This window comes from Kangiella aquimarina DSM 16071 (assembly GCF_000374105.1).
In the GTDB taxonomy this organism is placed as follows: domain Bacteria; phylum Pseudomonadota; class Gammaproteobacteria; order Enterobacterales; family Kangiellaceae; genus Kangiella; species Kangiella aquimarina.
Window position 1 is genome coordinate 1,510,173 of record NZ_KB893650.1, and the last position, 57,671, is coordinate 1,567,843.

56 protein-coding genes and 4 tRNA genes (2 of these 60 cut by a window edge) are annotated in these 57,671 nt (G+C 43.1%); 38 read left to right on the top strand and 22 right to left on the bottom strand.

Annotation, left to right across the window (positions count from 1 at the left end; all coding sequences use genetic code 11):
• Positions 1 to 344, bottom strand: partial view of an inositol monophosphatase family protein gene (locus B158_RS0107290; protein WP_018624711.1) — the 5' portion only. It extends 433 nt beyond the left edge of the window; the window shows 344 of its 777 coding nt (coding positions 1-344); its start codon is at positions 342 to 344; the stop codon falls past the left edge of the window.
• A gap of 162 nt (positions 345 to 506) precedes the next feature.
• On the opposite strand from B158_RS0107290, the gene B158_RS0107295 reads away from it, so the two are divergent.
• The 12 genes from B158_RS0107295 to B158_RS0107350 all read left to right on the top strand — a co-directional run bounded on the left by B158_RS0107295 (position 507) and on the right by B158_RS0107350 (position 8,369).
• Positions 507 to 1,328, top strand: coding sequence for an RNA methyltransferase (locus B158_RS0107295; RefSeq protein WP_018624712.1), 822 nt, complete (start codon positions 507 to 509; stop codon positions 1,326 to 1,328).
• 1 nt (position 1,329) lies between these two features.
• Complete coding sequence (cysE, locus tag B158_RS0107300; RefSeq protein WP_018624713.1) at positions 1,330 to 2,124, top strand: serine O-acetyltransferase; 795 nt, start codon at positions 1,330 to 1,332, stop codon at positions 2,122 to 2,124.
• A gap of 198 nt (positions 2,125 to 2,322) precedes the next feature.
• A complete protein-coding gene (locus tag B158_RS0107305; RefSeq protein ID WP_018624714.1) occupies positions 2,323 to 2,790 on the top strand; it encodes an Rrf2 family transcriptional regulator in 468 nt (155 codons plus the stop codon).
• Between the two features lie 59 nt (positions 2,791 to 2,849).
• Positions 2,850 to 4,064 carry an IscS subfamily cysteine desulfurase gene (locus tag B158_RS0107310; RefSeq protein WP_018624715.1) on the top strand — a complete coding sequence of 405 codons (1,215 nt, stop codon included), beginning with the start codon at positions 2,850 to 2,852 and terminating at the stop codon, positions 4,062 to 4,064.
• 21 nt (positions 4,065 to 4,085) lie between these two features.
• Positions 4,086 to 4,469 (top strand): Fe-S cluster assembly scaffold IscU, encoded by a 384-nt coding sequence (iscU, locus tag B158_RS0107315; RefSeq protein WP_018624716.1) that lies wholly within the window; start codon positions 4,086 to 4,088, stop codon positions 4,467 to 4,469.
• 44 nt (positions 4,470 to 4,513) lie between these two features.
• Complete coding sequence (iscA, locus tag B158_RS0107320; RefSeq protein WP_018624717.1) at positions 4,514 to 4,837, top strand: iron-sulfur cluster assembly protein IscA; 324 nt, start codon at positions 4,514 to 4,516, stop codon at positions 4,835 to 4,837.
• Between the two features lie 63 nt (positions 4,838 to 4,900).
• Complete coding sequence (gene hscB / locus B158_RS0107325) at positions 4,901 to 5,434, top strand: Fe-S protein assembly co-chaperone HscB (protein ID WP_018624718.1); 534 nt, start codon at positions 4,901 to 4,903, stop codon at positions 5,432 to 5,434.
• Between the two features lie 25 nt (positions 5,435 to 5,459).
• A complete protein-coding gene (gene hscA / locus B158_RS0107330; RefSeq protein WP_018624719.1) occupies positions 5,460 to 7,313 on the top strand; it encodes a Fe-S protein assembly chaperone HscA in 1,854 nt (617 codons plus the stop codon).
• Positions 7,314 to 7,322: 9 nt separating this feature from the next.
• Positions 7,323 to 7,661 (top strand): ISC system 2Fe-2S type ferredoxin, encoded by a 339-nt coding sequence (fdx, locus tag B158_RS0107335; RefSeq protein ID WP_018624720.1) that lies wholly within the window; start codon positions 7,323 to 7,325, stop codon positions 7,659 to 7,661.
• A gap of 25 nt (positions 7,662 to 7,686) precedes the next feature.
• Positions 7,687 to 7,881 (top strand): Fe-S cluster assembly protein IscX, encoded by a 195-nt coding sequence (gene iscX / locus B158_RS0107340; protein ID WP_018624721.1) that lies wholly within the window; start codon positions 7,687 to 7,689, stop codon positions 7,879 to 7,881.
• A gap of 120 nt (positions 7,882 to 8,001) precedes the next feature.
• Positions 8,002 to 8,077, top strand: a tRNA-Lys gene (locus B158_RS0107345).
• 216 nt (positions 8,078 to 8,293) lie between these two features.
• Positions 8,294 to 8,369: transfer RNA gene (locus B158_RS0107350), tRNA-Lys, on the top strand.
• 84 nt (positions 8,370 to 8,453) lie between these two features.
• Here B158_RS0107350 and B158_RS0107355 read toward each other — a convergent pair.
• Entirely contained in the window at positions 8,454 to 9,182 is a 729-nt protein-coding gene (locus B158_RS0107355; RefSeq protein ID WP_018624722.1) for a helix-turn-helix domain-containing protein, read from the bottom strand.
• A 344-nt stretch (positions 9,183 to 9,526) separates the two neighbouring features.
• Between B158_RS0107355 and B158_RS0107360 the strand changes: the two genes are divergently transcribed.
• On the top strand, positions 9,527 to 10,168 hold the full coding sequence (locus B158_RS0107360; protein WP_018624723.1) for a hypothetical protein: 642 nt from the start codon (positions 9,527 to 9,529) through the stop codon (positions 10,166 to 10,168).
• Positions 10,169 to 10,265: 97 nt separating this feature from the next.
• On the opposite strand, the gene B158_RS0107365 is transcribed toward B158_RS0107360, so the two are convergent.
• The 4 genes from B158_RS0107365 to B158_RS0107380 all read right to left on the bottom strand — a co-directional run bounded on the left by B158_RS0107365 (position 10,266) and on the right by B158_RS0107380 (position 15,984).
• Complete coding sequence (locus B158_RS0107365; RefSeq protein ID WP_018624724.1) at positions 10,266 to 11,552, bottom strand: glutamate-5-semialdehyde dehydrogenase; 1,287 nt, start codon at positions 11,550 to 11,552, stop codon at positions 10,266 to 10,268.
• A gap of 9 nt (positions 11,553 to 11,561) precedes the next feature.
• Positions 11,562 to 12,365, bottom strand: a complete 804-nt coding sequence (proB, locus tag B158_RS0107370) for a glutamate 5-kinase (RefSeq protein WP_018624725.1) — start codon at positions 12,363 to 12,365, stop codon at positions 11,562 to 11,564.
• Positions 12,366 to 12,746: 381 nt separating this feature from the next.
• Complete coding sequence (gene proB / locus B158_RS0107375) at positions 12,747 to 13,574, bottom strand: glutamate 5-kinase (RefSeq protein ID WP_018624726.1); 828 nt, start codon at positions 13,572 to 13,574, stop codon at positions 12,747 to 12,749.
• Between the two features lie 331 nt (positions 13,575 to 13,905).
• Positions 13,906 to 15,984, bottom strand: a complete 2,079-nt coding sequence (locus B158_RS0107380) for a prolyl oligopeptidase family serine peptidase (protein ID WP_018624727.1) — start codon at positions 15,982 to 15,984, stop codon at positions 13,906 to 13,908.
• A 137-nt stretch (positions 15,985 to 16,121) separates the two neighbouring features.
• On the opposite strand from B158_RS0107380, the gene B158_RS0107385 reads away from it, so the two are divergent.
• A complete protein-coding gene (locus B158_RS0107385) occupies positions 16,122 to 16,487 on the top strand; it encodes a hypothetical protein (protein ID WP_018624728.1) in 366 nt (121 codons plus the stop codon).
• A gap of 39 nt (positions 16,488 to 16,526) precedes the next feature.
• Here B158_RS0107385 and B158_RS0107390 read toward each other — a convergent pair whose 3' ends face one another.
• The 4 genes from B158_RS0107390 to B158_RS0107405 all read right to left on the bottom strand — a co-directional run bounded on the left by B158_RS0107390 (position 16,527) and on the right by B158_RS0107405 (position 21,116).
• Positions 16,527 to 18,245 (bottom strand): 2-oxo acid dehydrogenase subunit E2, encoded by a 1,719-nt coding sequence (locus B158_RS0107390; protein WP_018624729.1) that lies wholly within the window; start codon positions 18,243 to 18,245, stop codon positions 16,527 to 16,529.
• Positions 18,242 to 19,222 carry an alpha-ketoacid dehydrogenase subunit beta gene (locus B158_RS0107395; protein ID WP_018624730.1) on the bottom strand — a complete coding sequence of 327 codons (981 nt, stop codon included), beginning with the start codon at positions 19,220 to 19,222 and terminating at the stop codon, positions 18,242 to 18,244. The genes B158_RS0107390 and B158_RS0107395 overlap by 4 nt, the downstream gene beginning before the upstream one ends.
• The gene (gene pdhA, locus B158_RS0107400; RefSeq protein WP_018624732.1) at positions 19,222 to 20,313 is read right to left on the bottom strand and encodes a pyruvate dehydrogenase (acetyl-transferring) E1 component subunit alpha; all 1,092 of its coding nucleotides are present in this window, start codon (positions 20,311 to 20,313) and stop codon (positions 19,222 to 19,224) included. The genes B158_RS0107395 and pdhA overlap by 1 nt, the downstream gene beginning before the upstream one ends.
• A gap of 419 nt (positions 20,314 to 20,732) precedes the next feature.
• Entirely contained in the window at positions 20,733 to 21,116 is a 384-nt protein-coding gene (locus tag B158_RS0107405) for a hypothetical protein (protein ID WP_018624734.1), read from the bottom strand.
• Between the two features lie 122 nt (positions 21,117 to 21,238).
• Here B158_RS0107405 and pepN point away from each other — a divergent pair, with 122 nt between their 5' ends.
• The 12 genes from pepN to B158_RS0107465 all read left to right on the top strand — a co-directional run bounded on the left by pepN (position 21,239) and on the right by B158_RS0107465 (position 37,882).
• A complete protein-coding gene (pepN, locus tag B158_RS0107410) occupies positions 21,239 to 23,905 on the top strand; it encodes an aminopeptidase N (RefSeq protein WP_018624735.1) in 2,667 nt (888 codons plus the stop codon).
• Between the two features lie 33 nt (positions 23,906 to 23,938).
• On the top strand, positions 23,939 to 24,262 hold the full coding sequence (locus B158_RS0107415; protein ID WP_026309301.1) for a zinc ribbon domain-containing protein: 324 nt from the start codon (positions 23,939 to 23,941) through the stop codon (positions 24,260 to 24,262).
• Positions 24,263 to 24,321: 59 nt separating this feature from the next.
• Entirely contained in the window at positions 24,322 to 25,341 is a 1,020-nt protein-coding gene (locus tag B158_RS0107420) for an aspartate-semialdehyde dehydrogenase (protein ID WP_018624737.1), read from the top strand.
• 124 nt (positions 25,342 to 25,465) lie between these two features.
• Positions 25,466 to 27,799: a FimV/HubP family polar landmark protein gene (locus B158_RS0107425; RefSeq protein WP_018624738.1), complete on the top strand. Its 2,334-nt coding sequence runs from the start codon at positions 25,466 to 25,468 to the stop codon at positions 27,797 to 27,799.
• Positions 27,800 to 27,887: 88 nt separating this feature from the next.
• On the top strand, positions 27,888 to 28,697 hold the full coding sequence (gene truA, locus B158_RS0107430; protein WP_018624739.1) for a tRNA pseudouridine(38-40) synthase TruA: 810 nt from the start codon (positions 27,888 to 27,890) through the stop codon (positions 28,695 to 28,697).
• Positions 28,698 to 28,813: 116 nt separating this feature from the next.
• Positions 28,814 to 29,680, top strand: a complete 867-nt coding sequence (gene accD, locus B158_RS0107435) for an acetyl-CoA carboxylase, carboxyltransferase subunit beta (RefSeq protein WP_026309302.1) — start codon at positions 28,814 to 28,816, stop codon at positions 29,678 to 29,680.
• Positions 29,681 to 29,697: 17 nt separating this feature from the next.
• Complete coding sequence (folC, locus tag B158_RS12965; RefSeq protein ID WP_018624741.1) at positions 29,698 to 31,014, top strand: bifunctional tetrahydrofolate synthase/dihydrofolate synthase; 1,317 nt, start codon at positions 29,698 to 29,700, stop codon at positions 31,012 to 31,014.
• Positions 31,015 to 31,017: 3 nt separating this feature from the next.
• Positions 31,018 to 31,854, top strand: coding sequence for an SPOR domain-containing protein (locus B158_RS0107445; RefSeq protein ID WP_018624742.1), 837 nt, complete (start codon positions 31,018 to 31,020; stop codon positions 31,852 to 31,854).
• Between the two features lie 62 nt (positions 31,855 to 31,916).
• A complete protein-coding gene (locus B158_RS0107450) occupies positions 31,917 to 32,441 on the top strand; it encodes a CvpA family protein (protein WP_018624743.1) in 525 nt (174 codons plus the stop codon).
• Position 32,442: 1 nt separating this feature from the next.
• Positions 32,443 to 33,963: an amidophosphoribosyltransferase gene (gene purF / locus B158_RS0107455; RefSeq protein WP_018624744.1), complete on the top strand. Its 1,521-nt coding sequence runs from the start codon at positions 32,443 to 32,445 to the stop codon at positions 33,961 to 33,963.
• A gap of 9 nt (positions 33,964 to 33,972) precedes the next feature.
• Positions 33,973 to 34,533 (top strand): lysophospholipid acyltransferase family protein, encoded by a 561-nt coding sequence (locus tag B158_RS0107460; RefSeq protein ID WP_018624745.1) that lies wholly within the window; start codon positions 33,973 to 33,975, stop codon positions 34,531 to 34,533.
• 73 nt (positions 34,534 to 34,606) lie between these two features.
• Positions 34,607 to 37,882, top strand: a complete 3,276-nt coding sequence (locus tag B158_RS0107465; RefSeq protein ID WP_018624746.1) for a ligand-binding sensor domain-containing diguanylate cyclase — start codon at positions 34,607 to 34,609, stop codon at positions 37,880 to 37,882.
• Positions 37,883 to 37,919: 37 nt separating this feature from the next.
• On the opposite strand, the gene B158_RS0107470 is transcribed toward B158_RS0107465, so the two are convergent.
• From B158_RS0107470 to B158_RS0107480, 3 genes are all read right to left on the bottom strand, one after another.
• The gene (locus tag B158_RS0107470; protein ID WP_018624747.1) at positions 37,920 to 38,708 is read right to left on the bottom strand and encodes a hypothetical protein; all 789 of its coding nucleotides are present in this window, start codon (positions 38,706 to 38,708) and stop codon (positions 37,920 to 37,922) included.
• Positions 38,708 to 40,099 carry an FAD-binding oxidoreductase gene (locus B158_RS0107475; RefSeq protein ID WP_018624748.1) on the bottom strand — a complete coding sequence of 464 codons (1,392 nt, stop codon included), beginning with the start codon at positions 40,097 to 40,099 and terminating at the stop codon, positions 38,708 to 38,710. Before B158_RS0107475 ends, B158_RS0107470 begins: the two co-directional genes overlap by 1 nt.
• 238 nt (positions 40,100 to 40,337) lie before the next feature.
• Positions 40,338 to 40,413 (bottom strand) — tRNA-Val (locus B158_RS0107480).
• A 220-nt stretch (positions 40,414 to 40,633) separates the two neighbouring features.
• Here B158_RS0107480 and gltX point away from each other — a divergent pair.
• The gene (gltX, locus tag B158_RS0107485) at positions 40,634 to 42,052 is read left to right on the top strand and encodes a glutamate--tRNA ligase (RefSeq protein ID WP_018624749.1); all 1,419 of its coding nucleotides are present in this window, start codon (positions 40,634 to 40,636) and stop codon (positions 42,050 to 42,052) included.
• Positions 42,053 to 42,111: 59 nt separating this feature from the next.
• Here gltX and B158_RS0107490 read toward each other — a convergent pair whose 3' ends face one another.
• Both B158_RS0107490 and B158_RS0107495 read right to left on the bottom strand, forming a co-directional pair.
• Positions 42,112 to 42,693: a hypothetical protein gene (locus B158_RS0107490; RefSeq protein WP_018624750.1), complete on the bottom strand. Its 582-nt coding sequence runs from the start codon at positions 42,691 to 42,693 to the stop codon at positions 42,112 to 42,114.
• 55 nt (positions 42,694 to 42,748) lie between these two features.
• A complete protein-coding gene (locus B158_RS0107495) occupies positions 42,749 to 43,567 on the bottom strand; it encodes a cyanophycinase (RefSeq protein WP_018624751.1) in 819 nt (272 codons plus the stop codon).
• A 367-nt stretch (positions 43,568 to 43,934) separates the two neighbouring features.
• Between B158_RS0107495 and B158_RS0107505 the strand changes: the two genes are divergently transcribed.
• From B158_RS0107505 to B158_RS0107520, 4 genes are all read left to right on the top strand, one after another.
• Positions 43,935 to 45,890: a M1 family metallopeptidase gene (locus B158_RS0107505; RefSeq protein ID WP_018624753.1), complete on the top strand. Its 1,956-nt coding sequence runs from the start codon at positions 43,935 to 43,937 to the stop codon at positions 45,888 to 45,890.
• A gap of 131 nt (positions 45,891 to 46,021) precedes the next feature.
• Positions 46,022 to 46,588 carry a peptide-methionine (S)-S-oxide reductase MsrA gene (msrA, locus tag B158_RS0107510; RefSeq protein ID WP_018624754.1) on the top strand — a complete coding sequence of 189 codons (567 nt, stop codon included), beginning with the start codon at positions 46,022 to 46,024 and terminating at the stop codon, positions 46,586 to 46,588.
• Positions 46,589 to 46,619: 31 nt separating this feature from the next.
• Positions 46,620 to 47,213: a carboxymuconolactone decarboxylase family protein gene (locus tag B158_RS0107515; RefSeq protein WP_018624755.1), complete on the top strand. Its 594-nt coding sequence runs from the start codon at positions 46,620 to 46,622 to the stop codon at positions 47,211 to 47,213.
• Between the two features lie 125 nt (positions 47,214 to 47,338).
• The gene (locus B158_RS0107520) at positions 47,339 to 47,677 is read left to right on the top strand and encodes a YegP family protein (RefSeq protein WP_018624756.1); all 339 of its coding nucleotides are present in this window, start codon (positions 47,339 to 47,341) and stop codon (positions 47,675 to 47,677) included.
• Between the two features lie 46 nt (positions 47,678 to 47,723).
• On the opposite strand, the gene B158_RS0107525 is transcribed toward B158_RS0107520, so the two are convergent.
• A complete protein-coding gene (locus B158_RS0107525; protein ID WP_018624757.1) occupies positions 47,724 to 48,248 on the bottom strand; it encodes a TIGR00645 family protein in 525 nt (174 codons plus the stop codon).
• Between the two features lie 162 nt (positions 48,249 to 48,410).
• On the opposite strand from B158_RS0107525, the gene B158_RS0107530 reads away from it, so the two are divergent.
• Complete coding sequence (locus B158_RS0107530) at positions 48,411 to 48,947, top strand: SixA phosphatase family protein (protein ID WP_018624758.1); 537 nt, start codon at positions 48,411 to 48,413, stop codon at positions 48,945 to 48,947.
• Between the two features lie 62 nt (positions 48,948 to 49,009).
• On the opposite strand, the gene B158_RS0107535 is transcribed toward B158_RS0107530, so the two are convergent.
• Positions 49,010 to 49,591: a hypothetical protein gene (locus tag B158_RS0107535; protein ID WP_018624759.1), complete on the bottom strand. Its 582-nt coding sequence runs from the start codon at positions 49,589 to 49,591 to the stop codon at positions 49,010 to 49,012.
• A gap of 145 nt (positions 49,592 to 49,736) precedes the next feature.
• Here B158_RS0107535 and clpS point away from each other — a divergent pair, with 145 nt between their 5' ends.
• On the top strand, positions 49,737 to 50,078 hold the full coding sequence (gene clpS / locus B158_RS0107540) for an ATP-dependent Clp protease adapter ClpS (protein ID WP_018624760.1): 342 nt from the start codon (positions 49,737 to 49,739) through the stop codon (positions 50,076 to 50,078).
• Positions 50,079 to 50,111: 33 nt separating this feature from the next.
• On the top strand, positions 50,112 to 52,376 hold the full coding sequence (gene clpA / locus B158_RS12970; protein ID WP_018624761.1) for an ATP-dependent Clp protease ATP-binding subunit ClpA: 2,265 nt from the start codon (positions 50,112 to 50,114) through the stop codon (positions 52,374 to 52,376).
• 57 nt (positions 52,377 to 52,433) lie between these two features.
• Here clpA and infA read toward each other — a convergent pair whose 3' ends face one another.
• The 3 genes from infA to aat all read right to left on the bottom strand — a co-directional run bounded on the left by infA (position 52,434) and on the right by aat (position 54,283).
• Entirely contained in the window at positions 52,434 to 52,652 is a 219-nt protein-coding gene (gene infA, locus B158_RS0107550; protein ID WP_018624762.1) for a translation initiation factor IF-1, read from the bottom strand.
• A gap of 152 nt (positions 52,653 to 52,804) precedes the next feature.
• Positions 52,805 to 53,551: an arginyltransferase gene (locus B158_RS0107555; protein ID WP_018624763.1), complete on the bottom strand. Its 747-nt coding sequence runs from the start codon at positions 53,549 to 53,551 to the stop codon at positions 52,805 to 52,807.
• An 18-nt stretch (positions 53,552 to 53,569) separates the two neighbouring features.
• The gene (aat, locus tag B158_RS0107560; RefSeq protein WP_018624764.1) at positions 53,570 to 54,283 is read right to left on the bottom strand and encodes a leucyl/phenylalanyl-tRNA--protein transferase; all 714 of its coding nucleotides are present in this window, start codon (positions 54,281 to 54,283) and stop codon (positions 53,570 to 53,572) included.
• 180 nt (positions 54,284 to 54,463) lie between these two features.
• Here aat and B158_RS0107565 point away from each other — a divergent pair, with 180 nt between their 5' ends.
• From B158_RS0107565 to B158_RS0107580, 4 genes are all read left to right on the top strand, one after another.
• Entirely contained in the window at positions 54,464 to 54,694 is a 231-nt protein-coding gene (locus tag B158_RS0107565) for a DUF2798 domain-containing protein (protein ID WP_018624765.1), read from the top strand.
• A 222-nt stretch (positions 54,695 to 54,916) separates the two neighbouring features.
• Positions 54,917 to 55,936, top strand: coding sequence for a helix-turn-helix transcriptional regulator (locus B158_RS0107570; protein ID WP_018624766.1), 1,020 nt, complete (start codon positions 54,917 to 54,919; stop codon positions 55,934 to 55,936).
• Between the two features lie 12 nt (positions 55,937 to 55,948).
• Positions 55,949 to 56,518 carry a YqiA/YcfP family alpha/beta fold hydrolase gene (locus B158_RS0107575; RefSeq protein ID WP_018624767.1) on the top strand — a complete coding sequence of 190 codons (570 nt, stop codon included), beginning with the start codon at positions 55,949 to 55,951 and terminating at the stop codon, positions 56,516 to 56,518.
• A 6-nt stretch (positions 56,519 to 56,524) separates the two neighbouring features.
• The gene (locus B158_RS0107580; protein WP_018624768.1) at positions 56,525 to 56,998 is read left to right on the top strand and encodes a DUF2489 domain-containing protein; all 474 of its coding nucleotides are present in this window, start codon (positions 56,525 to 56,527) and stop codon (positions 56,996 to 56,998) included.
• A gap of 7 nt (positions 56,999 to 57,005) precedes the next feature.
• Here B158_RS0107580 and B158_RS0107585 read toward each other — a convergent pair.
• Positions 57,006 to 57,082 (bottom strand) — tRNA-Arg (locus B158_RS0107585).
• Positions 57,083 to 57,247: 165 nt separating this feature from the next.
• A protein-coding gene (locus B158_RS0107590) for a pseudouridine synthase (protein WP_018624769.1) crosses the window boundary here: on the bottom strand, positions 57,248 to 57,671 show its 3' portion. It continues 245 nt past the right edge of the window; the window shows 424 of its 669 coding nt (coding positions 246-669); the start codon falls outside the window, past its right edge — the gene reads right to left on this strand; the stop codon is at positions 57,248 to 57,250.

Consider the following 57,671-nt stretch of genomic DNA (forward strand, 5'->3'; position numbering starts at 1 on the left):
TAAACCACTGCAGCAACGGTTTTGCCTTTCTGGCGAACTGCAATTGAAACACAGAAATGGGGGATGCCGCGAAGGAAGTTGGTTGTGCCATCGATAGGATCGATAACCCATTCGACATCACTTTTGCCCTGATGGCCACTTTCTTCAGCGAAGATTGCATGCTCAGGATAGCTTTTGTGAATAGTATCAATGATGAGCTGTTCGGCTTGCTCGTCGATATTACTGACGAAATCATTAGTGCCTTTGCTTTGCGCGATAATACGATCGCGATTGGCAAATGCTTTTGCAATAAAGTCACCCGCACGGTTAGCCGCGCGCACGGCAATTGTTTTGTACGCATTCATGTTGATACCACCACTGTCAAAGAACTGTTAGCTCAAGGCTAAAAACGCGCGCATCATATCAAATTATAAGCTCAGGTAAAATAATTATGATTATAAATAGGGGATTTGTGCTGGCTTTGTTATCATATCGGGATATTGATTTATGCATAATTTCAACATCTTATGAGCCAAAACCTGTCTCAGGAACCTCAATTTGATACTCAGCTACTCGAAAGTATCAAGATAGTACTGTGTCAAACCAGCCACCCAGGCAACATAGGTGCTACTGCCAGAGCCATGAAAACCATGGGGTTAAGTCAGTTAGTGCTGGTCAATCCTAAAGATTTCCCATCTGAAGAAGCTTCAGTTAGATCATCAGGAGCATTAGACGTACTGGATAGTGCTGTTGTTGTTGATACCATCGAGGAAGCACTGGCCGACTGTCGGTTAATCATTGGCACCAGTTCTCGTAATCGAGCCTTACCCTGGCCATTAATTGAGCCGCGCGAGATGGGGCAAATAATCCGCGAGCAGCCAGAGGCAAGACCTGTTGCGATTGTTTTCGGTCGTGAAAGTACCGGACTTCTCAATGAGGAATTACAGCTTTGTCATTACCACGTTAATATTCCAGCTAATCCTCAATATATGTCTTTAAATCTGGCAGCCGCTGTTCAGTTGATTGCTTATGAAATTCGGATAGCGAGTAAAGTGGAATCTTCACAAGATGTTTACGCAGTAGAAGATTATAGTGACGCCAACTTAAACGACTTGGATAAAGAGAGCGAACAATTGGCGAGCTTTGAAGACGTGGATGGCTTATATAACCATTTGGAATCTACTATGAAGCAAACGGAATTCTATAACCCCGCGCAACCTAAATTATTACCTGCTAGAATACGCAGAATTCTTGCCAAGGCACATCTTAATAAAGGTGAAGTAAATATCCTGAGAGGATTTTTATCTTCCATGGATAAGTACATCAAGCGTCAAATCAAAGGCCAGTAGTATGTTTAAACGCATCAAAGAAGATATCAAAAGTGTTTATCACCGCGATCCTGCAGCGCGTAACAATTTTGAAATTCTGACCAACTATCCTGGTCTTCATGCAGTCTGGTATCACCGTCTAGCGCACAAGCTCTGGAATGCTAATTGGAAGTGGCTGGCTCGCACAATATCAACGCTGGCTCGCTGGTTAACTGGTGTTGAGATCCATCCGGGTGCAAAAATCGGTCGCCGATTTTTCATTGACCATGGCATGGGTGTTGTAATTGGTGAAACTGCAGAAATCGGTAACGACTGTACTATTTATCATGGAGTCACCTTGGGCGGCACCAGCTGGAAGGCTGGGAAACGTCATCCAACCTTAGAAGATGGTGTTGTGATTGGTGCGGGTGCAAAAGTTCTTGGTCCCATAACTTTGCACAAAAACGCGAGGGTAGGATCTAATGCGGTTGTTGTTAAGGATGTACCTGAAGATACCACAGTTATTGGTATACCTGCCCGGGAAGCATCACGTTCAAAACATGATGGTGATGAAATTTTCGAGGCTTATGGCATCAGTGCAGATCAACAAGACCCACTCACACAAGCAATTCGAAGCATGTATTCTCATGCTAATGCCATGGAAGCCCAGCTTCATTCCATTTGCTGCGCATTGAAATCAAAGGGCTTTGACCTGAACGAGTTTGATTTACCGGACATCGACTGTAAAGCCATATTGGATGCTAATGGTAAGCATGATGCTACTGGTAGTGATGTAGGCCAGCCTGAAACAAAATCAAAATCCGATAAAACCAGCTAATCTTATAATATCCTAGTAATCTATTTAGGTATCTGCTTGATATTGATCATGAATTATTTTAATGGAAACCGACGTTTATCATTAGTGGTAATTAAATCAATAAGTTATATATCGTCTTATAAGATGGTTAGTGGTTCGGAAAGTTGACTAATTTAGTCGGGTATGGGATCATAGGCATGTAATTTATAGGATTAGCTTATGAAACTCAGTACTAAAGGGCGATACGCGGTAACTGCCATGCTCGACTTGGCGCTACACAGCGGTAATGGCCCCATAACATTGGCGGAAGTCTCAAGCAGACAGGATATTTCACTGTCCTATCTTGAGCAGCTATTTTCCAAGTTGCGAAAAGCAAGCTTGGTTGAGAGCGTGCGTGGGCCTGGTGGAGGTTATGAACTGAAAAGACCCTCCAGTCAGATTTCAATCGCTGAAGTTGTTTTGGCTGTCAATGAGCCACTGAGTGCAACTAAGTGTAATGGTAAAGGTGGCTGTCAAGATGGCGATCTTTGCTTATCGCACCAGCTCTGGAGTGAATTAAGCGATCAGATTTATCAGTTCCTGAGTGGAATTACTTTGGAGCAAGTGATTCAAAGACGGTTTGTGAAGAAAATTGCAGAGCGTCAGAACCAACGTTTTCGCGAAGAAGACGTTATTTTATTTAGTTAACGATTTATTAGCTGCTATATCACGGCAGTTTATAGGCAAACGAAACAGCGGAGAAAAGCATGAAATTACCCATCTATCTTGATTACGCAGCAACTACGCCAGTCGATCCGCGTGTTGCCGAGAAGATGGTTCAATACATGAGTGTTGACGGTATCTATGGTAACCCGGCTTCTCGCTCTCACAAATTTGGTTGGGAAGCGGAAGAGGCGGTTGATATTGCTCGTCAACAGGTAGCTGAATTAATTAATGCAGACCCTCGTGAGATCGTCTGGACATCAGGTGCAACTGAGTCAGACAACTTAGCGATTAAAGGGGCTGCTCATTTTTATGGTAAGAAAGGAAAACATATCATTACCGTAAAAACTGAACATAAAGCAGTTTTAGATACAACCCGCCAGCTCGAGCGCGAAGGTTACGAAGTAACTTATATGGAAGTTCAGGAAGATGGCCTGGTAGATCTTAAGGCACTTGAAAACGCGATGCGTGACGACACTATTTTGGTCAGCATCATGCACGTCAATAACGAAACTGGTGTGGTACAGGATATTGATGCTATCGGTGAAATGTGCCGTGAGCGCAAAATCATTTTCCATGTCGATGCAGCGCAAAGTGCTGGTAAATTACCGATTGATGTAGAAAAGACTAAAGTGGATTTGATGTCTATTTCAGGCCACAAAATGTATGGTCCAAAAGGTATCGGTGTTTTGTATGTGCGTCGTAAACCACGTGTTCGTTTGGAAGCGCAAATGCACGGCGGTGGCCATGAGCGTGGTATGCGTTCAGGTACTTTGCCGACTCACCAAATCGTTGGTATGGGTGAAGCTGCGCGTATAGCTAAAGAAGATATGGCTAGCGATAATGAACGTATCATCCGCTTGCGTGAGCGTTTATGGAATGGCGTTAAAGATATGGAAGAAGTGTATCTGAATGGTCATCCTGAAAAACGTGTAGCGGGTATTATTAATATCAGTTTCAACTTTGTTGAAGGTGAGTCGTTGATTATGGCGCTGAAAGATTTAGCGGTTTCATCTGGCTCAGCATGTACATCAGCCAGTTTGGAACCATCGTATGTATTGCGCGCATTGGGTCGTGATGACGAACTGGCACACAGCTCGATTCGTTTCACAATCGGACGCTTTACTACCGAACAAGAAGTGGATTACGCCATTGAGAAAATTCAAAGCTCAATTGGCCGTTTACGTGAATTATCGCCTCTTTGGGAAATGTACAAAGATGGTGTGGACTTGTCTAAAGTTGAGTGGCAGGCCCACTAAACAATCGTAGGAGATATTACTATGGCATATAGCGAAAAAGTTATTGATCATTATGAAAACCCACGCAATGTTGGTTCTTTTGAGAAGGCTGACAACAGCGTAGGTACAGGTATGGTCGGTGCGCCTGCGTGTGGTGATGTAATGAAACTGCAAATTAAAGTAAATGAGCAGGGCATTATTGAAGACGCAAAATTTAAAACTTATGGGTGTGGTTCTGCGATTGCTTCAAGCTCTTTAATCACTGAATGGGTTAAGGGCAAAACAATCGACGAAGCTCAGTCAATTAAGAACACTCAAATTGCTGAAGAGCTTGCTTTACCTCCTGTAAAAATTCACTGCTCAGTACTGGCTGAAGATGCCATTAAAGCCGCAGTGAAAGACTACAAAGATAAGCACGGTCAATAATCGAAAAATTAACAGTAAACCAGGTAAGTAGATTAGGATTTAATATGGCAATCACCTTATCAGATGCAGCAGCAGATCGCGTGAAGAGTTTTATGGCCAATCGTGGCAAAGGACTTGGCATACGACTTGGTGTAAAAACCACAGGTTGCTCTGGATTAGCTTATGTCCTTGAGTTTGTTGATGAGCTCGAAGAAGATGATGTCGTTTTCGAAGATAAGGGCGTCAAGGTGATAGTAGATCCTAAAAGTAAACTTTACCTGGATGGTACTCGGTTGGAGTTTAAGAAAGAAGGTCTGAATGAAGGCTTTGAGTTTGTGAACCCTAATGTAAAAGGCGAGTGTGGTTGTGGTGAGTCCTTTACCGTATAACCAGTTAATTTAATCATTAGCTTTAACAATTAATACCAGCATTACTGAACTCAGACTCTGATTATGACTAAAGCACAGCAAAACTACTTTGAAATATTCGGCCTTGAGCCGAATTTTTCTATAGATGTACCAAAACTGTCATCTAAATTGAGAGCGCTTCTCAACAGTGTTCATCCAGACAGGTTTGCCAGCTCTGGCTCTCAGCAACAAATGCTTTCAATGCAAAAAACAACTCAGCTTAATGATGCTTTCGCAGTACTCAAAAATCCAGTCAAGCGAGCCCAGTATCTGCTGCATTTGAAAACTGGTATTGATACTTCAAAAGAACATACCGTGAATGACCCTGAGTTTTTGATGCAACAGCTTGAGTTACGAGAAGAGCTGGAAGACATTTCAGCCAGCAGTGATATTTCTCAGCTTAACCAGTTTGCTGATAAAATTAGTGAGTTGGAAGAAGTCCAGGAACAGCAGATGGCTGAACTGTTTTTGCAGAAGCCACTGGATACGGATGAGCTCCAAAAAGCGATTTATAAGCTGCAATTCTTGCATAAGACCTTGTCCGATATAGAACAGGCAGAAGACAAGCTTTTAAGCTAAATACCTCAAACAGTAAGTATTATTTATGGCGTTACTTCAAATTTCAGAGCCCGGTAAAAGTACAGACCCTCACCAGCATCGGCTGGCAGCAGGCATAGACCTGGGTACTACAAACTCTCTTATAGCCACGGTACGTAGTGGCAAAGCCGAGACATTAGCTGACCTGGAAGGTGATCACATCCTCCCTTCAATTGTTCATTACGCAAAAGACGGCACTGTATCAGTAGGCAAATCTGCGAAATTATTTGTCTGTTCTGATGCTAAAAATACTATTAGTTCAGTAAAGCGACTAATGGGACGTGGCCTCAAAGACGTGCAAAAGATAAAAGAGTTTAGCGCCAATCAGCTGACTGCTTCGGGTACAGGTATGCCAGCGGTTGAAACCGATTGCGGCATGAAAAATCCCGTCGAAGTTTCCAGTGAAATCTTAAAGTCCTTAGTAAAACGTGCTGAGGAATCATTGGGTGATGAATTGGGCGGTGTTATTATTACTGTTCCTGCCTATTTTGACGAGGCACAGCGCCAGGCAACTAAAGATGCAGCTCAAATCGCGGGCGTAAAAGTCCTGCGCTTAATTAGTGAGCCGACAGCAGCAGCAGTGGCTTATGGCCTGGATACTGGCAGTGAAGGTATTCATGCCATTTATGATTTGGGTGGTGGCACCTTTGATATTTCAATCCTGCGCCTTGAAAAAGGTGTATTCGAAGTTATGGCAACTGGGGGCGATAGCGCTCTTGGTGGCGATGATTTCGATAGAGCGATTGCTGGATATCTTGTCGAGCAGGCTAACATTGATAAAGGTGATCGTAGCGCCTATCAAATGGCCATGATTAAAGCGCGTGAAGTAAAAGAGGCTTTAACCAACAAAGAACGCGTTGAAATTAACTTTATGCACTGGAAGGGCTCAATGGATCGCGCTTTGATGGAGTCATTAATTGCCTCTATTGTGGATAAAACTCTAGCCGCCTGTCGTCGAACATTGAAAGATGCCGGTCTGAAAGCTTCTGAAGTGCAAGATATTGTGATGGTGGGCGGCTCGACTCGTGTACCATTAGTTCGTCAAAAAGTTGAAGAGTATTTTGGTAAAAAGCCCCTGACTGATATCGACCCTGACAAAGTAGTTGCGATTGGTGCAGCAATTCAGGCCGACGTTCTTATTGGTAATAAAAGTGATGAGGACATGTTGTTGCTTGACGTTATTCCTCTTTCGCTTGGTGTTGAGACCATGGGCGGACTTGCAGAAAAAATTATCCCAAGAAATACACCAATTCCTATCGCGCGAGCTCAGGAATTTACCACCTATAAAGATGGTCAAACTGCGATGGCTATTCATGTGGTACAGGGAGAGCGTGAGCTGGTTGAAGATTGTCGTTCATTGGCACGTTTCGAATTGCGTGGTATTCCCCCAATGGTTGCAGGTGCAGCACGAATCAAGGTGACTTATCAGGTGGATGCTGATGGTTTGCTAAAGGTGACTGCCGAAGAGACTATAACCGGTGTAAAATCTGATATTACGGTCAAGCCGTCTTATGGTCTGAACGATGAACAGATCACCTCGATGCTGCAATCGTCAGTGAGCCATGCCGAAGAAGACATGAAAGCGCGCATGTTGCGTGAGCAGCAGGTTGAAGCAAAGCGTGTGATAGAAGCTGTAGAGGCTGCTTTGGCAGAGAATGGTGATGAGCTGTTATCCAAAGATGAACGCCATGCTATTGAAGAAGCGCTGAAACAGCTTGCTTACATTGCTGAAAATGGTGATATTGAGGCCATTGAAGAAGCGATAAAAGTTGTAGATAAGAGTACTGAAGAGTTTGCCAGTCGCCGGATGGATGCAAGTATTGCAAAAGCTCTGGTTGGTCATGAAATTGATGAAATATAAGGGTTTATAATGCCTAAAGTAATTTTCTTACCGCACGAAGAGTTATGTCCAGAAGGAGCCGTTTTCGAAGCTGAGAAGGGCGAAACGATACTGGATGTTGCTCTGCGTAATGATATTGAAATTGAGCATGCGTGTGAAATGTCCTGTGCATGTACCACTTGCCACGTTGTCGTCCGCGAAGGCTTTGATTCATTAGAAGAAAGTGATGAGCTGGAAGACGACATGCTGGATAAGGCCTGGGGATTAGAGCCTGAGTCGCGCTTAAGCTGTCAGGCCATAGTGGATGATGAAGACTTAACCGTCGAAATTCCGAAATACACCATTAACCAGGTTTCCGAGCGTCATTAGAGGCTAGTTTTAAGAGAGTGTTGCCATGAAATGGATAGATAGTTTAGATATTGCTATTGAGCTTTATGAAAAGCACCCGGAGGTTGACCCTAAAACGGTTAACTTCGTAGATTTACAGAAGATGGTGATGGGGCTTGAAGACTTTGACGATGATCCAAAGCGTTGTGGTGAGCGTATCCTTGAAGCCATCCAAATGGCCTGGATAGAAGAAGCCGAATAGACCAATTTTTGAGCGTATAAAATTCAGAAAAGAGTCAACAAAAGGTTGTATTTTCTGCAAAAAACAGTATTATACGCGTCTCACCAAAAACGCACTTTGGTGACTCTCGAAAGAGAATTTGGGTTGCTAGCTCAGTCGGTAGAGCATCTGACTTTTAATCAGGTGGTCACAGGTTCGATTCCTGTGCAACCCACCAAATTCTTAACCCTCTACTAGAGGGGACAAAAAAGCCGCTAATGGTAACATTAGCGGTTTTTTTATGCCTGTTATTCTGAGTCTTTTACTTCCTGAAATAATGTACCGATAGAAAACCTCAATAAAGTCATAATTTCTCTGAATTTAGACTTGAGTTTTCAGCTCAAAAAGGTATTATACGCGCCATCGAGTTAGGCCAAGGCCTGACCAGAGATTTGGGTTGCTAGCTCAGTCGGTAGAGCATCTGACTTTTAATCAGGTGGTCACAGGTTCGATTCCTGTGCAACCCACCAAATCTTTTCTCCTTCTATTGGAGAGGGAAGCAAAAGCCGCTAATGGAAACATTAGCAGCTTTTTTTTGTCTACGTCCATTCTGCTCAAGTATTTTTGTCGATGCTGTAGAACCTAGATTCTACAATTAACCCCAGAACACCGAGCGTCATTAAAAATACCGCCAAGATCAAGAATATGTTGTTGGCAGTGCTCCGCTTATCTTCAAGTCTTTTGACATAGTAGTCTCTAAATCCCTCATTGAGCTTTACTGTAAAAGACTCTCCTTTGTATTCACGCGTGATAATACTGTCAGAGTTCCTGTTATGCGTTGTTTGATTAAACTTCTGTGGGACATAGCTACCAGTAAACTTAATATAGCAATGCTTTTCCTCATCGGCTTTTAAGCATTCATTGATTTCATGCTTGAAGTCCACACCAGTTGACCGGTATTCATATTGCTTATTACTTGAAAGTAGTTCTAAGTGAGCCATAAAAAGAAATAGAACGGCCACCAAGATAAAGGTAGAGCAAACAATAACCGCTGCTTTTCGTTTTCCTATAGATACTTCATGTTTATTATTCGTTGAGTTTGCGATGATGGGTATATGCATCAAGTTCTTACGTATGTAGTCGCTGTTTAATCCCTTCAGCATCTCATCTGGCGTTACCTCGTATGCTGTGCATAGCTTGTCGAACATTTCCGTGGAGGGGATGCTTTTGTCATTTTCTAACTTTGAGAGGTAGGACTGTTCAATCCCAAGCTTTCTAGCAAATTCAGGCTGAGTCCAGCCGCTGGTTGAGCGTAAAGCGCGTAGTTTTTCACCAAGTGTCATTGTTGTTTCTCCATAAAATTAATGTCGTTAGCCACACGAAAAGTGACCTTTTTATTGTTTTTAAAAGCTTGAGGAATAACCAGATGAATAGACTGGAATAACAAGGAATATACAGGAATCTTTAGGAATTTAAATTGGTTAGAGCGTTTTGCTATAAAATCTTGCGAAAAATATAGGGTGGGTTAAACCATTCTATGTTTTGTATTTATATTGGGTTGCCATCAATGTAAAGGGCCATGCATAACAGTAATGAATCTTGTGAAAGAGATGTTGTGAGAAATATGATATGTTTGCTGACATTGGCTTATTTGTTAACGTGCTACTGATAAAAAGGGAAAATATCTATGCGAATTATATTAATCTTGGCTGCTCTTTTCACTGTTCAAGAGGTTGGTGCAGAGGTAGAAGAACAAGAAATACCATCCTTTAATGGTTTTGAGTTTATCGATCAAAGGCAAATATTAAAAAATAAAATCAGTCAGATCCATGTAGCAGTTTTTGATGATCTTGATGCTGAACACTCTTGTATCGCCTTTGCTTATGAGTTTGATTCAAAAGGGCAAATAATTAAATACATACCTCCTATGGTTGGAACCAGTATGGTTTATAAGTATGAGAATAGTGGTGACTTAATTGATTATGGTTGGGATAACCGGGATGGATCTGACTATCTTTGGTTCAGTACCAGGGAAGATTATGATCGCTTCGAGGAAGAAGTTAAAAAGATGGATGCTGAGCACAAGGACTTTTTAACCACTAAACGGAGTAAAGATGATAAGGTGATAAAGCGTATATCAAGTTTTTGTGCCAATATTGATGGCTACTATGAACTTAGCTTTGCAGAAGGACACATGGATTATCCGCAGCTTGCTGGTACTTTATATGCTCATTTAGTAGATACACCTAATGATAGCCTTGTATCTAAGTCTCGATTTAAAACCCCTGGCTTTTTAACTGTATTTATTAATTACATTGTAGAGCAATAAATAGCAAAACATTAAAAAAGCCGCAGGTTTTGAAACCCGCGGCTTTGGCATAGGGCTAGTCGACCCTATTGCTCGAACGCTTTAATAAACACTTGCGTTAGTAGTGCTTGGCTTGGCCTTGGCCAGTGACTACATATTTTTCAGTGGTTAACTGAACCAGTCCCATTGGGCCATAGGCGTGCAGTTTACTGGTTGAGATACCGATTTCAGCACCAAGACCTAGTTCGCCACCATCTGAGAAACGTGATGATGCATTGACCATAACTACTGATGAGTTGATGCGGCGAACAAACTCATTACCACGGTCAATATTCTCAGTAACAATCACTTCAGTGTGGCTTGAGCTATGCTCCAGAATATGAGCAACTGCATCATCATAGGAATCTGCCTGTTTAACGCTCATGGCAAGACTCAAGTACTCGTTGTGGTAATCGTCTGCGCTGGCTTCAGTGGCATTGTCCAGTTGTGCAGCTGAGTCTTTATCAGCTTTGAACTGTATACCAAATTCGTTACCCAACTTGTTCACGCGCTTTAGGAACTCATTGGCAATGTCTTTATGAATGACCAGACTTTCCAAGGCATTACAGACGCCCGGACGCGATACCTTACCGTCTTTTAGCAGCTTCTCGGCTTTATCAAGATCAGCAAACTTGTCGACATACAGGTGGCAGACACCTTTAAAGTGCTGAATCACTGGAATCTTGCTGTTATCAGTCACTGCACGAATCAGTCGCTCACCACCGCGTGGGATGACCAAATCAATGGTGTCACGGAACTGTAGCAGGTGATTGACTGCTTCATGGCTTTGCGACGGTACCATACAGACCATTTCTTTGCTCAGGCCACAGTCTGACAGGGCATCGTGCCAGCACTGAATCAGTGCCTGGTTTGAATGCCAAGCTTCTTTACCGCCACGCAGAATCACTACATTGCCTGATTTAAGTGTCAGGGCAGCAGCTTCTACCGCTACATTAGGACGCGCTTCATAAATCATTAGAACAACGCCTAATGGAATACGCATTTTGGCAACCCGAATGCCATTTGGACGCAATGTGCTTGGACCCATTTCACCAACCGGATCGGCCAGGCTCATGACATTGTGTAGGGCATCTACCATGCCATCAACACGCGCTTCATCTAATAATAGTCTATCGACCATTGCATCAGATAGATCGTTTTCCTTAGCGTATTCGATATCTTTTTTATTGGCTTCCAGGATCTGGTCCTGGTTGGCTTTTAAACGTTTAGCCATTGCCGCTAAGACATCGTTTTTCTGGCTGCTGGTTAAATTACCCAGCGTTTGTGCTGCCTGCTTAGCACGCATAGTCATTTCATACAGCTCTTGCTGTTCTTGACTCTCAAATGATTTCTCTTGCATCGTCATAAATTCCTCCTAAGCTACCGATACTTCTTTACAAGTACGGTGAATTAAAGTCCCTGGATTCTGGTTATCAAACAACTTCATATAACTCTCGTTTTTACCATTACAGATAATGGTGTCGATACCGTTTTCTGATGCAAAACGCGCAGCTTGTAGCTTGGTTTGCATACCACCAGTACCACGAGGATTATTGGTGTCTTTACCCACTGCCATGGTTTCATCATTCACACCCTTAAACTGAGTCACAAGCTCAGCATCAGGATTAACCTTCGGGTTGTCATCATAAACACCGTTAATATCACTACAGATGATTAACAGATCGGCATCCGTTAATGCGGCAACCTGAGCAACCAGATTATCGTTATCTCCAACTGTCAGCTCTTCTGTCGCTACAGTATCGTTCTCATTGACGATGGGCATGGCACCAAGTTCAAAAAGAGTCTGGAAAGTGCTGCGGGCATTTTCTGAACGCTCTGGATTTTTGATATCCGCAGAGGTCAGTAATACCTGAGCAACCACATCATCAAAGAAACGCTGCCAATGTCGAACTACCATAGATTGGCCGATGGCAGCCAATGGTTGTTTCTCTTTGCGGGTTAGCACCTCGGTGTCCGGCTTAACCAGGTTGTAGCCAGCAGCTACTGCACCTGAGGAAACCAAAGTGACATTCTTACCGGCTTTGTGACACTTACGAATAAAGTGCGCAATTGGCAGACAGTATTCTGAAGAGCAGGAACGACCATCAGGAGCAACCAGGGCAGATCCCACTTTAATGACTATATTTTTGTATTGACTAAAATCGATATGTTCGAGCATGGAAAACCTTATGTTTCATTTAAAGGATGTATGAATGGAAATGTCGAATGGAGTGCTAGAAGACAGGACTGCGAACGATCATTTTGACCGATGCAGTAGCAACAGACGAAACACTCGACTGGCCTGCAAGGCCTGCCGTTGCTGCGTTTTTTACTGTTGAATTAATAGTAAGCACGGTTCGCATTGTCAACATACAGCTTCTAATGTCAAATTTAATCCCGAGAAAATCTGAGAACGTCTCTAAGCGCCTCTTAGCGGTGTTTAGCTGATTTAACTGGTAGGGTAGTGGCATTAGTATAAGTATTGCTAACTATCCATGAAGCCAAACCTCAGCGATTCCACAATTTCCTTCAAATTATTTGAAATAACAGTATCTTATGCCTAGGATAAGTTGTGCTTATCCGAAGTTGCTGTTGATACTTGTGTTTGGGGTTTAGCAACAAACCAGCTACCAGGGTTCTGATTTAGCAAAAGCAGGTTATAGGCTTCGGTCTTTCCATTACAGATAATACAGTCGATGCCTTTATAGGTTGCAGTCAGCGCTGCCTGAACCTTGCTTAGCATACCACCCATGGAGCGAGGGTTATGGCTGCCTTGGGCATAAGTTTGGCATTGGGTGTCATCAGGTTTGATGAATGTGATCAGCCTGGCCTCCGGGTTCAGATAGGGATTATCATCATATAAGCCACCGACATCGCTGCAGATAAGTAGTAAATCGGCATCCGTTAGCATGGCAACCTGTGCTGCTAACATGTCATTATCACCAAATTTTAACTCTTCAGTAACCACGGTGTCGTTTTCGTTAACAATGGGCAGGGCGCCGAATTGTGCGAGCTGTTTGAATGTTTTCTGAGCATTGTAAGCTCGTTTTAAATTATTAATGTCGTCGATTGTTAAAAGTACCTGGGCAACTTCCTGGTCAAAAAAACGTTGCCAATGGCGTATGACGATAGATTGTCCTATGGCGGCCAGAGCCTGCTTTTGTTCAAGGTTGAGCTGGTGATCTGTTAATCCGAGTTGATTAAAGCCTGCTGCTACGGCACCGGATGAGACAATAACAATATCCTTATTGGCTTTAAGGCACTGTTTGATAAAGTTGGCTATCGGCAGGCAGTATTCAGCAGAGCAGGCTCGCTCGTCTGGCGCAATTAAGGCCGAACCCACTTTAATGACAATTTTTTGGTAACGGTCAAAGTTAATTTCTTTCATTAGGATTTCTCTCAAGCATAAAAAAACCCGCAAACCTTTTGGCTTGAGGGTTTTGTGGTTAATCTTATTTATATTGGGTTATGCGTTTTAACTTACCATAATAAATATTCACACAGCGCAAGCCGAGACTTTCCGGGTACGGGAAGAATTGCGGGGATATCCGTAATGGACTGAGCTGTGTGTTGGAATGTGTTCATAAGGTTGATGATGGCTTTAAAAAGCGAATGGGTCAATGAACTTTTGGTTATATATTTGGTGTGATTTGTCCGGTTAATAGAAAAAGGGCCTCATGAGGCCCTTTGTCATATTTCAATAGAAGTATTGAAACAGCTTACTTGAGCTGATCGGCCAAGTAGGTATAGATCAGTGCATAGAGCTTTGCGGTCTGCTCGTTATTAGCCGCACCGCCGTGGCCACCTTCTGTGTTTTCATAATACAGAACGTCATGGCCCATAGCCTGCATCTTGGCAACCATTTTTCGAGCATGTCCAGGATGAACACGGTCGTCTCTCGTCGACGTAGTGAAGAAGATTCGTGGGTAATCTTCATCTTCATGGACATTGTGGTACGGTGAATAGGTTTTAATATAGTTCCACTCATCTTCATTATCAGGATTACCGTACTCGCCCATCCAGCTAGCGCCAGCAAGGAGTTTATTGAAGCGCTTCATATCCAATAGTGGTACCTGGCAAACGACTGCGCCAAACAGGTCTGGACGCATGGTCGCAACTGTGCCGACCAAGAGGCCGCCGTTACTACCACCACGAATACCCAGGTGCTCTTCGGAAGTGATTTTCCGTTTAATCAAATCTTCTGCCACGCTTATAAAATCGTTGAACGCAACATGTCGATTTTCTTTCAATGCAGCCTGATGCCAATCTGGGCCATACTCACCGCCGCCACGAATATTGGCCAGAACATAAACGCCACCTTGTTCCAGCCAGTTTTTACCAGTCAATGCCGAGTAGCTCGGATTCAATGACACTTCAAAACCACCGTAACCGTAAAGAAGAGTCGGGTTTTTACCGTTGTACTCGATATCCTTAGACATCACGATAAAGTAAGGTACTTTAACGCCATCTTTTGCCGTCACAAAATGCTGTTCAACTTTGTATGGCTTTGCATCAAAAAATGCAGGAAGACTTTTAAGCTCGCTGAATTCTTTTTGCTTTTCATCAAAGTAGAAGAGGGTGCTAGGCTTTAGGAAACTGGTGTAGTTAACAAAGAAGTTATTATGTTTGTCACTGGTTCCTGCAACACTGAGTGCCCCAAACTCTGGCAAATCAATCTTTTTGCTCTGCCACTTTCCATCAGCATACCAGTAGCGATGTAATTCGCTGCTGACATCTTTCAGCAAGTTAATGAGCAAGTAATCCTTAGTAGACGAAATACCGCTGATCGCTGTGCGGTCATCGGGAACCAATACTTCGGTAAAGTTCTTTTTACCTTTCAAATACTCATTAATATCAATCGAAAGTAATGAAGCCTGCTGGAAAGTCTTGTCACCAATAGTCCAGTCTGATTTTAACTCTAACAATAATTGTCCATTATTGATTGCTCTAAAAGAGCTATCTTTTGGTCGCTCTAGTTGTGTTAGACCATCGTCATTAAGCAAATAGATTTCAGATGTGTAAAAATCCAGGCCTTGGTAGATAAGCTTATATGACTCTTCCTTGTCTCGTGTTACAAAGCCCTGAACCGCAACATCGGATTGGTTACCAGTAAAAATAGTCGTTGCTTCTTCAAGCTTCTGTCCACGCTCCCAAACTTTGACGATGCGTGGGTAACCGGAGTCGGTCAGGCTGTCAGGACCAAAGTCCGTGCCTACAAAGACAGTATTTTCATCTATCCAGCTTAAATTGCTTTTCGCTTCTGGTAATTGAAAACCGCCCTTAACAAAGCTTTTAGTTTCAACATCAAACTCACGAACTACAGTAGCGTCGGCACCGCCGCGAGAAAGGCTGACCAGACACAGTTCGTAATCTGGATACAAGCAGTTTGAGCCCTTGTATACCCAGTTTTCATTCTCTTTTTCTGCCAAGGCATCAATATCAAGAATCACTTCCCACTTTGGCTCTTCTTTTTTGTACTCTTCCAAAGTGGTGCGACGCCATACTCCGCGTACATTGTTTTCATCACGCCAGAAGTTATAAAAATAGCCATTCATTTCGCTGACGTACGGAATGCGCTCATCAGAATTTAAAATGTCCAGATTGGTTTCATATAACTCTTTATAAAGAGGTTGAGATTGCAGGTAGCTCAAAGAGACTTTATTGTTCTCTTCAACCCACTCAAGGGCTTTCTTACCTTCTACGTCTTCAAGCCAGATATAAGGATCATTGGCTTCTTTGGCAGAAACTGAAGTAGCCAATAAGCTACTCAGCAAGCCAGTCAGTAATAATTTATTCATTCTTATTTCCACAAGAGCCTCCGCAAGCAGATAAATCTATCAAGTATTTTCAATACAAAATCGCTAATGAGCATAGCAAAGGGCAAAGTGTTCGGCTAGGATACAAATGTTTTCAAATATTACAGAGGGAAAGTGGTTTGAATCATCAGAGAAAAATTATAGAAGAACACTATGACACAAAGGCAAGAGTACAGTTAGATTTTAAGGGTTATATAAAAATAGCTATTTTTAATCTGGTTGGCTTGCCAGTGGTGTATGCTATCTATTTGTATATTTATCTTATCTATTTAAATAAAGAGTTAAGTTTTTCTTTTATTAGTTACTTAATATCTTTTATACCCGGTATGGGTTTGTTCTTTATCATTGGCTTTTCAACAAGTTTGATTACATACCCAATTTATCGCTGGTGGTGCGATAAACGTAGAGGTCAACTAATGACAGGCAAGTTTGCAATGATAAGAGAAATAGAAAAAGTGGAAAGACAAGAAAAAAGCGCAGATTAGAAACTAACGCTGCGCTTTTTTAACTACCAGTTGCTTGAATTATCGAGCTAACTGCAAGTCTTCAATAACAGCTGCCAAGAAGCGGGCTGCTTCACCGCCAGTACAGGCGCGATGATCAAAGGTTAGGGACAGTGGCAACATTTTTGCGTTGGTGATGCCTTTATCCGTTAGCTTCAGTTCGTTACGGAAACGGCCAGTACCAAGAATTGCTACCTGAGGTGGCGATACTACCGGAGTACCGTAACGGCCAGCGATTGAGCCAAAGTTTGAAAGGGTGATGGTCGCGTTTTGCTGATCATCCTGCTTCAAAGATTTGGTCTCAATTTTTTCACGTAATTCTTGAACACGAGAACGTACGCCTGCCATATCCATGCGGTCTGCGTTATGCACAACCGGAACGTATAATCCGTCCGGAGAATCAACAGCAATACCTACATTGACGTTAGGGTGTAGCAAGCGTTCGAAGTTCTCACCATCAAACCAGGCGTTCATAGCTGGAACCTGTTTTGCAGCAGTAACAATCGCGCGAACATAGCGTGCTAATGAGTCAGTACCCTTTGGCCATGCAGTAATGTCCGCATCTTCAACAAGGCTAGTAGGAACCACGGTAGCGTGTGAATTTGCCATACCCATCGCCATGGCGCGACGAACACCACGCACTTTCTCGGGTTGCACTTCCACGCTAACAGCTGGTAAGCCTTTGGCCTGTTGTGCTGACATGGCTGGTTGCGATTGACGCGGAGCTGAAGAGCCACCTTTTGAGGCCTGTTCAACATCGTCGCGGGTAATCGAACCTTTGCGACCAGTTGGATTACAATCGCCCAAATCAACACCAAGTTTACGAGCTAATGCACGTACTGCAGGCGAGGCTTTGTAGGCTAGCGGATTTGAAGTGTCAACACCGGCTGTTTGTTGTGGTTGCTCTGCTGTAGTGGTTGAGGCTGTTGCTCCTGACTTGGCCGCTTCACGTACATCTTTCTGTGTGATAGCGCCATCTTTGCCAGTACCTTTAACCTTTGTTAAATCCACTTTCAATTTCTTGGCTAGTGCTTTTATTACGGCGTTGGCTGTTTCAGCAACAACATGGTTACCGACTTCAACGGCGCCAACGACAGTGCCACTGTCTGCGCGCTTTTCTTCGCCAGCTTCCTGTTTTGCTGGCGCCGCTGCTTTGCTTTCTCCACCAGAACTTCCGCCAGTGCCACCAAATTCGACAAGAGGTGCGCCGACTTCGATTACGTCACCAGCCTGGCCATAAAGCTTAGACACTTTGCCAGCAAAAGGAGAGGGCACTTCAACTACTGCTTTAGCAGTTTCCATTTCTACCATCGGCTGATCAACGGTAACCGTATCACCTTCTTTAACAAGCCAACGTACGATTTCCGCATCTGGCAAACCTTCACCTAAATCCGGTAGTAAGAAAGTATCGCTTCCAGCTGCTGGAGCTGATGACTGTGGCTGGGCTTCTTCTTTTGTAGTTTCAGCAACTGGAGCTGGTTCAGGCGCTTCTTCAGCTACTTCACCAACTTCACCAAAGGAGACCAAAACCGCGCCGACATCAATCACATCACCTTCTTTGCCATGCAATTTACTGATACGACCGGCGAATGGAGAAGGCACTTCAACCACGGCTTTAGCAGTTTCCATCTCGACCATAGGCTGATCGACAGTTACTTCATCACCTTCTTTAACTAACCAGCGTACGATTTCCGCATCTGGTAAGCCTTCACCTAAATCGGGTAAGTTAAACTGTTTCATTTGTACTCCATGATTTTGCGTGCTTCATCGAGGATGCGATCCACGGTCGGCATGTATTGTTTTTCTAAGCGGTAGTATGGCATGACTGTGTCGTAGCCAGAAACACGACCAATTGGCGCGAGTAGACTTAGAATAGCTTTTTCAGCAATTTCAGCGGCAATTTCAGAGCCTATCGAGCCAGACTTTGGTGCTTCCTGTACGATGCAGACACGGCCTGTTTTCTGAACAGACTCAAGAATAGTGTCCATGTCGATTGGGCTGATAGTCGCCACATCAATCACTTCGGCATCAATACCTTCTGCTGCTAATTTTTCGGCAGCCTGCAAGGTCTCATGCATCATAGCACCCCATGAAATCAGGGTAATATCTGAACCTTCGCGATCGACGAAACATGCTTCCAATGGGTATTCTTCGCCATTATCTTCTACTTCATGCTTAACAATACGGTAAACACGTTTTGGCTCAAGGAAAATCACTGGGTCAGGGTCACGAATAGCTGCCAACATTAAGCCATATGCACGGCTTGGGTTTGAAGGGATAACCACTTTTAAGCCAGGAATGTGAGCAAACAAGGCTTCAGTTGACTCAGAGTGATGCTCTGGTGCGTGAATACCGCCGCCATAAGGCGCTCGAATCACCATCGGCAAAGTCAAACGGCCACGTGTACGGTGGCGCATACGGGCAGCGTGACAGAAAATTTGGTCAACCGCAGGGAAGATAAAGCCCATAAACTGCATTTCTGCGATTGGCTTCATACCTTGCGCGGCCATACCAACGGCAAGACCAGCAATCATTGACTCGGCGAGAGGGGAGTCAATGACACGGTCTGTACCATATTTCTTCTGTAGACCATCGGTTGCGCGGAATACACCACCGTTTTTACCGACGTCTTCACCGAATAATACAACATCTTTATCATGCTCAAGCTCATAGGCCATTGCTGCATTGACTGCTTCAATTAAAGTAATCGCTGCCATTATTTTGCACCTCGCGCTTTTTCGGCCAGCTTGATCGCTGCTTCACGTTGTGGTTTTGTCAGTTCTGGTAGTTCCGCGTACAAGTGGTCGAACATTAATTCTGGACCAGGTTTTGGTGTCTCTTCATAAGCCTTAACTGCTGCATCAACCTCTTTAGCAATTTCAGCTTTCATGGCTTCCTCATCTTTATCCGACCAGGCTTTATTGGCTTCGAGGTATTTGCGCAAACGAACCATTGGTTCATTTTTCCAGGCTTCTTCTTTGACTTTTGGATCATCATAGCGAGATGCATCGTCTGCGGTTGTGTGGTCACACAAACGGTAAGTGATGGCTTCAATCAATGTTGGACCACCACCGTTACGCGCTTTCTCAAATGCATACTCTGCAACCTGCTTAACTGCAATAATGTCATTACCATCAACCTGTACGCCTTCGATACCAGCTGCGATAGCTTTTTGTGCATAGGTTTCACAAGCGGTCTGGATTTCAGTCGGTACAGAAATTGCCCATTGGTTGTTGTTTACCATGAATACAACACCAAGGTTCCAGATACCAGCAACGTTAATGCCTTCGTAGAAATCACCCTCTGACGTTCCGCCTTCACCAATTTCAGTGGCGACTGCACGCTTTTGACCGCGCATCTGAATAGCTTTTGCAACGCCAGAAGCATGAATGATCTGGTTAGCAATGGGTACACAGATTGGAAAGTCTTCTTTTGCTACGGAGTAATTAGAACCTGATTCATCACCGCCCCAATAAAGAAGGATTTCTTCCATGGTGATGCCGTGTTTCAACATGGCACCAGTTGAACGGTAATAAGGAATAAGGACGTCTTCAGAAGTCATTGCATCGCCATAACCAATGCCGATGGCTTCCTGACCTAATGAAGCAGGGTAGGTACCCATTTTACCGGTACGTTGTAAGGCATATGCTTTTGCATCAAAAGCACGTAATAGCGCCATATCGCGATAAAGTTTACGCATTTTATCCATATCTTTGGCAAATGCGGGTAGTTCCTGGGTTGGTTTACCCTGAGCATCAAGATACTGGTGGTACTTGATTTCAAAAGAAGCAACAGTTGTAGTCGTCAAGGCTACATTCTCCTAAGGTTACTGGGAAAGTTGATTCACAATTTTGGTCTAATCGAACCTTCTCGCAAGATTTGTTCGATTATACGTGATTTATAAAGCTTTTTCGTTAACGGTTTATGAAGAGTGATTTGTTATTCGCCACTTTAAAAATGTACTTATTTATTAATAAGTTAGAGCATTCGCTCGGCCGTCAATTTGAGCTTTCCCATGGTTAAAAACAGCTGTTTTCGGTGGCGATTGTACGGATTTTTAAGGCTTTTGTATAGTGACTGGCTCTTCTGACCAGTGATCCATCAATTCTGTTGTCAGTAGTACGTTTAATGATTATTAAAACTAATCCTTTTTCATCGCTTTTCAACCAAAATTCAGCCAGTTATCGAAGTTGAGTTTTCATTGACAGCTAGAATAAGTATCAATATTTAAGCTTTGATATCCATCTCGAAATAAGCATGTTCCGGGCAAAAAGCCAAGCCTTTTACACAGTTCTTATTGCACTGTTTCCATTTGCATATTTCAAAGCTTAATCCACCGTGGTTTTGAACCATTAGATCAATTCGTGCATGAGTGGTATCCAATTTTTGCCATGCATCTCGGTTCCTGACTTTTACACATATTCCAATCTGATTAGCTCTGGCGATATCAATATGCCAATACTGGCCACACTCCGAACACTGATTCAAACAGGCCCATTGCGAAGGATTCCAGTCAACTTCATCCAGTCCATGCAGCGGGTGTTGAGGATGGTTGCTGATGATTTCATCATCACCAAGCAGGATGTCGGCTAAGGTTGAACATTGGCACATTGTGATGTCTTCATCGAGTAAGTTTGTTTTGACGAAGTCTTTTATATCGAATAGTTTCCATGATTGCTACAATAACGCCAATTTAATTAAGAATAGTTTTGGACATCTAACAAAGAGCTTTTATGAAGACCAGCGATAGTATCTCAGTAAAATACCGCAAAGATTATAAGCCATCTGCTTTTCTCATTAATAAAGTTTCATTAAATTTTGAATTGTTTGATGATTACGCAATTGTAACTGCTCGTATGATGTTACAGGCCAACCCGGCAGCTGAGTCTTCTGGTGCTCTGGTGCTTGATGGCGAAGAGTTGGAATTACAGGGTATTGAAGTCGCTGGGCAGAAGCTTGTGCAGGAGCAGTATGAAGTTGACTCAGAGCAACTCACTATCTGGCTCAATAAAATAGATGGATTAGATTATCAGCAGGCGTCTTTTGAGCTAGTTACTAAAGTCAAAATTTATCCTGCACAGAATACCAGCCTGGAAGGCTTATACCTGTCGAGTGAAAAGTTTTGCACTCAGTGTGAAGCTGAAGGGTTCCGCAAAATTACCTATTATCTTGATCGTCCCGATGTGATGAGCACCTTTACTGTGCGCATTGAGGCTGAAAAAAAGAAATACCCTCATTTACTGTCTAATGGTAACCAGATTGAGCATGGTAGCTTAGCCAATGGTCGTCACTATGCCATCTGGCAAGATCCATTTCGTAAGCCCAGCTATCTGTTTGCATTGTGCGCAGGCGATTATGACTTGCTGGAAGATCATTTTACAACTCGGTCAGGACGAGAAATCAAGCTTGAAATCTATGTTGATAAAGGAAAGCTTGAGCAGTGTCATCACGCCATGGAATCCCTCAAAAAGTCCATGGCCTGGGATGAAGAAGTGTTCGGACTCGAATACGATCTAGATATCTACATGATTGTGGCCGTTGGTGATTTCAATATGGGAGCCATGGAAAATAAAGGGCTCAATATATTTAATACTAAATATGTGCTGGCCCATCCAGAAACGGCGACCGATCAGGATTTTGAAGATGTCGAAGCCGTGATTGCACATGAGTATTTTCATAACTGGACTGGCAATCGAGTCACCTGTCGTGACTGGTTCCAGTTGAGCTTGAAAGAAGGGCTAACAGTATTCAGAGACCAGCAGTTTACCGCTGATCAGACTGATCATGCAGTAAAGCGGATTGAAGACGTTAAAGTCATTCGATCGCATCAGTTTGCAGAAGATGCTGGACCAATGGCACACCCGATCCGTCCCGACAGCTACATCGAAATGAATAACTTTTATACGGTTACTGTTTATAACAAAGGAGCGGAAGTTATTCGTATGTACCACACCCTATTGGGTACTGATGGATTCAGGCGCGGTATGGATTTGTATTTTGAACGGTTTGATGGTCAGGCCGTCACCTGTGAAGATTTTGTCAGTGCTATGGAAGATGCTAATGACTATGACCTAATACAATTTCGACGTTGGTACTCACAGGCAGGAACCCCTGAAGTAACTGTAACCAGCGAATATGATGAGTTACATAAAAAACTGACGCTACAAATTGGACAGGCATGCCCAGATACACCAGGGCAGTCCAACAAACAACCATTCCACATTCCGCTTAAGCTGGGTCTACTTGATAAAGACGGCAATGATCTACCGCTTGAATTGGCTTCTAATAAGGAGCAGTTAACTGGCGACATTTTGCATCTGACAGAAGCGGAGCAAACTTTTGAATTTGTCGGAGTTTCACATAAGCCCGTATTGTCATTATTGCGTAACTTTTCTGCGCCAGTGCGTCTGTTTTATGATTACAACGATCAGGAGCTGGCTTTTCTGTATGCTCATGACAAGGATTCCTTTAATCGCTGGGAAGCGGGGCAGAGGCTGTTTGCCCGGGTGATCTGGCAGCTATGCGCTGAGCAGGAAGCTGGTGAACCGATGCAATTCCCGCTTCATCTGGTCAATGCGGTTCAGAACTTGTTGTCAGATGAGTCGTTGGATGGTCGTTTTAAAGCACTGGCATTAACGTTACCAGACATTAAAGCACTTATTGAAGAGGTGGAGCGGGTTAATCTTGATCACCTTATTGCTGCGCATGATTTCCTTAAACGTGAATTGGCAAAACAGCTGGAGATGGATTGGCTGGTGCATTATCAGGCCAATCATCATGTAGGAGCCTTTAAGCAGGATAAAGCAGCTATTGCCAAACGTGCTTTTGCCGGAGTCTGTTTAAGTTATCTTGTTGCGCTTGATAAGCCAAAAGCCTATGAGCTTGCGGTTAGTCAGTTAGTTAACAGTAATAACATGACCGACGCTGAAACCGCTTTGCAACTCCTTATGCATTCTAATTATAGCCAGAAAGAGCAAATTGCTGACGACTTTTATCGTAAATGGCAAAACGAAGAGTTGGTGGTCAATAAGTGGCTTTCGGCACAGGCAACAGATCCTACCGATTCAACCATTGAAAGAGTTAAAGGTTTAATTGAGCACCCAGCCTTTGATATTAAAAATCCAAACAAGGTCCGCTCCGTGGTTGGAGCTTTTGCTGGTTCAAATTTACCGCAGTTTCACCGCAATGATGGGAAGGGCTATGTTTTCCTGGCTGAGCAGATAAAACAGCTCTACAGTGTGAACCCGCAGACAGCTGCCCGTTTGACGGGAGCTTTTAACCGATGGAAAAAATTTGATGACGAGCGCCAACGCTTGATGTGCGAGCAATTACAGGGTATTTTGCAACTGCCTGATTTGTCCAAGGACGTTTATGAGATTGCAAGTAAGGCCTTGGGCTAATTCAAATTTAACTGATTAAAATACGAGTGAGTTATGTCAATTATTAGATGTATCGTGTGTGGCAAGCGCATTTCGAGTAAAGCTGAAGTTTGTACCCATTGCGGCGCTGTACTTAAAGGTTCTAGCGAAGAGCAGTTGGAACGCGCAGTTCATATCCAAAAGTTAAAGCGTAACCGACGTTTACAGAGTTATTCGTTTATAGCCATTCTATTGTTTGCCGCAGGTTTTTTGTTGAAATATGTCCATCCGGAAGATAATGCTGAGCTATGGGTGTTAGCATCACATTACATGATTGCTGCCGGTTTTATTGGGTATGTCGCAATGCGTGTTTGGATAATGTTTAATAAAAAGAAGTAGTTATTAAAAGTAGTTTAATTTACCTATCAATTATTTTTTAGTGTTTTCGGAGAACTAGATTGAAAAAAGTTAATGTCGCAATAGTCGGTGCCACAGGCGCTGTCGGTGTTACTATTCGTGAAATCCTGGAAGAGCGTGATTTTCCAGTAGAGAATCTTTACCTGCTAGCAAGCGAGCGTTCTGCTGGCGAACGCGTTATGTATAAAGGTAAGTCGATTCGAGTAGAGAATCTTGCGGACTTTGACTTTTCAAAGGCAGATATTGGGTTGTTCTCTGCTGGTGGTGATATTTCTGCGGAATATGCTCCGAAGGCTGCCGAAGCTGGCTGTGTGGTCGTTGATAACACGTCCCACTTCCGTTACGACGACGATATTCCATTAGTGGTCGCCGAAGTGAACCCGGAAAGAATCGCAGATTACAAAAATCGTGGCATCATAGCCAATCCGAATTGTTCAACAATGCAATTGCTAGTGGCCCTTAAGCCCATTCAGGATGACGTAGGGATAGAGCATATCAATGTTTGCACCTATCAGGCAGTTTCAGGCTCAGGCCATAAAGCGGTTGAGGAGCTTGCTAGCCAGACAGCCCAACTGCTTAATGGACGAGAAGCAACTAAAAAAGTCTATGACAAACAAATTGCTTTCAATGTCTTGCCCAATATCGATAAAGTACAGGATAACGGATATACCAAGGAAGAAATGAAGATGGTGTGGGAAACTCACAAAATCTTCGAAGATCCATCAATCGGTGTAAGCCCAACCGCGGTGCGGGTTCCTGTGTTTTACGGCCATTCAGAAGCTGTCCATATCAAAACTCGTGTTCCTCTGGACGTGGAACAGGCCAGATTCTTATTGAAAAACGCTCCTGGAGTGACTGTCGTTGATGACATGAGTAAGCTCGATTATGCAACTCCAGTGACTCATGCTAGCGGCAAGGATGATGTGTTTGTGAGCCGTATTCGTAAGGATGTTGGCATGGAAAATGGGCTCGCAATGTGGATTGTTTCCGATAATGTTCGCAAAGGTGCGGCATTGAACACAGTTCAAATCGCTGAAATACTTGTAAAAAATTACTTATAGTCGCAAAATTAGCACTTAACAATAGCTAACTTAAAGTATAATCTTAAGTTCTGACCTCAGAAAGTAGGGCAGTGTTTTGCTTTCTGAGTGGAATTTTAATAAGGGTATTCAAGAGGGAGAACTTATGTTTCGTAAATTAGCTGCGACTGTCGCTGTATCGACGGCACTAATGACTTCTCAGGCCTGGTCGCTTGGACTTGGAGAACTGAAAACTGAATCAGGTCTAAACCAACCACTCAATGCGGAAATTGTTCTCCTTTCTTCAAAGGAACTTCAAGAATCTGATCTGCGGGCAAAAATCGCTTCATTTGAGGCATATGAGCGATATGGGGTAACTCGCGAACCTTTTCATAGCCTTCTAAGATTTGAAGTCTACACCAAAGGTGATGGTTCAAAAGCTATTCGTCTTTCAAGTGACTCTCCTATTAAAGAACCTTATGTAAACATCATTATCGAACTGGATTGGCCACAGGGTAAGCTGATGCGAGAATATACCCTGTTATTAGATCCACCAGTCTTTAACAAAACAACACCAGTTGTTACTGCTGAGCCAGCAACAACACAGGTAACTCCTACCCAGCGCCCATCAAGGGTTACAGAAGAAGTAAAACGCACCCCTGAGCCTAGTGTCTCAAGTCAGCAAGAGCCTCCCGTTACTGAATCGCCTGAGCAAACTACATCGGAGCCAGTTGTTAGAACTGAGCCAACTCAGCGTCGCTCAGCTCCAGTTTTTGATGGAAATAGCTGGAGTGTCGGTCGTGGCCAGACGCTGTGGAGCATTGCTAGTCAGGTGAGACCTGATAATGCGACTGTTCAACAGACTTTGATTGCTCTTTATCGCAGTAACCCGGATGCTTTTATCAATAACGATATAAACCGACTTAAAGCGGGTTATAAATTAAAGGTACCAGATCGCTCATTAATCAATGACATTTCTCATGCTGAGGCCTTGAGTGAATATCGAGCTTCATTGTCAGGTAGCCAGGCACCATTAGATGTTCGTAAAACCGTTACTGAAACCGAAGCACGATCTGATTCAACAACTCAGGGCGGCCGTTTAAGTATTGCCAGTGTTGAAGATAGCTCGCTCAATCAGGCCGGTGGCTCAGAAACTGAGTCAGGTTCTGTTGATGAGCTACAAAGTGAAGTTAATACACTGCGTGAAGCAGTTGAGACACTAAAGCTACAGAATCAACAGCTTAAAGAAGAATTAGAGGCCAAAGAAGACTTAGCAGATACTGGTGTTAAGTTAGAAGATGACACTTTAGCGGTGTTGTCTGGAAGTGCTGAAGTTGCCGAAGACAGTTTGCCAATTGATTCTCCGCAAGAGCAGAGTGGCGAAGAAGAGAATGTCGCTGAACAGACTGCTGCTGATGAAGCCGAAAAAGAATCTATTGCAGAAACTGCAGCTACGGACAGCAAACCTGATTCATTGCCTGCGAGCAGCTCTAACCCAAAAGAAGAAGCCTTCTATCAGGCTGAGGGTTTCTGGTATTGGGTCGGTGGCGGATTACTTGGGCTGTTAGCGATAGCCGGTGGAGCCGTCTATTGGCGCAATCGTCAACCGCCGGAAGAGGGCGAGTCGAGTCTAATTCCTAACTTTGGTGGCTCTGGAAGTAAGAAAGAGCCTTCATCACCAAGAGATTCATTCCTCAATAAGGATAAGATGTCGTTTGATGATGCACCGTCTGATCCAATCAGCGAGGCCGATGTTCTTATCGCTCGCGGTAAAATGACGGAAGCAAATAGTGTACTTGAAAAGGCTCTTTCAAAAGATCCGAAAAATGACGAAGTGCGCGTAAAGTATATGGAGTTGTTGGCAAGTCAGAAAAATGCCAATAAATTTCATGAAGTTAAGCAAGGACTTTCAAAAGGTTTTGATTACGATTCAAAATTGGGACTTAAAGTGGCGAGTTTAAGCTCTTTAGTTGAACCGGCTAAAGCTGCTGAGCCAGCGCCAATGCCTTCTGCAGTACTGCCGGACGAGGATGATGTTTTTGGATTCGACCAGCAGGATGATGGCAAAGAGGTTAATGTGGACCTTAGTGCTGAGCTGGAAGCTACAGAAGAGCCAGAGGTAGACACAACCTCCTCAGACGACTCACTGGATTTCGATTTAAGTGATTTCGAAAAAGAAGTTGAAGAAACCGCAAACGAAGGTAAAGTCGCCTCAAAGTCAGTCACAGAGACAAGTTCTGATGACAATAGCATTGATTTTGCACTTGATTCTGATGATGAAGAAAAGGTTACAGAAGAATCTGACTCAATGACTTTCGAGCCTGTAGGCGAGCATGAGTCTGATGTTAGTGAGGATGAAGTACAAACTAAACTTGAGCTGGCAAAAGCCTATCTGGAAATGGGCGACGAAGATTCTGCGAAAGATATTTTGCAGGAGGTTCAAAAGGAAGGTAATTCAGCTCAGAGCGAAGAAGCAAGTAAGTTATTAGCCAAACACTAGTTCTTACTGGCATAAATAATGCTCTTTTAATAGCACCGGGTTTAGCCCGGTGTTATTCATTTCAACACAGCGTATAGAGAATTTAATTATGGCTAAAGTCGCACTCTGCATTGAGTACGATGGACATAGGTATCACGGCTGGCAAAGGCAGTCCCATGCAGCTTCTGTACAGCAGACGCTTGAACGAGTGCTATCCAAGATTGCTGACCAGCCAATTGAAGTATTTTGTGCAGGCCGGACTGATACCGGGGTACATGCCACTGGCCAGGTGATCCATTTTGAGCTAGATAATGAGCGCCCGCTAAAAGCGTGGACGATGGGCGCAAATACTCAATTACCTGACGATATTGCTGTTCGCTGGGCGCACCCGGTAGCGGATGATTTTCATGCCAGATTCAGTGCTACTGCTCGCCGCTATCGTTATATCATTGCAAATACTGCGACCAGGCCAGCTATTGCTCGTTCAGGTTTAACCTGGTGCAGAGCGCCCTTGGATGTTGATTCCATGAATGAGGCCTGTCAGTTTTTCCCCGGAGAGCAGGACTTCGCTGCATTTCAGGCAGCTAGTTGTCAATCCAGAACATCCTATAGAAATATACATCACCTTTTTGTTGAGAGTATTGGTCAATTTGTGGTCATAGATATAAAGGCGAACGCTTTTTTACATCATATGGTAAGAAATATCGCGGGTAGTCTTATTGAAATTGGCCGCCATAACCAGAAACCGCAATGGGCGAAAGATCTAATCGAAGGTCGCGATAGAACTAAGGCAGCGCCAACTGCCAGCCCTAACGGACTTTATCTGGTGGATGTAGACTATCCAGAGATATTTGGTTTGCCCAAAGCTACTCTGGGACCGCTTTTCCTGCCTGAAAAAGTTACCTTGCAGAGTTTTTAGGAATTGAGATTAAATCGACAAAAGCTTGAAGTGGTTAAACCAGAGCATTATTCCGTTTGCCCTGAAACCTGTTACAATGCGGGCAATTTATTAAGCCACTAATGAAAATTGAAAATATGAGTTGGTTAGAGCGATTATTACCTAAGCGCAACCCTGAGGGTTCGCAAAAAAAGAAATCCATTCCTGAAGGTGTTTGGAGCAAATGTTCTGCGTGTGAAAGTGTACTTTATTATGCTGAACTGGAGCGCAGTCAGCAGGTCTGTCCTAAGTGTGACAATCACATGCGTATTAAAGCGAGAACTCGCTTAGAACTGTTTATGGATGAAGCTAATCGTAAAGAAATCGGTGCTAACATGAAGCCGGTTGATATGCTTAAATTCCGCGATTCAAAGAAATATAAAGATCGCATAACTGCTGCCCAGAAAAAGACGAATGAAAATGATGCATTGATTGCTTTTAAAGGATCTGTAAACGATATTCCAGTTGTAGCATGTGCATTTAACTTTGAGTACATGGGTGGTTCTATGGGCTCAGTCGTGGGTGAAAAATTTGTCCGAGCTGTTAATGCTGCGATTGAAACGCGCTCAGCACTTGTTTGTTTTTCCGCCAGCGGTGGTGCACGTATGCAGGAAGCGTTGGTTTCCCTTATGCAAATGGCTAAAACCAGCGCCGCTTTGGCCAAACTTTCCGAAGCTAAACTTCCCTATATCTCAGTATTAACTGACCCAACCATGGGTGGTGTTACTGCAAGTCTTGCTATGCTTGGTGATATTCAAATTGCTGAGCCAAAGGCATTAATCGGCTTTGCCGGTCAGCGCGTAATTGAGCAAACCATTCGTGAAAAGCTACCTGAAGGCTTCCGCTTGAGCGAGTTCTGGTTAGAGCATGGAGCGATTGACATGATTGTAGACCGCCGTGAAATGCGTGACACCGTTTCACGCCTTGCTGCAAAACTATTAAACCTTTCTAAACCCGCTGCCTGAAACATTCAAGACGTGCAGTGAGTGCCTCTCCTGATTTTGAGACTTTAGATGAATGGATAGCCTGGCTAGAACAGGCTCATCCTGTTCATCAGATAGAGCTTGGACTTGCACGAATTCAGAGTGTCGCAAACAAGTTAGGCTTAGATAAGCTCAGCGCCCCGGTTATCACTGTAGCTGGCACTAATGGCAAAGGAACAGTGGTAGCTGCTGTTGAGTCACTGGCAATTGAGCATGGTTTATCTGTTGCCAGTTATACTTCTCCCCACCTCTTAAAGTTTAACGAACGAATTAAATTTGATGGACAGCCTGTTTCTGATCAGATGCTGGTGGAGGCATTTAAATATATTGCTAAATACCAGGGCGATGTTCCTCTAACCTACTTCGAATTTACCACATTGGTCGCATTCTGGTTGTTTAAAAGCCAGCCGCTTGAGTTGATAGTGCTTGAAGTGGGGTTAGGTGGGCGCATGGATGCCGTCAATATTATTGACCCCGATGTCGCGGTTATTACCTCCATTGGCCTGGATCATGTTGCATGGCTAGGTGATACTCTGGAGAAGGTGGCTCACGAAAAAGCCGGTATCATGCGAGCTAGAAGGCCAGCAATCATCGCAGATCCTCAGACGACAGAGCTTTTGTTACCAGAAGCTGAAATAAGAAATGCAAATAGCTGCCTGGCACAGAAAGATTATCATTACACAGAAACTGGCCAGTGCTGGAGTTTTGAGACTAAGGTTAAAGGGCAAAACCTTTCATTTAACGGTTTGGCCAATAATGATTTACTGGTCACTAATCTGGCTGGAGCATTAGAAGCTTTTGTTCTACTTTACTCTACTAAGATTTCAGAAAAAGCAGTTGCCAACGCATTCCATAAATTACAATTCCCTGGTCGCTTTCAATATTTATCAAAAGAGCCAGCCATTATTGTCGATGTTGCTCATAATCCCGACTCAGCTAAGGTATTGAATAGCAAACTGCAACAACTAAAGGGCCGTGGAGTGGATAAAGTCAGTGCAATTTGCGGTATGTTAAAAGATAAGGATATTGCCAGTTGCTTATCACAATGTACTGAAGTCGATAATTGGTATTGCATTGACCTTCCTGGGCCACGAGGTGCTAAAGGTGAGGAACTGCTGGCAAAATTACCTGAATTTGCACGAACAGACGCAAAATCTTACCATTTCCTAGTTGATGCCTTTGACGAATATTGGCAACATCAACAACAGAATGAAGCGTTGGTTGTTTTTGGCTCTTTTGTGACTGTGAGTCTGATGCTCGAGTCTTGGCTTGAGTTACAGAATAAGCTGGCAACCCGCAAGCAAAATGAGGCTTAAGCTGTGGATGAAAAATTAAAATATCGTTTGGTTGGTGCATCAGTCATTCTGGCGTTGGCAGTTTTTTTTCTGCCTATGATTCTCGATAGTGAGAAATACCGTTCTCAAATTGAGTCACAGATTCCAGAAGTACCAAGTGAGCATAAGTCTCAATATAAAGATATAGAAAACTCTAGTCCTAACCAGCAGCCTGAGTCGCAACTGGATGGCCCTGTTGAGAAAGGCCCATTAGTCATCAATCTTGATGATAATGAAGAAAATAAACTGTCATCTGTTACTGATTCAGCTAATAAGCAAGTCCCTGTAACACAGGCTTCACAGCAAACATCTGAAAAGCAGGAGCCGGCAAAGGAAGAATTATCCAGTATAGATAGTTCAGTCGACAGCGCCAGGACTGAGCCTGCAAATGAAAATAATGATCCAACTAAGGACGAATCACAACCTAATGTAGATACAGTTATTAAAACTGACGCTAAACCTGAGACAAAGACTGAGTCAAAGCCATCAGAGGACATTTCAAGCAAACAGACTCAGCAAAATGCTGATGTTGAAACGGCTGCCAAAGCTAGCGACTCAACGGATGAAACCGAATTAGCTTTTTCTGATTCAGCCTGGCTCATTCAAATAGGCTCTTTTTCCAATAAAGACAATGCCACTCGACTAGTGGGGCAGTTGAGAGATGAGGGCTATAGAGCTTATCAAAGAGTTGGAGACTCTTTTGCAAGAGTTTACGTCGGACCTTATCCGGTAAAAGGTGAAGCAGAAGGTCGCACATCTGCGTTGGAAAAGCTGGTTGGCGCAAAGGTCAAAGTGATTGAGTTTGACCCAAAGCAACATTAATCATTTCACCTGACTGCCAGCTCTGTTAAAATAGCCGCCAACACAACACATTAGCCTCCTTAATGATTTGGGTCGATTGGGTTATCCTTGCCATTATTGGCATTTCAGCTTTAATTAGCTTACTTCGTGGTTTCGTTCGTGAAGCCATGTCTTTAGCGGGTTGGATTGCAGCATTCTTTGTCGCCAAAGGCTTTTATGAGCCGCTTGCCGAACTTCTAGTCAATCATATTGATACTAACAGCATCCGTCTTGGAGTAGCCTGGTTGTCACTATTTGTGGTAACTCTGGTGATCGCTGGTATTATCAATTATATGGTTGGCAGAATGGTTGATGCAGCGGGTTTAAGCGGAACCGATCGATTACTGGGTATGATTTTTGGTGCCCTCAGAGGTGTGTTAATAGTGGCATTAATTGTACTGGGGTTGAAGCAGTTTACCCCGGTGCCAGAGGACGAGTGGTGGGGGCAATCCAGTTTGCTGCCTCAAATGGAGATGGTCGCCGAATGGTTTTATGAGCAACTTGGTGAAGTTGTCCCTCAGTTGAAAGAGGGCGCTGAGCCACCAACCGAAATAGACGAGCAGAAGTAATATGTGTGGTATTGTTGGAATCGTAGGTAAAAGTCCTGTTAACCAAAGCATCTATGATGCATTAACTGTTTTACAACATCGTGGCCAGGATGCTGCCGGTATTGTGACTACCGATAACGGTCGTCTTTACCTTCGCAAGGATAACGGTTTGGTTCGTGATGTGTTTCATACACGCCACATGCGTCGTTTAACCGGGAACACTGGCATTGGTCATGTCCGTTATCCAACAGCGGGTAGTTCCACCAGCGCTGAAGCACAACCACTTTATGTCAATTCTCCTTATGGTATTACCCTGGCACATAATGGTAACTTAACGAACTCTGATCAGTTGAAAGAAGAATTGTTTTCAACTGATCGCCGACATCTGAACACTAACTCTGACTCTGAAGTCCTGTTGAATGTTCTGGCTCATGAACTGCAGTTAAAAGATAAAAATCAATTGAGCCCAGATGATATCTTTGATGCAGTTGGTAATGTCTTTAAGCGCTGCAAGGGAGCTTATGCCGCTGTCGCACTGATTAATGGCCATGGTTTATTGTGCTTCCGCGACCCACATGGTATTCGACCTGCCGTTTACGGCAAGCGCGAAACTGAGAATGGCATAGAATATATGGTTGCTTCCGAGTCTGTAGCTTTGGATGCGCTTGGTTACGAATTGATTGATGATATTGGAGCTGGTCATGCGGTTTTTATCTCTGAAGATGGAACCTTGCATGAGAAACAATGCTTTGAGAACAGTGAGTTAACGCCTTGTATTTTTGAGCATGTATATTTAGCCCGCCCAGATTCAATGATTGATAATGTTTCAGTTTATAAAGCCCGCTTACGTATGGGTGAAAAGCTGGCAGAAAAAATTCTTCGCGAATGGCCTGATCATGATATTGACGTGGTCATTCCGATTCCAGATACATCCTTAACTTCTGCAGTACAATTAGCTCATGAGTTGAATGTTAAAATGCGCCATGGTTTTATCAAAAACCGTTATATCGGTCGTACTTTTATCATGCCAGGCCAGCAGTTGCGAAAAAAGAGCGTTCGTCAGAAACTCAATGCTATTGAGTTAGAGTTCCGTGATAAGAATGTATTGCTGGTAGATGATTCTATTGTTCGTGGTACGACTTCTGAACAAATCATCGAAATGGCTCGCGAAGCTGGTGCTAAAAAGGTTTATTTCGCGTCTGCTGCACCACCTGTTCGCTATCCTAATGTATACGGTATCGATATGCCTGCTGCGAGTGAGTTGGTGGCCCATGGCCGTACAGAAGAAGAGGTCGGAAAAGTAATCGGTGCCGACAAGATGATCTATCTGGATATCGAAGGTATGGTTGAAGCGGTTCGAGAGGGTAACCCTTCAATTAAGCACTTTGACTTATCTGTATTTACTGGCGAATATATCACAGGTGATATTGATTCGACTTATCTTGATAAGTTACAGCAGCTAAGAAATGATTCAGCCAAAAAGAGTAAGGACATCGAGGATGTAGAGGATGCTGCGATGGTTATGGATCTTCATAATCAATAGAGAGGCATTATGCGCTTTATCATGAAAGGGCTACTTCGGTTATTTGGCTGGAAGCTTGTTGGCCAATTACCGGATGAAAAAAAGTATGTGGTGATATTTGCACCACATACATCTAACTGGGATTTTGTTTTGATGCTGATGGTGCGATTCTGCTTCAAAATGAAAGTAGCCTTTTTAGGAAAGCACACTTTATTTAAACCACCTTTTGGTTGGTTCTTTAGGATGTTTGGTGGTATCCCGGTAGAACGCTCCTCAGCCAATAAAGTCGTTGATCAGGTTGCTCAGATCATTCGACAAAGAGATCAAATTCAATTTGCTCTTGCTCCTGAAGGTACAAGAAGTTATAAACCTTATTGGAAGAGTGGTTTTTATCATATTGCACTTAAAGCAGAAGTTCCGATTGTCATGGCCTTTCTGAACTCAAAGACCAAAGAAATCGGTATTGGGGATATGCTACGACCAAGTGGTAATCAAGAACAAGATCTTGATGTGATAAGAGCATTTTATAAAGATAAAGCAGGGATAAAACCAGAGTTAGCGAGTGATATACGATTCGAGGAAAAATCTTAATTTCATCACCGGCCTGACCAGGCCGCGAAATTCTTTTGCCTGCATATTTGGTTTTCTATTAACTTTCCTTTTTTTGTTCACAGAGTTGGCTCATGCCAAAACCAACCTGCAGAGAATTCGATTCCACACATACAACATTGAAAATGGTTTAAGTCAAAGTACTGTTTTAAGTCTTGCTCAGGATAGTCTTGGCTATACCTGGATCGGTACTCAGGATGGCCTAAATCGCTTTGACGGATTTGAAAACACTGTTTTCCGCCATTCCCCTACAAACTCTGAAACCATAAATTCCCCAACAATCAGCAACCTCTTATTTGATGGTAACAGAACCTTATGGGTTCTGACGCCACAAGGTTTGGATAGCATTGATGTTCGCTCTTTAAAAGTGACCCACTGGACTGATTCATTACAAAACCTGATGGTGGAAAGTGCAGATGCACCTAGTGTCCCCAAAGAGGTTTGGTCAATTTCTCTAAATACAGATAAAACACTCTCTGTGTTAGGCTCGGATTATTTTGCCACCATTGATATTACAAACAAAACAGTCAATCAGAATCAACGCTTGACCGATTTTATTGAAGGCAAGCAGTTGAAGAAAATGACGGTTATCGATCAACTGATATATTTCATTAAAGATGACTGTATATTGCAGGTTGATTTTGGTGGCTCTCAACGTAAACAGTTTTGTGCTTCTAACATTGAGACCTTCGAGAATTTCTTTGTTTTCCCTGAGTTTCCGGAGCATATTTATTTTTCCAGAGGGACTGGTTTCTCGCGTTTTAACATGAGCAGTGAAGTGTTTGAGCATTTCGATGTTTTTGACTCAAAGACTGGCTCTCTGGTTGAGATTGAGTCTTTACTGCCTGACGGAAATGGTTTCTGGCTTGCTACCATAACTGGCTTAAAGTACTGGGATAACACGGCAAAAAAGACCATTCGTGAATATCACGCCAACTTTAGCGATAAACACTCCATTGCCAGTGACTATACGATGTCCCTAATGAGGGGATTTGATGGGCTTATCTGGCTTGGTACTGGGTTAGGTGTCAATTACTGGGATTCCCGTGAGCAGTTTATCCACTTACTACAAAAGTCAGAAGTTTCGCAGTTTAGCCGTGACAATATCACAACTTCAATTTTAAAAGATTATCGTGGCCGATTATGGGTCGGTACCGAGTCATCGGGAGTTTACCGCTACGATGAATCTTATACCGAATTAAACCATTATTCTTCACTGCCAACTAAAGATGGGCCAGTTACCACTGGTTATGTTGCTGATATGCTTGAAGACAACAGCAGAAACCTCTGGATGTTAACGGGCACCAGTCTTTTTATTAGACCCTACGGCAGTGAAAACTTTTTGTCTCTGAAGAGTCTGGCGGATACCAATGGCCAACCGGTAAAACTAACTGATCTGGCAACTATCATTGAGGGGCGTAATGGACATATATGGTTAGGAGGGCAGCAGGGCTTCTTTAAAGTGACTTTAGACAAAGCTGTTGGGGAAGAGCTTTCTGCTAAAGACCTGATTATCGAAAATATGACCGATAAATTGCCGACCAGTTTTATCCAGTCAAAATATGGTGTTTACACCATGTATGAAGATTTGCAAGGTTATATCTGGCTGGGAGGATCAAGAGGATTGATACGTTTCAGCCCATTGACCTTTGATCTTCAGTATTACATGAGTAACCCCAACGATCCTGAAACACTCTCCAGTTCTGATATTAATGTGATTTATGAAGACTTGTTGGGGGTTTTATGGATTGGTACCGTTACTGGGCTTAATCGAGTTCGTTATAACGTCAATGGCGAAGTCTACTTCCAGAGAATTACTGTGAGTGATGGTTTCATCAATGACTTTATTTGTTCTATTTTATCGGATGAATTTGGCAACCTATGGGTTTCAACCGCGAATGGTCTAGTTAAGTTCCATCCTGACAAAGGACGCCCAATTAACTATACCTACGCTGATGGTTTGCAATACAGTGAGTTTTTCGCCAATGCTCAATACGCCGATAATGAAGGCTATCTATACTTTGGTGGTTTAAATGGTATCAGTTACTTCAAGCCTGAAGACATCGTTATTGATAAGGAACATCAGCCGATAAAAATCACTGAAGTTATTCAGAACCATGAAAGACAACCTTTAACCAATACTCAGAATAACAGTCAATACAAATCAAGCATTCAATATGGTGAAATTACAGACATCAAGTTCACTGTGTTTAACTATATTAATGCTAATAACTTAGAGTTTCGGTACAAGGTAGAAGGCTTAACTGATGATTGGATACATCTTGGCAATTCAAGGTTGATCCGACTGCATTCTGTAGAACAGGAAAGTTTCAACATTCGAATACAGGTGCGTTATGAAGATGGGGACTGGAGCAGCAAAGAGTCTCAGCTAAAAATTGCTGTAATAAAAGGTTTCTGGCGCAGCTCAAAAGGTTTTGCGTTGTACTTTGTAGCATTGTCATTATTTGTTTTTGCTGTCTTCTTCTATATTTATCGAAGCATTAAAAAAGCATTGCGCCTAAAAGAGCGGCTTCTTAAAGAGTCCGAATCTAAAAGTCAGATGCTACTAAAAGATAAGAAGTCTTTGCTCTATCGTGTGGAAGACCTTCAGTACTCATTATCAGAGCAGCGTTACCAGGTAGAGCTTTTATCATCCAAACTTGAGCAGTCTGCAGTAGACGACCAACTTACAGGTTTTAGGACGCGAAGTTATCTAAAAGCCAGTATTCAGCAGGAGCTGGACTCAATCTTATCTACCTGGCGCGACAAGACTGAACTGCAGGGTGTTTATCTGGGCGTGTTTGCGGTTGATGTTGATAACCTGGCTACTATCAATCAGCAATACGGTCAGTTATGCGGTAATGAAGTGATTAAACAGCTTGCAGACTGCCTCAGAACAATTTGCTATGGCACAGATACTCTGGTTCGTTGGCAGGGTGCAACCTTGGTTATTTTAAGTCGCGGCATTGAAAAGCGTGAACAGATGTTACTCGCAGAGAAGATCCGCAACATTGTTGCTTCAAGGAAGTTTGATTTGGGCAACGGCAGTACTATTGATGTGACCTGTAGTATCGGTTTTACCCGATTCCCGTTCACAGATAATATAGAAAAGCCGCTGACCTGGGAGCAGATTATTTACGTGGTAGAGAAAGCCTTAGCAGTAGCAAAGAAAAACAGTCGAAATGCCTGGATAGGAATTTTTGCAAACCAGTTTACCCGTAGCTCAGAGTTAGATGCTAAGTTAGCTTCTGATTTACCTGCTTTAATTGTCAGTGGCCAGCTCGACTATGTGTCTTCTATTCCAAAGTCTAAGAAGCTGCTCTGGCTTTAAACGATTGTTTGTAGAAAGTTCTTTAGAACAGACTTGCTTAGTGCTGATGTATTAAGTGCAAAACAAACAATAAAACAGTAGCAAATAGCACACCGACTGCAAAATAGCCTTTATGTTTTATAACGAATCCATGGGAGTGGGGGGCTTCGGATTCTCCCTCATGTTTGTGAACTTCATGGGTGCCTTCATGGATAACAGAGACCGGTACGGAATGGTCATGATGGTGGATATGGCCATGGTCATCAACATGCGGTCTATGAATAATTACATGCAGCAAAGTTCCTGAAATAAAGGCCTGAAAATAATCAATAACATTGTTATGTAGGCCAGTTAGCTGTTGCTCGCCAGCATAATAGCCAATAACTGTTGCCATAAACATAAATCCAAAAACCAGCCATGTTCTAAAGTTTCCCCATTGCGGTTGCACGATCCACCAGATGCTCAAACCGACAACAATTCTATGTAAAATTACGGCGTAGGCTAACATTGGATTAGTGTCATTAGTTACGATAGCAGCGCCATCCAGCATTGCATGAATCATCAATCCTGTAATGCCCAGGAAAATCGCGAGACTATGAGCCTTATCTGCAGCCCGCCTAAAAGTGATTTCGATTAGGCCCGGTCCAAAAAAGCCAAGCAACACCATTGGAATTAATGCGTAGCCAATGTGTTCCCAAATGGCTGGTAAAACATCTATTAGTAATAATCCACCCACGGACACTAAAACAAAGGCAAAGAGGAAGTTATCAAGTCTACGATTGTATGGGAATAGCCCAACCAGAAAAGGGCCGAGTAAGAGTGCGATAAGGCTAAGAGCTAGTAACATCAATCAATAACCTTGCCTGGATTCATAATACCGTTAGGGTCAAAGGCGTGCTTGATGGATTTCAGATACGCAATTTCCGTCTCACTGCGCGTGTAACTCAAATAAGGTTTCTTTAAGATTCCCACACCGTGCTCGGCGGAGATGCTTCCCCCCATTTCTTGGAGCAGGCTGAAAATTTTTGGGTTTACTTGTTCACAGGCTTGCGTGAATTCTTGATATGGCATATTTTCCGGAGCCAGAATATTCAGGTGTAGATTGCCATCACCGATATGTCCAAACCAGATGACTTCAAAGTCAGGGTAGTCCTGAGCAACAATATCATTAACGCCAGTTAAGAAGTCAGTGATTTTTTCAGGGGTCACAGAAATATCATTCTTATAAGGTTTACGGCCGGAAATCGTTTCAGATATAAACTCCCGGTATTTCCACAGTTCTTCAACCTGTTGCTGGCTCTGGCTCATGACACCATCGAGAATTAATTCATCATTCAGACCATTTTCAAATTCAGATAATGCATCATTCATGACTTCTTCACTGTGGGCATCAAATTCTAATAGGCAATAATAAGGCGCTCTTTGTTCAACAGGGCAGGCCAGATTATGATGCGCCATGACTTTTTCAAGAGCTTCGTCCGAAAAGAACTCAAACGCGGTCAGGTCTAGCGCTTTCTGGAACCTTTGAAGGATCGGCATTAAACAATCGAGGTTAGGAATAGCCAGTAACAGTACTGTTAAATTGGCTGGTTTACGAGTTAGCTTCAAAGTTGCTTCGGTAATAATGCCAAGCGTACCTTCACTGCCTATGAACAGATGACGAAGATCATAACCGGTGGCATTTTTAATTAAGCCTTTGTTGAGCTCCAGAATGTCGCCTTTTCCAGTTACCACTGTTAAACCCTGAACCCAGTCGCGGGTTAGACCATAGCGAATAACTTTTATGCCGCCAGCATTAGTAGCAATATTGCCACCAATCTGGCTAGAACCGCTAGAAGCAAAATCCACCGGGTAATACAGCTCATGCTCATTTGCATACTGCTGAATTTGTTGAGTGATTGCCCCGGCCTGACAGTGGATTTGTTGACTGCCAGCATTAAAGCCGGTGATCTTGTTCATCTTATCCAAAGCGATAACCAACTCGCCATTTGCGGCAACAGCACCGCCACTTAGACCTGTTCGCCCACCAGAAGGAACAACTGCTACCTGATTTTCATTCGCCCATAAAACAATTTCTTGCACCTGCTCGGTGGTCTTTGGAAGCGCAATTGCTAGTGGTGCGGGCTGCTTGATATTGGTCCAGTCCTTACCGTAATGGTTAAGCGATTCCTGATCGGTAAGCAGGCAGTCATCATCAAGTAGGGTCTTTAATTGGCTGATGTAAGTATCTGAAGACATGAGCAATTTATTGGGCTGATTGGTTTTGCAAATAGGCGCATATTGTGCCAGAGCTGACCACTAAAAGGAATCCGCATAGGCCTTTGATGCTAAAAAAGAGTGCTTTCTTAAGCCAGCTTGTGTCTATTTAAGTGGGCAAGTGGTAATAGGCAAAAAAAAAGCTTCTGACTGGCAGAAGCTTAAAATAATCTTATCAATACATCATATGATACATAGATATCATAAGGGGGACGGAAATTGGTGGGTGGTACTGGGCTCGAACCAGTGACCCTCGCCTTGTAAGGGCGATGCTCTCCCAACTGAGCTAACCACCCAAATTCCATCTGTTCGCTAAGAACGGGGCGCATTATAAAGTGGTTATCGGTTAGGTCAATAACTTTTTAACGAAAACCTCAAAAAATCTTAATTTTGATTAAGTTATGACCGTTATTGAGTGAATTCACTGGGTAACTAATCTCTGAAAGTGGTTTTGTAAAGGAAGGCCTCTTGCTAGAATAGCGGCACTTTTACTTCACAACCATTAAAAGACCGAATATGACTGTAAAAACACGTTTTGCTCCAAGTCCCACAGGATATTTGCACGTTGGCGGTGCTCGTACAGCACTTTACTGCTGGCTGTATGCCAAAAAGCACCAGGGTACTTTTGTATTACGAATCGAAGATACTGACCGTGAACGCTCAACTGATGAGTCTGTACAGGCAATTCTTGATGGTATGGAGTGGTTGCACTTAGAGCATGACGAAGGTCCTTATTATCAGACCAAGCGTTTTGACCGCTATAAAGAAGTCATTGATGAAATGTTAGCCAATGGGCAGGCGTATCGTTGTTATTGCTCAAAAGAGCGGCTTGATGCTCTGCGTGAAGAACAGCAGGCCAATAAGCAGAATATTGGTTATGACGGCCATTGTCGTGGCTTAAGCGAATCCGATCAGGATTTGTCAAAACCCCATGTTATCCGCTTCAAAAACCCGAAAGAGGGTGCGGTGGTATTCGATGATTTAATTAAAGGCCGAATTTCAGTAAACAATAGCGAAATCGATGACCTGATCATTGCCCGAACCGATGGCACTCCAACTTATAATTTCACTGTGGTTGTTGATGATTTGGACATGGAGATTACTCACGTGATTCGTGGTGATGATCACGTCAATAATACACCTCGTCAAATCAACATGATTAAGGCACTCGGTAGAGATGTTCCTTTATATGCACACGTGCCAATGATCTTAGGCGATGATGGTAAACGTCTATCTAAGCGTCATGGCGCTGTCAGTGTCATGCAGTATCGTGACGATGGCTATTTGCCGCAGGCGTTGTTGAATTACCTGGTTCGCTTAGGCTGGTCGCATGGTGATCAGGAAGTGTTCTCGGTTGATGAGATGATTGAGTTTTTTGAACTATCAGACGTCAATCGTGCTCCTTCTGCTTTCAATACGGATAAGTTAAATTGGTTAAACCAACACTACATGAAAGAGTTGCCAGCAGAAGAAGTTCTAAAGCATTTGCAGTGGCACCTGGATCAGCAAGGTGTAGATGTGAGCAACGGTCCAGATATTAAATTGTTGATTCCTGAAATGGCAGAGCGAGTAAAAACGCTTAAAGAGTTAGCTTCCGCGGTTCGTTATTTTTACCATGACTTTGAAGAGTTTGATGCTGGCGCAGCAAAGAAACATTTGCGCCCTGTTGCTAAAGAGCCATTAGAGGCTGTGAAAGGAAAGTTGGAGCAGGCGAGTGAGTGGACAGCAGAGGCATTGCATGGCCTGGTCAGCGCTACAGCTGAAGAGCTAGAAATAGGTATGGGTAAAGTAGGGATGCCGTTACGTGTGGCGGTAACTGGCGCAGGCATGTCACCTGACTTGGGTATTACTCTTGAGTGGATAGGAAAGGAACGCGTGATTAAACGTATTGATAAAGCACTGACCTTAATTGCTGAGCGTGAGGCTCAAGCCTGATATTCTGAAACGCATAAAAAAACCTGCTTCCGCAGGTTTTTTTATGCCCAATACTTAGCTTACTTTGACTCGATACTTTTGATAGCTGCCAGGATTTGCTTGGCATGAGTACCATTGAGGTCGTCAACACCCGCAGTAATAGTATATTTCATACCGCCAACGTAGAAGTCAGAAGCAATAACTGACTGCCAGTGTGAAAGAGGGAAAACCTGATAACATTTTTTTGCAGTTCGACAGGTATAGTGAGTATAACCACCGACTTTATGATTATCGTCTAACGATAAGTATTTCTGTTCTTTATCAGCCGCGCCAGCGCGATAAAGTAAAGTGACGTTCTTTAAGTCTTTGCGGCTTTTATCATGGTTAAAACTGGAGCGTTCAGCTGCATAACCACTGATCACCATGTGAAGGTTTTTATCTTTAATAGTATAGCTGACGAAGCCTTTTGGCATAATGGATGGTTTCATGCTCCAGTGGCCAGGCATTGTCATATAGTTGCTGGCACCAATATTAACGGATTTTGTTGTTGCCACGGGTTTGCTAGGCGCATCCTCTGGCTGTGCAACTGTTGCTGGTTTACAGGCAACAAATAGAAGTGCAGAAAGCGCAAGAGTTAATGATTTGGCTAGATGTTTTGTCATCGATAAATACCCACTTGTTGTTTAACTATGTTACTTACGAAACCTTAAGAAACAATCAGGCCCAGTGTTCGTCGTACGCATCACGCTCACCAACACTAAACCGTGCTCCTTCGGCTAGAATGTGCATCTGCAGGCCAAACAGGGAAATCGGATCACCGCTCCCCGCAGACCCCATAGACGAGTATTGCAAATTGCATGGGTCAATTAAGGTAGCTGCTCCACCTCCATAAACTTGCAACTCATCTTTTGGGCTTATAAACAAAGCCGTACCATCATCAATTCCTACCCCGATGGTAAATGGGTTATAAGACAAAGCTGTTAAAAGCCTGCCGAGACGTCCTTGCTGTTTAAAATGATAATCCACCATAAAGCGATTAGTCAGTCCGAGTCCAGGTGCCATAGTAACGCCTGACTGCCTAGGTATATTAGCTTCATCACCGCCAGCAATCATATGCTCGCTGAGAAGAGCTGCTGCACCAAACAAACCAGCTACGTGAGTCCCATCGGCATTAAGTTTGCGCAGCTGTTTAGCTAAAGCGGTACCTCCAATCAGGGTTGAAATCTGAAGCGGACGTTCCCCAATAATAACAACCAAATCAACACCTGCAAGGTGCTGTAGGGTCATTGGACTGGAAGCGTCCTGACGACTTTGTACATTGTGTGTTTCACACTCGACAAAGCCATTATTGAGTAAGATTTCCCCAAGCGTTGTTTCTTGCGGGTCTTCGCTGACGTTTAAAATTAAAGCTTTAGCTTTTGCGGTCAGACATAGACTGCGCATTTTTTCGGCAACTCTGTCACTGACTGAGTTTAAGCATCCGCCGATCGGGATAATGTAACCACGTTCAAACTTACCGCTACCTTGTGATGGCATGAGTGAGTCCTTAAAAAATGGTGCTTACTGGCTCCGGGCCAACGAATACCTGCGGGTTTTGTTGCCAGCATTGCTGGAACTGACCTCTGTTATGTTGGACTGAGCATAGCACTAAATCTTGTTAAAAAATGTGGCAGAGTTAATGGTAATTGGATTTGAATCTATTATTGAAATCATTAACTTATATGCCAAACCTTATGCAGAGGTTGGTAACTTATTGATCCTGAAAGTCCCACCTTAGTCTATTGACCTTAGCTACATTAGCACTGCCATTAAATCAGCGTCAATAGCACCATCCGTCTTTAACCTTTACAGTTAAATTGATTGTTGCTTAAATGTCAGACTTTCAAATTCATGGGACATCAGAATGAAAAAACACCAACATATTATTTATTCTCTGGCAGTTGTTGCAGCCCTTGCCGGTTGTCAGCAGGAGTCAAAAGAGGCTAGCGAAAAGCAGCAAAATGCAGAAGCTGCTACTTCTGAAGTTGTTACCAACGAAGTGGAAGTATCTAAAGCCGAAACAGTAGTTCGCAAGAAACATAATCCTATAGACGATCATACTTATGGAAATCTACATGAAGTTGATCTTAAGCATCTGGATTTGGATTTAACTGTAGATTTTGAAGAAAAGTCTCTGAAAGGCTTTGTTGATCTCAGTTTTGACCGCTTGAAGGATAATGTAAGTGAATTAATTCTGGATACACGTGATATCGATGTTTCCAAAGTTGAACTCAATAAAAATGACCAGTGGATTGCTGGTGAGTTTGAGCTGGCTGAGAAAGACGAGGTCATGGGTTCCAAGTTGACGATCAAGCTAGAAGAGGGCGTTAACAAGGTGCGTGTGCACTATGCCACCCAACCTCAGGCCAGTGGCCTTCAGTGGTTAACTCCTGAGCAGACTGACGGTAAGAAACATCCTTTCATGTACAGTCAGGCCCAAGCAATTCATGCACGTAGCTTTGTTCCTGTACAGGACAGTCCTGCTGTTCGCATAACCTATAACGCAACGATTCGTACTCCAAAAGAATTGTTGGCGGTTATGAGTGCTTTCAACGAGCCAGACACAGCACTTGATGGTGAGTATCATTTTGAAATGCCTCAGGCAATACCAACATATCTGATTGCGATTGGCGTTGGTGATCTTAAGTTTAAGGCTATGAGCGATAGAACCGGTGTTTATGCAGAACCTGCAATCTTAGACGCAACTGTTGCCGAGTTCGATGATACCGAAGAAATGGTCAAAGTTACCGAGGAGCTGTATGGTCCATATCGTTGGGGGCGTTATGATTTATTGATTTTACCGCCTGCTTTCCCTTATGGCGGTATGGAAAATCCTCGTCTATCATTTATTACTCCTACCGTAATTGCTGGTGACAAAAGTCTGGTTAGCTTAATTGCGCATGAGCTTGCTCACTCTTGGTCAGGTAATCTTGTTACCAACGCCAATTGGCATGATTTCTGGTTAAACGAAGGTTTCACTTCCTATGTTGAGAATCGCATTATGGAAGAGCTTTTTGGACGTGAGCGCGCTTTGATGGAGCAGTCATTATCCGTTCAGGATTTACGCCAGGCTGTTCAGGATCTACCAACTGAATACACCGTTTTGAATGTTGATTTAAAAGGTGCCGATCCTGATGATGCTTTCTCTACCGTGCCATATACTAAAGGTCAAATGTTCCTGGTGTGGTTAGAAGAAAAATTTGGTCGTGAAGTATTTGATGCATTTTTGGTTAATTATTTTGATCACTTTGCATTCCAAAGTATCACTACCCAGCAGTTTGAAACTTATTTAAAAGAAAATCTATTAGATAAGCACCCGGGAGTCGTAACTGACGAGCAAATCCACACCTGGATTCATGAGCCCATGCTTCCTGAGATGATGCCAAACCCAACATCTGATGCCTTTGAAGTTGTTGATGCTAAAACTAAGCAGTTGCTGTCAGGAGAAATCACTCTGGATCAGCTTGGCACAGAGGAATGGACGGTTCACGAGTGGTTGCACTTTATCAACAACTTACCTGCTGGTTTGCCTCAGGATGACATGATGGCTTTGGATGCGAAGTTTAAACTGACAGAGTCAACCAATAACGAAATTGCTCACGCATGGTTATTATTGTCGCTTAAGGCTGGATATGATGTGGTAATGCCACGCCTTCAGGATTACCTCATCAGTATCGGACGTCGCAAATTGATCGTCCCACTGTACAAGCAATTAATGGAAACAGAACAGGGCACAGAGTTTGCTAAACGTGTCTATAAAGTGGCACGTCCCGGCTATCATCCTTTAGCTCAGGCTACTCTTGATGAAGTTGTAAAATAAACTCCATAGTTTGTTTTTGCAAAAAGGGCTTTCTTCGGAAAGCCTTTTTTGTTTTCGCATATAAGTATTGAATATTTGTAACATCTGATGGAAGTGTTAATCTAATTGATTATTGTTGTCAGGAGTTCGAAATGCAGCATCATGTTTTTAATACACCAATTACCACCAAAGCGAAACCAGGATTGGATATAGCAACATTTGCTATGGGCTGCTTTTGGGGAGCTGAGAAGCTTTTTTGGCAACAACCAGGTGTTGTCATGACAAGTGTTGGCTATGCTGGCTCTGACTATAAGAATCCAACCTATGAGCAGGTATGTAGCGGGTTTACTGGTCATGCAGAAGCACTCCAGGTCATTTATGACCCACAAAAAATATCTTATAAAGACTTGCTAAAGCTCTTTTGGGAAAACCATGATCCAACTCAGGGCATGCGTCAGGGTAATGACATTGGAACTCAATACCGTTCAGTTATCTTTACTCACTCTCAGGAACAAAGCGAAACTGCGCTTGTCAGCAAGAGTGAATATCAAAAGCTGCTCAGCGACAATGGTTATTCGAGTATTACAACTGAAATAGTTCCGATGACTGAATACTACTTAGCCGAAGAATACCATCAGCAATATCTATCCAAGAATCCAGGCGGTTACTGTGGGCATGGCGGAACTGGCGTTTGCTTCATAAATGATCAATCATCATAAATTATAAATATAGACTATATAGGAGTTACTTATGGCACACCTGAAACCACTTCCAGCTGAAACTCATCCGCAACTTGCAAAAGATTTTAAAATTTTCGAGGAAATATTGGGGTTTGTGCCTAATAGCTTACTAACCATGCAGCGTAGACCTAAGATGGTAGAAGCTTTTGGTGTTTTAACTAAGGCGGTTATGGATCCAGAAGGTGAAGTTGATCTTGGCTTTAAACGTCTTATTGCTCATTTCGCGAGCCGTGCTGCTGGTTGTCAGTATTGCGAAGCGCATTCATTAATAGCTGCAAATATCCATGGAGTGTCGCAGGAAAAGCTTGATGCTATCTGGGATTATCAAACAAGCCCATTGTACTCAGATGCTGAGCGCGTAGCACTAGACTATGCCATGGCAGCTGGCTCAGTGCCAAATGCAGTTGATGAAGAATTGATGGTGCGTATGAAAACGCATTGGTCAGAGAATCAAATTGTGGAAATTCTCGGTGCAGTTTGCCTCTACGGCTTTTTAAATCGCTGGAATGACTCGATGGCCACTGATTTGGAGGAGCCGCCCAAGCAGATGGGTGAAAGAGTGTTGGCCAAGGGCGGTTGGACTGGAGGCAAACACACCAGTTAATGACTATAATGTTAAATTTGTGAGCTATGACTTGCCGTCAGTTTACAAATGGAGGATTATTGTTATCAGCTGATTGATTTGTAAGCAGCTCTTATCAATACACAACTAAGAATAAGGTGGATCTTATGGCAGGTAAATTTGTAATATCAAAAGGAAAAGATGGGAAGCTATATTTCGTGCTAAAAGCCGGTAATGGTGAAACTATCCTTCAAAGTCAGGGCTACAGTTCCCAGGCCGCTTGTGAAAATGGTATTGAATCGGTTCGTAAAAACTCCCTAAATGCAGATAGGTTTTCAAAAGAAACTGCAAAAGATGGACGTTTTTATTTCACGTTAAATGCTACTAATGGTCAGCAGATTGGTAAGAGCCAGATGTATAAGTCTGAAAGTGGGCGCAATAACGGCATTGTATCAGTTGCAAAAAATGCACAAGATGCAAAGATAGAAACTGAAGCTGCGGCTTAAGACACTTAAGTCATAAGCAAAAGCCCTCGATTGAGGGCTTTTTTGTTTAGTGACTCCCTTCGGACTTAGTCGTCAGGTAATCCATTATTGCAAATAACAATCCAGAAATAACAAAGGTGCCATGGATAAGCAGTTTCCATAAAACAACATCTGTTTCGATGGCTTCTGGCATCTTATCTAGCTGCATGTAGGTTCTTAGTAAATCAATACCTGAAATCGCTACGATAGAGCTGATGAGTTTAACTTTTAATGTTGAGAAGCCAACTTTTCCCATCCAGCCAGGTCTATCTTCATGATCCGCAACGTCAATTTTTGAAACAAAACTCTCATAGCCACTGAAGATAATAATTATTAACAAGTTAGCCAGTAACGTCATATCAACCAGGGCGAGAATGCCCAGTATCGTTGCAATTTCTCCGAGTTCACCAAAATGCGTAACAAGATGCCATAACTCTTTGGCAAAGCTACCGAACAAAATAAAGATAGAAATAATTAACCCGACAAAAAATGGTGCCAGAATCCAACGGCTACCAAATAATGCTTTTTCAAAACCACGCTCAATATTTTTCATTTAATCCCCGTATGGTTTTATTGATTTTTGCTTATTCTAATGGAATCCCGGCAAAACTGCATACAAAAGTGTGACTTTAATCGAGTTGTATCAATTCTGTCATTCCGTTGTTATTTGGCGTTATGATAATCAAGCCTTAATTAACTTTATGGATTAATAATCATGGCTGCACAACAAGGTGATTTTGAAGGCGAAGAATGCTCCAGTAAAAAACTTTATTTATTCAGGCATGGAAAGTCAGACTGGGAGGCGAGATTTGGTAGTGATCATGAAAGGCCGTTAGCAGAAAGAGGGCGTATCGCTGCAGAAAATATGGGGAAGCACCTGGCCAGAGTTAAACAAGTTCCAGAGCTTATTTTGTGCTCTTCATCCGTGCGTACTAAGGAAACGTTGGCGCTGGCAATGAAGAGTGGAAATTGGCAATCGGATGTAATCTATTGTCGTGAGCTGTATTTGGCGAGTGTTCAGGAAGCAATAGAGCTTATTCAAAATCAAACTGGCTCAGTGAGTAAACTGATGGTTGTCGCCCATGAGCCGATGTGTTCATCACTGATTGCGGAGCTGGCAATGGGGGCTAATGTAAAGTTTCCGACGGCCAGTGTAGCTAGACTATCTTTTCGCGCCGAACAATGGAACCAAATCAATTTTAGTAAAGGACGTCTCGATTGGTTGTTGACGCCAAAAGCACTGTTTAAATAAAAGGTATAAGCTGGATAAAAGAAAAGCGACTAAAGTCGCTTTTCTAAGTTTATTACAGGTTGTTAGAAATACCAGTTAAAGAAGAAACCAATATTATTACCATCAAAGGTTTCTCCGGTAGGATCGTAATCATAATCAATATGGGTATAGCGAACACCCCAAGCCCAGATGTCATAATTATTTTCGTACTCAAGGACTAAGCCCAAAGCGTTTTCAAATTCAGCGGTGCCGTATAAACCAGGTAAATCAAGCTCTAGCTCTGGGTTCAATTCATAGGTAAAACCAGCACCAAACAAATGACCGTTATTGTTGATTGAACCAATAATTGTCAGTGGCATGCGGGAAAAGGTGGCATCGCCATTTGATGCAAAGACACCGCCACTTTTGTAGCCAATTGTGCTTTTTAGTGCCCATTCTTCAAAGTCTGCCCTGAAACCAAAATCCAACCAGAAACCCTCACCGGTTTTGACTTCGTCACTAGAACCATCGGTAAAGCGAATGTCATCGACTAATGTTTCCCCACCGAATGAAAGTCCACCACCGAGAATACCTGAAACCTGAGCTTGTTCCTGCGCTTGTGTTACAGTGTTAAAGGTAAGCCCCGATGCCAAAAGTGCCGCAAGTGCAATTTTATGAGTTGTCATTTTTATGTCCTAATAGTTGTATAAAAAGCCTTGCTAATTATAGACTGTAGTTATGTGAATAGAAACTTAACGTTAAACTTGAACTTGCTTACCTGTGGCCCCATTTATGCCATAATAAACGAGACATTTCGCGAAAGAAGTTGGTATGAGTAACGACCATAATCACAGACATGACCAAGAGCATGAGCACGGCCTCGCAGTAGCCGATGCCAAACCTAAGCTCAAACAGCCACCTATGTATAAGGTGTTGATTCTTAATGATGATTACACCCCTATGGATTTTGTGGTTGATGTGCTGCGTAAATTTTTTACTATGAATAAAGAACAGGCAACACGCGTTATGTTGCAGGTTCATCACGAAGGGCAAGGTGTGTGCGGTGTGTTTACACCTGATATTGCTGAAACCAAAGTAGTGCAAGTCAATGAATTCGCACGTGCTAACCAGCACCCTTTGTTATGTGTTATGGAACCGGAAGACGGTGAATAACTCAATTAAGCGTTACATAAGGTAGGTGGCATTATGCTCGATAAAGCACTTGAAAAATCATTGAATCATGCCTTTCACGATGCTCGTGAAAAGCGTCATGAATTTATCACCATTGAGCACCTGATGCTGGCCCTACTAGACAACAAAGATGCTTTAGAGGTCTTACGCGCTGTGGGTGCCGATATTGGCGTTCTTAAGTCTGATCTTGAAAAGTTCGTCAATCAGACCACACCTCAATTTTCAGACGAAGATGATGAGTTTGAAATTCAGCCGACTATTGGTTTTCAGCGCGTATTGCAACGTGCGGTTTTCCATGTGCAGTCCTCTGGCCGTGAAGCTGTCAGCGGTGCAAATGTTTTGGTTGCAATGTTTAGCGAACCTGAGTCTCAGGCTGTTTTCCTCCTTTCCAAGCAGGATATCTCCCGCCTTGATGTCGTTAATTATATTTCACATGGCGTCAGTTCAGATGAAGAAGACTTTCCTGAGCTGGAACATGATGAAGGCGAGCAGGAGCCACAGGAACCTAGACCGCTGGACCAATATGCAGTCAACCTCAATAAATTAGCCGAGCAGGGCCGTATTGACCCTCTCATCGGTCGTGCCAATGAAATCGAGCGTGTCGTTCAGGTGCTATGCCGTCGCCGTAAAAACAATCCATTGCTGGTTGGAGAAGCTGGCGTCGGTAAAACCGCAATCGCTGAGGGACTGGCAAAGCGAATCGTTGATGGCGATGTACCAGAAGTAATAGCAGATGCGGTAGTTTATGCCTTGGACCTGGGTGTTTTGCTGGCAGGTACAAAATATCGAGGTGATTTTGAAAAACGCCTGAAAGCTGTATTAGCGCAGCTCAAAAAAGAATCTCACGCAATACTGTTTATTGACGAAATCCATACCATTATTGGGGCCGGAGCTGCTTCAGGCGGCACTATGGACGCATCCAATCTTATTAAGCCAGTATTGGCTAACGGTGAGCTCCGTTGCTTGGGCTCAACCACTTTCCAGGAATATCGCGGTATCTTTGAAAAAGATCACGCATTAGCGCGTCGTTTCCAGAAAATTGATATCAATGAGCCAAGCGTTTTGGATACCATTGGCATCCTCGAAGGTTTAAAAGAGCGTTATGAAAAGCATCACGGTGTAACTTACTCAAAACAAGCCATTCAGGCCGCTGCTGAGCTCTCTGCAAAGTACATTAATGACCGACAACTTCCTGACAAGGCCATTGATGTCATCGATGAAGCAGGGGCGCGTCAAAGAATTTTGCCTGAAGAGCAACGTAAGAAAACCATCACACCTCATGAAATCGAGCAGGTTATTGCCAAAATAGCCCGCATTCCTGAAAAAACGGTTTCCTCTTCTGATAAAAAATTACTGCAGAATCTTGAGCGTAATCTCAAAATGGTGGTATTTGGTCAAGATCAGGCGATTGAAACTTTATCAGAGTCAATCAAGCTGTCTCGTGCAGGACTCGGTCAGGAGAATAAACCTGTCGGATCGTTCCTGTTCGCTGGACCGACGGGTGTCGGTAAAACTGAGGTTACTAAGCAATTAGCACGTTTGATGGGCGTTGAGCTGATTCGCTTTGATATGTCCGAATATATGGAGCGCCATACGGTTTCTCGTTTGATTGGTGCGCCTCCAGGCTATGTGGGTTATGACCAGGGTGGCTTATTGACGGAGGCTGTTAATAAAAACCCTCATGCTGTAGTGCTTCTGGATGAAATTGAAAAAGCACATCCGGATGTGTTCAATCTTCTGTTGCAGGTCATGGACCACGGTACACTGACTGACAACAATGGCCGTAAAGCTGATTTCCGTAATATTGTTCTGGTCATGACCAGTAATGCCGGAGCACAGGAAATTATTAAAGGCAATATCGGCTTCAAAGAGCAGGATAAGTCACGTAACAACGAAGAAGCAATCAACCGCACATTCTCGCCTGAGTTCAGGAACCGTCTTGATGCTATCGTCTGGTTCAATTCGTTGCCACAGAAAGTCATTCTGTCTATTGTTGATAAATTCCTGACCGAAGTTCAGGGCCAGCTCGATGACAAGCAGGTTAATCTTCATGTTGATGACACTGCTCGACACTGGTTTGCACAGCATGGGTACGATGAGAACATGGGAGCTCGCCCAATGGCGCGTCTCATTAGCGATAAAATTCGTCGACCACTGGCCAATGAAATTCTATTTGGTAAGTTAATGCAGGGTGGTGACGTCTATGTCAGTCTCAAAAATGATGAGCTGGATATTCGTATAGAGCCACATATGGAAAAGCTGCCACAGGGAACTTCTTAATATTGATATAAACACAAAAAAGGCGCCAATGGCGCCTTTTTCTATAATGCTTACAAATTAACGGGCACGGAAAGTAATACGACCCTTGGTTAAATCATAAGGGCTGATTTCAACAGTAACAGTGTCGCCAGTTAAGATACGGATGTAGTTCTTGCGCATCTTGCCTGAGATGTGCGCAGTAACAATATGACCGTTCTCGAGCTCTACTCGAAACATAGTATTTGGCAAGGTTTCTAACACTTTACCTTCTAATTCAATAACGTCTTCTTTCGCCATGTTAAGCCCGTTTCTCCTCTTTGACTTTCAACAAAATGTTCAAAAAATGCGCGCGTATAATGCACTATTTAGACAATAATCGCAAAGTTTTTGTGTGAATAGGGCCTAATTGGATCAAAATTTGCACACTGAATCGGCTAGCAAGGTGTTAATTAGCTAATATCGGAGCTGGGAATGGTTTCTGAGAGTAGTTTCCAGTGGTTGTTATGCAATACCTCGGCTGGGCGGTATGAGCTCTTATAGCTCATCTTGTGGCAATTCTGAATATAGTAGCCGAGATAGGCATAGGGCAGATTGAGTTTTCGTGCTAGAGCAATGGTTTTCAAAATCAGAAAAACACCGAGACTTTTATAGCGATCATCTGGAGTAAAAAACGAATAGACGGCCGACAGTCCATCATCGAGTAGATCCAGGCACATGATCGCTATGGTCAGCTCTCCATCCTTGACCCTGATTTGGGCTGATTTACACCAATCGGAAAATAGGAAGTCAGCATATTGCTCGTATGATGGCGGATACATATCTCCATCTCTATGACGCTCTGTAATGTAGAGCTCATACAACTCATAATCTTCATGGGTGGGTTTTGCCGGTTCAAAATGAATGCTCAGGTTTTTATTGGCCTTTAAGATTCTCTTTTGACTGCGACTGGGTTTGAATTGCTCTGTTAAAACGCGAAATGGCTGACAGGCAGAACAGTGCGGACATTTTGGACGATAGACATGGTTGCCACTTCGACGAAAGCCTAGTCGGCTTAGCTCTGAATAAAGGGTATTGTTCATGGGCAAGGAAGGATCAGCAAACAGGGAAACAGCAGTTTGATTGTCTAGATAGCCGCAGGCATGCTCGGGCCCTGCGTAGAGCTTGATATGTTGAGTGCTTTTCTCTTTGTTACTCATGACAAGAGCCTCGCATAGTCAGCTTTTCCAATCCTTCAGAATCTTACTTTGCCATAGATTTGGGGGCTGTTGCCAGTTAATTTCTTGCTTTAAAAGTTTCAAAAATTCAGCTCGAGGTATATCACGCGCGCCCATCCGATACAGATGAGGGTTGCCAACTTGCGCGTCAAGCAATAAAAAGTCAGCTTGTATCAGGTAGTTTGCAAGGTAGACTAAAGCAATTTTGGATGCATTGGTTCTACGGCTAAACATGGATTCCCCAAAAAAGAATCTGCCGATGCTGACGCCGTACATGCCGCCAATCAGTGACTCTTGATCCCATACCTCGATAGAGTGGGCCAGACCTAGCTCGTGCAGCTTACAATAAGCTTGCTGCATTTCAGGCAAAATCCAGGTTTCAGGCTGGTCGTTTCTCGGTGCTGCACATTCTTGCACCACCTGTTGAAACGCCTTGTTGATGGTTACGATGTATTTAGCTTTGTTAAGTTCTCGTCTGAGTGAGCGTGATACATGAATCTCATCAAGTAGAAATACACAGCGCGGATCGGGCGACCACCATAAAATAGGTTCATCCTCACAGAACCATGGGAAAATGCCATGTCGATAGGCTTCAATCAGCCTGGGTACTGATAAATCACCTCCAACTGCCAATAAGCCATTAGGCTCATCTTGTGCTAATTGGGCATCAGGAAACAGTGGCGTTTCATCGAGGAGGAAAATGCTATTTGTCATAGATAGGTCATTTTTTCTTAACTATCATGAAAGTAACAATTTTGTGAGGTTTTGGCGAGGTCTTTGTGGTTTCTATGGTCAGGGCTCATTGTTAATCTTAATAACATTCATACAATAAGCTGATTGCGTCATATTCTAAGGGTCGATACTATTCGCCAATCAGTATTCTTTGGAATGACCATGATTCATCCTAAACACCACCGCATCGTTTTTTCATTTTTCATGTCGCTTTTAATGTCGTGCATCATGTCATTTATTATTAGCGTTTTTAACGTCGGCTTTGTCAGCAACATTGTTACGATATGGCTAAAAGCCTGGGCATTTGCTTTTGTTATTGCTTTTCCAGCTATTTTTCTGATTTCACCTTTAGTTCATAGATTGGTGAGTATGGTGCTTAAAGAGTCGGAGTAGTTATGGCTCATTTAACAAAGCCCTCAGGTTCATCCCTAAACACTGATGGCTTCACCCTGTGACGAAAAGTGGAAGTGTCAAAAGGGGGCGAGAAAACAGGCTGCAAAACTACTTGTCGCTGACCATGGCTAAAATACCTTGCAGTCTGTCCCCTCAGACTTGATATTACATCTGTGGTGCGTCATATTGTGTCGTACTTGAACATTCAATAAGAAGGACATCATGGCGGTAAAAGAGCTCAGCCAGATAGAACGTCAACTAGCTATCCTCAGACGCATTCCCACCGAACCACAAAAGGTTACCGTTAATGACTTGATTGAATATCTAGAAACGAGTCATAACTTAGGAAATTTAAGTAAGCGCAGTATCCAGCGTGATATGGCCATGCTTGAACGGGTCTTCGGTGTGCATGTAAAGACAATGGGGCGTGAGAACTATTATTACTTTCCCCAGGGTTCTCATATATCGCTCAAGAAGATGGGACCCGACTTGGCGCTAGGCTTCCTGTTGATGGAAAAGTACACACACAGCTTATTACCTGAAGCGAGTCTGGATGCTCTTGCACCTTATTTCAAAGAGGCTAAGCTGGCATTGAAAAACGAAAAATACAAATATGCAGACTGGGAAAAGAGGGTGGCTATTTACCCTAAGGTCTATCCACTCGAGCCGGCAAAGTTTAATGCCAATCATTTATTGGATATCTATAAGGCACTGCTGCTCAATAAACAGTTTAAGATGAACTACACCAAAAAAGGTGGAGAAACTAAAGACTACATCGTTAGTGCGCAAGGTGTCGTTCAGCAGGAGCAGGTTAGTTACCTGATTGCAACTTATGAAGGTCAAAAGGCTGAAGGGCTGATTCAGTTTGCTATTCATAGGATTAATAATATTGAAATCCTGGACTCATCGCCAAAACGAGTTGCCGGTTTTGATATTAGAGAATACCTGGAGCAGGGAGGGTTGGATATCAGCTTGTATGATGACCAATGTATCGAGCTTATTTTTAACAGATCAACAGCACAGCATCTCAATGAAACACCTTTAGCAAAAGATCAGACTTTAACAGAGCTCATAGATGGCAGAGTTCGCGTAACCGCAACAATCAATATTACCCAATCAATAAAATGGTGGTTGCTTGGATTTGGTGATCAGGTGGAAGTTATCAGGCCAAAAGCTTTCCGCGATGATATGAAAAAGACTGTTCAGGGCATGATGCAGCTGTACAGTCACAAGTCTTTATAGGATATAAGGTTAATGATGAATATCTGGTACCTGCATGGGTTTCGAAGCTCAGCCAAAAGCCCCAAAGTTAATGCAATGCAGCAGGCTTTTCCAAGCTGCAATGTTCAAGGGATAAGTTATACGCCACACTCGCCAGTAGTCGCTGAAGAAATACTGATTAATGAATATGAAAAACTGATTGGTAAAGATGATGACTTAATCGTCGTTGGGACTTCTCTGGGTGGATTTTGGGCAAGGTGGCTCGCTTCTGAACTTCCGATAAAGTCGTTAATGATTAATCCTTCACTACATCCTGACAATACACTCGAAACCGGTGAATTCAGTGTTTATGGTGAGTTTAATGAAATGATTAGGGTTACTGATAAAGATCTGCATGACTTTAATCATTATAAAGTTAACCAAGAACCCTATGGCCAAAGCGAAGTAGTACTGGCCATGGATGATGAAGTGTTGGATTCATATAAAACAGTTAAAGAACTGGAAGGCATTTACCCCATTCATAAATTCGAAACTGGGACTCACAGGTTTACAGAATTTGAGAGGGTGTTTCCTATCATAGAGAAGATGATAAACAGTAGGTAAGTATTTATGACCATTTTTTATATCGCCGCAGGCTTGCTAACAGTAGTTCTTGCAAGTTACGCAGCATTTCTTTTGTTTAAGCTCCAAAAACAAAATAAGGCAATTAAGCAATCAGAATTAGCTCAGGCTGAAAAGCATGATGCTCAAATGAAATCGATTATTGAAAGCATCACCTCAATCGCAAAAGCGATGAAGCATGAGCAGTGTCCTACAATTGAAGGTTGTATCCGTCTAAAGGTTCTAATTGATCAGCTTCGTCTCGAAGAGCAGCTTAAGGAAAATTTTACAGTCTTTTATACTGTGTATGACAAAACTGCACATATTCCGACGCATCAGGGATGGAAAGATCTAAAAACCAAGGAAAAAATGGTGCATACCAAACTGATGATGGAGATTGAATCTGAATACGACTCAGATATTAAACAAGCCGTTGAAAATGTTCTTGAGCAATTTCAGAGTGAGGAGCGGAGTATTTCTTAATTAAGAATGGCGCACCTGGCAGGAGTCGAACCTGCTACCTCAGCCTCCGGAGGGCTGCGCTCTATCCAAATGAGCTACAGGTGCATTATTTATATATTACAACCTTTCTATAAACTTCTGATGCGCTGAGGTCATTTTAGAGCTTCGCTCTAATCCAAATGTACCCTATCTTCTAACGAAGACGGGGCAGACCCAGCTACAGGTGCAAAATGCGCGCGTATTTTCACAATTATTCTTGTGTTTATCAAGCTAAAACGGGCAGGGAGATTCTACGGTTATAGTTTTGCCGGTTTTAGGATGAGTAATGGTCAGGCTTGCTGCATGCAGCAACAAGCGCTTTGCTTTAGTTTCTGAACCGTTTTTATGGTATAGGTGGCAACCAAGGATTGGGTGGCCTAATTCAAAGCAATGAAGGCGTAGCTGATGGCTACGGCCAGTTATGGGTTTGAGTTTGAGGCGAGTGGTTTGTTTATCCATATCACGATCGAGCACTTCCCATTCTGTAATGGCTTTCTTGCCTTGCTCAAAGTCTATTTTTTGTTTAGGTCTATTTGGCCAGTCGGCAATCATGGGCAGATCGATAACACCGCTGTCTTTGTCAACAATACCGTCGACGACTGCAATGTAGTACTTATCAGTCTGGCGCAATTCAAATTGTTTACTGATCTCTCGA

Coding starts and splice junctions, on each gene's coding strand:
- B158_RS0107570 (WP_018624766.1), top strand. CDS start 54,917: ATGGCGGTAAAAGAGCTCAGCCAGATAGAACGTCAACTAGCTATCCTC.
- purF (WP_018624744.1), top strand. CDS start 32,443: ATGTGTGGTATTGTTGGAATCGTAGGTAAAAGTCCTGTTAACCAAAGC.
- hscB (WP_018624718.1), top strand. CDS start 4,901: ATGACTAAAGCACAGCAAAACTACTTTGAAATATTCGGCCTTGAGCCG.
- B158_RS0107415 (WP_026309301.1), top strand. CDS start 23,939: ATGTCAATTATTAGATGTATCGTGTGTGGCAAGCGCATTTCGAGTAAA.
- B158_RS0107515 (WP_018624755.1), top strand. CDS start 46,620: ATGGCACACCTGAAACCACTTCCAGCTGAAACTCATCCGCAACTTGCA.
- accD (WP_026309302.1), top strand. CDS start 28,814: ATGAGTTGGTTAGAGCGATTATTACCTAAGCGCAACCCTGAGGGTTCG.
- B158_RS0107355 (WP_018624722.1), bottom strand. CDS start 9,182: ATGACACTTGGTGAAAAACTACGCGCTTTACGCTCAACCAGCGGCTGG.
- B158_RS0107580 (WP_018624768.1), top strand. CDS start 56,525: ATGACCATTTTTTATATCGCCGCAGGCTTGCTAACAGTAGTTCTTGCA.
- hscA (WP_018624719.1), top strand. CDS start 5,460: ATGGCGTTACTTCAAATTTCAGAGCCCGGTAAAAGTACAGACCCTCAC.
- B158_RS0107310 (WP_018624715.1), top strand. CDS start 2,850: ATGAAATTACCCATCTATCTTGATTACGCAGCAACTACGCCAGTCGAT.
- B158_RS0107535 (WP_018624759.1), bottom strand. CDS start 49,591: ATGACAACTCATAAAATTGCACTTGCGGCACTTTTGGCATCGGGGCTT.
- iscX (WP_018624721.1), top strand. CDS start 7,687: ATGAAATGGATAGATAGTTTAGATATTGCTATTGAGCTTTATGAAAAG.
- B158_RS0107520 (WP_018624756.1), top strand. CDS start 47,339: ATGGCAGGTAAATTTGTAATATCAAAAGGAAAAGATGGGAAGCTATAT.
- B158_RS0107425 (WP_018624738.1), top strand. CDS start 25,466: ATGTTTCGTAAATTAGCTGCGACTGTCGCTGTATCGACGGCACTAATG.
- B158_RS0107305 (WP_018624714.1), top strand. CDS start 2,323: ATGAAACTCAGTACTAAAGGGCGATACGCGGTAACTGCCATGCTCGAC.
- B158_RS0107380 (WP_018624727.1), bottom strand. CDS start 15,984: ATGAATAAATTATTACTGACTGGCTTGCTGAGTAGCTTATTGGCTACT.
- B158_RS0107360 (WP_018624723.1), top strand. CDS start 9,527: ATGCGAATTATATTAATCTTGGCTGCTCTTTTCACTGTTCAAGAGGTT.
- gltX (WP_018624749.1), top strand. CDS start 40,634: ATGACTGTAAAAACACGTTTTGCTCCAAGTCCCACAGGATATTTGCAC.
- proB (WP_018624725.1), bottom strand. CDS start 12,365: ATGCTCGAACATATCGATTTTAGTCAATACAAAAATATAGTCATTAAA.
- infA (WP_018624762.1), bottom strand. CDS start 52,652: ATGGCGAAAGAAGACGTTATTGAATTAGAAGGTAAAGTGTTAGAAACC.
- B158_RS0107495 (WP_018624751.1), bottom strand. CDS start 43,567: ATGCCATCACAAGGTAGCGGTAAGTTTGAACGTGGTTACATTATCCCG.
- B158_RS0107555 (WP_018624763.1), bottom strand. CDS start 53,551: ATGAGTAACAAAGAGAAAAGCACTCAACATATCAAGCTCTACGCAGGG.
- pepN (WP_018624735.1), top strand. CDS start 21,239: ATGAAGACCAGCGATAGTATCTCAGTAAAATACCGCAAAGATTATAAG.
- B158_RS0107450 (WP_018624743.1), top strand. CDS start 31,917: ATGATTTGGGTCGATTGGGTTATCCTTGCCATTATTGGCATTTCAGCT.
- B158_RS0107390 (WP_018624729.1), bottom strand. CDS start 18,245: ATGAAACAGTTTAACTTACCCGATTTAGGTGAAGGCTTACCAGATGCG.
- B158_RS0107475 (WP_018624748.1), bottom strand. CDS start 40,099: ATGTCTTCAGATACTTACATCAGCCAATTAAAGACCCTACTTGATGAT.
- B158_RS0107405 (WP_018624734.1), bottom strand. CDS start 21,116: ATGTGCCAATGTTCAACCTTAGCCGACATCCTGCTTGGTGATGATGAA.
- B158_RS0107565 (WP_018624765.1), top strand. CDS start 54,464: ATGATTCATCCTAAACACCACCGCATCGTTTTTTCATTTTTCATGTCG.
- cysE (WP_018624713.1), top strand. CDS start 1,330: ATGTTTAAACGCATCAAAGAAGATATCAAAAGTGTTTATCACCGCGAT.
- aat (WP_018624764.1), bottom strand. CDS start 54,283: ATGACAAATAGCATTTTCCTCCTCGATGAAACGCCACTGTTTCCTGAT.
- B158_RS0107365 (WP_018624724.1), bottom strand. CDS start 11,552: ATGACGATGCAAGAGAAATCATTTGAGAGTCAAGAACAGCAAGAGCTG.
- B158_RS0107460 (WP_018624745.1), top strand. CDS start 33,973: ATGCGCTTTATCATGAAAGGGCTACTTCGGTTATTTGGCTGGAAGCTT.
- truA (WP_018624739.1), top strand. CDS start 27,888: ATGGCTAAAGTCGCACTCTGCATTGAGTACGATGGACATAGGTATCAC.
- msrA (WP_018624754.1), top strand. CDS start 46,022: ATGCAGCATCATGTTTTTAATACACCAATTACCACCAAAGCGAAACCA.
- B158_RS0107395 (WP_018624730.1), bottom strand. CDS start 19,222: ATGGCAGCGATTACTTTAATTGAAGCAGTCAATGCAGCAATGGCCTAT.
- iscA (WP_018624717.1), top strand. CDS start 4,514: ATGGCAATCACCTTATCAGATGCAGCAGCAGATCGCGTGAAGAGTTTT.
- clpS (WP_018624760.1), top strand. CDS start 49,737: ATGAGTAACGACCATAATCACAGACATGACCAAGAGCATGAGCACGGC.
- iscU (WP_018624716.1), top strand. CDS start 4,086: ATGGCATATAGCGAAAAAGTTATTGATCATTATGAAAACCCACGCAAT.
- B158_RS0107525 (WP_018624757.1), bottom strand. CDS start 48,248: ATGAAAAATATTGAGCGTGGTTTTGAAAAAGCATTATTTGGTAGCCGT.
- fdx (WP_018624720.1), top strand. CDS start 7,323: ATGCCTAAAGTAATTTTCTTACCGCACGAAGAGTTATGTCCAGAAGGA.
- clpA (WP_018624761.1), top strand. CDS start 50,112: ATGCTCGATAAAGCACTTGAAAAATCATTGAATCATGCCTTTCACGAT.
- B158_RS0107530 (WP_018624758.1), top strand. CDS start 48,411: ATGGCTGCACAACAAGGTGATTTTGAAGGCGAAGAATGCTCCAGTAAA.
- B158_RS0107470 (WP_018624747.1), bottom strand. CDS start 38,708: ATGTTACTAGCTCTTAGCCTTATCGCACTCTTACTCGGCCCTTTTCTG.
- B158_RS0107505 (WP_018624753.1), top strand. CDS start 43,935: ATGAAAAAACACCAACATATTATTTATTCTCTGGCAGTTGTTGCAGCC.
- B158_RS0107575 (WP_018624767.1), top strand. CDS start 55,949: ATGATGAATATCTGGTACCTGCATGGGTTTCGAAGCTCAGCCAAAAGC.
- proB (WP_018624726.1), bottom strand. CDS start 13,574: ATGAAAGAAATTAACTTTGACCGTTACCAAAAAATTGTCATTAAAGTG.
- B158_RS0107295 (WP_018624712.1), top strand. CDS start 507: ATGAGCCAAAACCTGTCTCAGGAACCTCAATTTGATACTCAGCTACTC.
- B158_RS0107490 (WP_018624750.1), bottom strand. CDS start 42,693: ATGACAAAACATCTAGCCAAATCATTAACTCTTGCGCTTTCTGCACTT.